The organism is Paenibacillus turicensis (assembly GCF_017873435.1).
GTDB lineage: Bacteria > Bacillota > Bacilli > Paenibacillales > Paenibacillaceae > Fontibacillus > Fontibacillus turicensis.
This window is the reverse complement of the sequence record NZ_JAGGKG010000008.1, coordinates 1-57,671: the sequence shown is the minus strand read 5'-3', so window position 1 is coordinate 57,671 and position 57,671 is coordinate 1. Positions and strand designations below refer to the sequence as shown.

Annotated in this window: 53 protein-coding genes (1 of these 53 running past the window's edge); 16 read left to right on the top strand and 37 right to left on the bottom strand. The window is 40.0% G+C overall.

The annotated features are described in order from the left end of the window. A protein-coding gene (locus J2Z32_RS09845) for an LLM class flavin-dependent oxidoreductase (RefSeq protein ID WP_210088994.1) crosses the window boundary here: on the bottom strand, positions 1 to 370 show its 5' portion. 689 nt of this gene lie to the left of the window's left edge; 370 of the gene's 1,059 nt are visible here — the first part of the coding sequence; the start codon lies at positions 368 to 370; its stop codon lies beyond the left edge, outside the window. Between the two features lie 302 nt (positions 371 to 672). Between J2Z32_RS09845 and J2Z32_RS09840 the strand changes: the two genes are divergently transcribed. After that, positions 673 to 1,695 (top strand): CdaR family transcriptional regulator, encoded by a 1,023-nt coding sequence (locus tag J2Z32_RS09840; protein ID WP_210088993.1) that lies wholly within the window; start codon positions 673 to 675, stop codon positions 1,693 to 1,695. Here J2Z32_RS09840 and J2Z32_RS09835 read toward each other — a convergent pair. From J2Z32_RS09835 to J2Z32_RS09820, 4 genes are all read right to left on the bottom strand, one after another. Beyond that, entirely contained in the window at positions 1,665 to 2,891 is a 1,227-nt protein-coding gene (locus J2Z32_RS09835) for an MFS transporter (protein WP_210088992.1), read from the bottom strand. The genes J2Z32_RS09840 and J2Z32_RS09835 overlap by 31 nt on opposite strands. Further along, the gene (locus J2Z32_RS09830) at positions 2,888 to 3,313 is read right to left on the bottom strand and encodes a MarR family winged helix-turn-helix transcriptional regulator (RefSeq protein ID WP_210088991.1); all 426 of its coding nucleotides are present in this window, start codon (positions 3,311 to 3,313) and stop codon (positions 2,888 to 2,890) included. Before J2Z32_RS09830 ends, J2Z32_RS09835 begins: the two co-directional genes overlap by 4 nt. Before the next feature lie 155 nt (positions 3,314 to 3,468). Continuing rightward, a complete protein-coding gene (locus tag J2Z32_RS09825; protein WP_210088990.1) occupies positions 3,469 to 4,611 on the bottom strand; it encodes a glycerate kinase family protein in 1,143 nt (380 codons plus the stop codon). A 60-nt stretch (positions 4,612 to 4,671) separates the two neighbouring features. Beyond that, positions 4,672 to 5,967 carry a GntP family permease gene (locus J2Z32_RS09820; protein ID WP_210088989.1) on the bottom strand — a complete coding sequence of 432 codons (1,296 nt, stop codon included), beginning with the start codon at positions 5,965 to 5,967 and terminating at the stop codon, positions 4,672 to 4,674. Between the two features lie 375 nt (positions 5,968 to 6,342). On the opposite strand from J2Z32_RS09820, the gene J2Z32_RS09815 reads away from it, so the two are divergent. Continuing rightward, positions 6,343 to 7,920, top strand: a complete 1,578-nt coding sequence (locus tag J2Z32_RS09815; RefSeq protein ID WP_210088988.1) for a M14 family zinc carboxypeptidase — start codon at positions 6,343 to 6,345, stop codon at positions 7,918 to 7,920. A gap of 179 nt (positions 7,921 to 8,099) precedes the next feature. Here the strand turns inward: J2Z32_RS09815 and J2Z32_RS09810 are convergent, their stop codons facing one another. The 8 genes from J2Z32_RS09810 to J2Z32_RS09775 all read right to left on the bottom strand — a co-directional run bounded on the left by J2Z32_RS09810 (position 8,100) and on the right by J2Z32_RS09775 (position 15,614). Further along, complete coding sequence (locus tag J2Z32_RS09810) at positions 8,100 to 8,822, bottom strand: suppressor of fused domain protein (RefSeq protein ID WP_210088987.1); 723 nt, start codon at positions 8,820 to 8,822, stop codon at positions 8,100 to 8,102. A gap of 247 nt (positions 8,823 to 9,069) precedes the next feature. After that, the gene (locus J2Z32_RS09805; protein ID WP_210088986.1) at positions 9,070 to 9,408 is read right to left on the bottom strand and encodes a zinc ribbon domain-containing protein YjdM; all 339 of its coding nucleotides are present in this window, start codon (positions 9,406 to 9,408) and stop codon (positions 9,070 to 9,072) included. A gap of 134 nt (positions 9,409 to 9,542) precedes the next feature. Then, positions 9,543 to 9,725 carry an aspartyl-phosphate phosphatase Spo0E family protein gene (locus J2Z32_RS09800; protein WP_210088985.1) on the bottom strand — a complete coding sequence of 61 codons (183 nt, stop codon included), beginning with the start codon at positions 9,723 to 9,725 and terminating at the stop codon, positions 9,543 to 9,545. Between the two features lie 93 nt (positions 9,726 to 9,818). Continuing rightward, the gene (locus J2Z32_RS09795; RefSeq protein ID WP_210088984.1) at positions 9,819 to 11,147 is read right to left on the bottom strand and encodes a DNA-binding protein; all 1,329 of its coding nucleotides are present in this window, start codon (positions 11,145 to 11,147) and stop codon (positions 9,819 to 9,821) included. A 213-nt stretch (positions 11,148 to 11,360) separates the two neighbouring features. Further along, on the bottom strand, positions 11,361 to 12,329 hold the full coding sequence (gene mmuM, locus J2Z32_RS09790; RefSeq protein WP_210088983.1) for a homocysteine S-methyltransferase: 969 nt from the start codon (positions 12,327 to 12,329) through the stop codon (positions 11,361 to 11,363). A gap of 13 nt (positions 12,330 to 12,342) precedes the next feature. Then, positions 12,343 to 13,740 (bottom strand): S-methylmethionine permease, encoded by a 1,398-nt coding sequence (mmuP, locus tag J2Z32_RS09785; RefSeq protein WP_210088982.1) that lies wholly within the window; start codon positions 13,738 to 13,740, stop codon positions 12,343 to 12,345. Between the two features lie 301 nt (positions 13,741 to 14,041). Further along, complete coding sequence (locus J2Z32_RS09780; protein ID WP_210088981.1) at positions 14,042 to 15,091, bottom strand: ABC transporter substrate-binding protein; 1,050 nt, start codon at positions 15,089 to 15,091, stop codon at positions 14,042 to 14,044. A gap of 166 nt (positions 15,092 to 15,257) precedes the next feature. After that, entirely contained in the window at positions 15,258 to 15,614 is a 357-nt protein-coding gene (locus J2Z32_RS09775) for a GIY-YIG nuclease family protein (protein ID WP_210088980.1), read from the bottom strand. A 167-nt stretch (positions 15,615 to 15,781) separates the two neighbouring features. On the opposite strand from J2Z32_RS09775, the gene J2Z32_RS09770 reads away from it, so the two are divergent. Further along, positions 15,782 to 16,990, top strand: coding sequence for a spr1629 family repressor/antitoxin (locus J2Z32_RS09770; protein WP_210088979.1), 1,209 nt, complete (start codon positions 15,782 to 15,784; stop codon positions 16,988 to 16,990). Positions 16,991 to 17,106: 116 nt separating this feature from the next. Here J2Z32_RS09770 and J2Z32_RS09765 read toward each other — a convergent pair whose 3' ends face one another. From J2Z32_RS09765 to J2Z32_RS09740, 6 genes are all read right to left on the bottom strand, one after another. Then, a complete protein-coding gene (locus J2Z32_RS09765; protein ID WP_210088978.1) occupies positions 17,107 to 17,961 on the bottom strand; it encodes an EcsC family protein in 855 nt (284 codons plus the stop codon). Between the two features lie 155 nt (positions 17,962 to 18,116). Next, positions 18,117 to 19,091: an ABC transporter substrate-binding protein gene (locus J2Z32_RS09760; protein ID WP_210088977.1), complete on the bottom strand. Its 975-nt coding sequence runs from the start codon at positions 19,089 to 19,091 to the stop codon at positions 18,117 to 18,119. A gap of 104 nt (positions 19,092 to 19,195) precedes the next feature. Beyond that, positions 19,196 to 20,815, bottom strand: coding sequence for a helix-turn-helix domain-containing protein (locus J2Z32_RS09755; protein ID WP_210088976.1), 1,620 nt, complete (start codon positions 20,813 to 20,815; stop codon positions 19,196 to 19,198). Between the two features lie 33 nt (positions 20,816 to 20,848). Further along, positions 20,849 to 21,706, bottom strand: coding sequence for a M15 family metallopeptidase (locus J2Z32_RS09750; protein WP_210088975.1), 858 nt, complete (start codon positions 21,704 to 21,706; stop codon positions 20,849 to 20,851). A 107-nt stretch (positions 21,707 to 21,813) separates the two neighbouring features. Next, positions 21,814 to 22,932 (bottom strand): HAMP domain-containing sensor histidine kinase, encoded by a 1,119-nt coding sequence (locus J2Z32_RS09745; RefSeq protein ID WP_210088974.1) that lies wholly within the window; start codon positions 22,930 to 22,932, stop codon positions 21,814 to 21,816. Beyond that, the gene (locus J2Z32_RS09740; RefSeq protein WP_210088973.1) at positions 22,925 to 23,623 is read right to left on the bottom strand and encodes a response regulator transcription factor; all 699 of its coding nucleotides are present in this window, start codon (positions 23,621 to 23,623) and stop codon (positions 22,925 to 22,927) included. The genes J2Z32_RS09745 and J2Z32_RS09740 overlap by 8 nt, the downstream gene beginning before the upstream one ends. A gap of 340 nt (positions 23,624 to 23,963) precedes the next feature. On the opposite strand from J2Z32_RS09740, the gene J2Z32_RS09735 reads away from it, so the two are divergent. The 7 genes from J2Z32_RS09735 to J2Z32_RS09705 all read left to right on the top strand — a co-directional run bounded on the left by J2Z32_RS09735 (position 23,964) and on the right by J2Z32_RS09705 (position 31,680). Next, on the top strand, positions 23,964 to 24,362 hold the full coding sequence (locus J2Z32_RS09735) for a RidA family protein (RefSeq protein WP_210088972.1): 399 nt from the start codon (positions 23,964 to 23,966) through the stop codon (positions 24,360 to 24,362). A gap of 59 nt (positions 24,363 to 24,421) precedes the next feature. Continuing rightward, positions 24,422 to 25,111: a response regulator transcription factor gene (locus tag J2Z32_RS09730; RefSeq protein WP_210089108.1), complete on the top strand. Its 690-nt coding sequence runs from the start codon at positions 24,422 to 24,424 to the stop codon at positions 25,109 to 25,111. Next, a complete protein-coding gene (locus J2Z32_RS09725; protein ID WP_210088971.1) occupies positions 25,111 to 26,601 on the top strand; it encodes a sensor histidine kinase in 1,491 nt (496 codons plus the stop codon). Before J2Z32_RS09730 ends, J2Z32_RS09725 begins: the two co-directional genes overlap by 1 nt. A gap of 214 nt (positions 26,602 to 26,815) precedes the next feature. Next, a complete protein-coding gene (locus tag J2Z32_RS09720) occupies positions 26,816 to 27,985 on the top strand; it encodes a WD40 repeat domain-containing protein (RefSeq protein ID WP_210088970.1) in 1,170 nt (389 codons plus the stop codon). Positions 27,986 to 28,049: 64 nt separating this feature from the next. Next, on the top strand, positions 28,050 to 28,745 hold the full coding sequence (locus J2Z32_RS09715) for a stalk domain-containing protein (protein WP_210088969.1): 696 nt from the start codon (positions 28,050 to 28,052) through the stop codon (positions 28,743 to 28,745). A 194-nt stretch (positions 28,746 to 28,939) separates the two neighbouring features. Further along, entirely contained in the window at positions 28,940 to 29,341 is a 402-nt protein-coding gene (locus tag J2Z32_RS09710; RefSeq protein WP_245251358.1) for a BlaI/MecI/CopY family transcriptional regulator, read from the top strand. Continuing rightward, positions 29,338 to 31,680 carry a M56 family metallopeptidase gene (locus tag J2Z32_RS09705; RefSeq protein ID WP_210088968.1) on the top strand — a complete coding sequence of 781 codons (2,343 nt, stop codon included), beginning with the start codon at positions 29,338 to 29,340 and terminating at the stop codon, positions 31,678 to 31,680. Before J2Z32_RS09710 ends, J2Z32_RS09705 begins: the two co-directional genes overlap by 4 nt. Positions 31,681 to 31,780: 100 nt before the next feature. On the opposite strand, the gene J2Z32_RS09700 is transcribed toward J2Z32_RS09705, so the two are convergent. After that, positions 31,781 to 32,560, bottom strand: a complete 780-nt coding sequence (locus J2Z32_RS09700) for an SMI1/KNR4 family protein (protein ID WP_245251357.1) — start codon at positions 32,558 to 32,560, stop codon at positions 31,781 to 31,783. Positions 32,561 to 32,731: 171 nt separating this feature from the next. Here J2Z32_RS09700 and J2Z32_RS09695 point away from each other — a divergent pair, with 171 nt between their 5' ends. Next, positions 32,732 to 34,420 carry a methyl-accepting chemotaxis protein gene (locus J2Z32_RS09695; protein WP_210088967.1) on the top strand — a complete coding sequence of 563 codons (1,689 nt, stop codon included), beginning with the start codon at positions 32,732 to 32,734 and terminating at the stop codon, positions 34,418 to 34,420. 75 nt (positions 34,421 to 34,495) lie between these two features. On the opposite strand, the gene J2Z32_RS09690 is transcribed toward J2Z32_RS09695, so the two are convergent. The 3 genes from J2Z32_RS09690 to J2Z32_RS09680 form a co-directional block, all read right to left on the bottom strand. After that, positions 34,496 to 37,618: a glycoside hydrolase family 3 C-terminal domain-containing protein gene (locus J2Z32_RS09690; protein ID WP_425342991.1), complete on the bottom strand. Its 3,123-nt coding sequence runs from the start codon at positions 37,616 to 37,618 to the stop codon at positions 34,496 to 34,498. Between the two features lie 106 nt (positions 37,619 to 37,724). Beyond that, the gene (hprK, locus tag J2Z32_RS09685) at positions 37,725 to 38,642 is read right to left on the bottom strand and encodes an HPr(Ser) kinase/phosphatase (RefSeq protein WP_210088965.1); all 918 of its coding nucleotides are present in this window, start codon (positions 38,640 to 38,642) and stop codon (positions 37,725 to 37,727) included. A 122-nt stretch (positions 38,643 to 38,764) separates the two neighbouring features. After that, on the bottom strand, positions 38,765 to 39,532 hold the full coding sequence (locus J2Z32_RS09680) for an AAC(3) family N-acetyltransferase (protein ID WP_210088964.1): 768 nt from the start codon (positions 39,530 to 39,532) through the stop codon (positions 38,765 to 38,767). Between the two features lie 161 nt (positions 39,533 to 39,693). Between J2Z32_RS09680 and J2Z32_RS09675 the strand changes: the two genes are divergently transcribed. Both J2Z32_RS09675 and J2Z32_RS09670 read left to right on the top strand, forming a co-directional pair. Then, complete coding sequence (locus tag J2Z32_RS09675; RefSeq protein WP_245251356.1) at positions 39,694 to 40,920, top strand: glycosyltransferase family 2 protein; 1,227 nt, start codon at positions 39,694 to 39,696, stop codon at positions 40,918 to 40,920. Beyond that, a complete protein-coding gene (locus tag J2Z32_RS09670) occupies positions 40,917 to 41,993 on the top strand; it encodes a glycosyltransferase family 4 protein (RefSeq protein ID WP_210088963.1) in 1,077 nt (358 codons plus the stop codon). Before J2Z32_RS09675 ends, J2Z32_RS09670 begins: the two co-directional genes overlap by 4 nt. A gap of 56 nt (positions 41,994 to 42,049) precedes the next feature. On the opposite strand, the gene J2Z32_RS09665 is transcribed toward J2Z32_RS09670, so the two are convergent. The 8 genes from J2Z32_RS09665 to J2Z32_RS09630 form a co-directional block, all read right to left on the bottom strand. After that, positions 42,050 to 42,613, bottom strand: coding sequence for a hypothetical protein (locus J2Z32_RS09665; RefSeq protein ID WP_210088962.1), 564 nt, complete (start codon positions 42,611 to 42,613; stop codon positions 42,050 to 42,052). A 24-nt stretch (positions 42,614 to 42,637) separates the two neighbouring features. Further along, a complete protein-coding gene (locus J2Z32_RS09660; RefSeq protein ID WP_210088961.1) occupies positions 42,638 to 43,795 on the bottom strand; it encodes a phosphotransferase enzyme family protein in 1,158 nt (385 codons plus the stop codon). A 97-nt stretch (positions 43,796 to 43,892) separates the two neighbouring features. Beyond that, on the bottom strand, positions 43,893 to 44,174 hold the full coding sequence (locus J2Z32_RS09655) for a CD3324 family protein (protein WP_210088960.1): 282 nt from the start codon (positions 44,172 to 44,174) through the stop codon (positions 43,893 to 43,895). Positions 44,175 to 44,437: 263 nt separating this feature from the next. Next, positions 44,438 to 44,986: a pyridoxamine 5'-phosphate oxidase family protein gene (locus J2Z32_RS09650; protein ID WP_210088959.1), complete on the bottom strand. Its 549-nt coding sequence runs from the start codon at positions 44,984 to 44,986 to the stop codon at positions 44,438 to 44,440. 231 nt (positions 44,987 to 45,217) lie between these two features. Next, positions 45,218 to 47,080: an FAD-dependent oxidoreductase gene (locus J2Z32_RS09645; RefSeq protein WP_210088958.1), complete on the bottom strand. Its 1,863-nt coding sequence runs from the start codon at positions 47,078 to 47,080 to the stop codon at positions 45,218 to 45,220. A 218-nt stretch (positions 47,081 to 47,298) separates the two neighbouring features. Further along, positions 47,299 to 48,090 carry a nitroreductase family protein gene (locus J2Z32_RS09640; RefSeq protein ID WP_342453947.1) on the bottom strand — a complete coding sequence of 264 codons (792 nt, stop codon included), beginning with the start codon at positions 48,088 to 48,090 and terminating at the stop codon, positions 47,299 to 47,301. Between the two features lie 134 nt (positions 48,091 to 48,224). Beyond that, positions 48,225 to 48,938: a beta-glucanase gene (gene bglS / locus J2Z32_RS09635; RefSeq protein ID WP_210088956.1), complete on the bottom strand. Its 714-nt coding sequence runs from the start codon at positions 48,936 to 48,938 to the stop codon at positions 48,225 to 48,227. A gap of 223 nt (positions 48,939 to 49,161) precedes the next feature. Further along, positions 49,162 to 49,698 carry an LSm family protein gene (locus J2Z32_RS09630; protein WP_210088955.1) on the bottom strand — a complete coding sequence of 179 codons (537 nt, stop codon included), beginning with the start codon at positions 49,696 to 49,698 and terminating at the stop codon, positions 49,162 to 49,164. A gap of 184 nt (positions 49,699 to 49,882) precedes the next feature. Between J2Z32_RS09630 and J2Z32_RS09625 the strand changes: the two genes are divergently transcribed. After that, on the top strand, positions 49,883 to 50,413 hold the full coding sequence (locus J2Z32_RS09625) for a sigma-70 family RNA polymerase sigma factor (RefSeq protein ID WP_342453943.1): 531 nt from the start codon (positions 49,883 to 49,885) through the stop codon (positions 50,411 to 50,413). 19 nt (positions 50,414 to 50,432) lie between these two features. Further along, positions 50,433 to 51,908 carry a DUF4179 domain-containing protein gene (locus tag J2Z32_RS09620; RefSeq protein ID WP_210088954.1) on the top strand — a complete coding sequence of 492 codons (1,476 nt, stop codon included), beginning with the start codon at positions 50,433 to 50,435 and terminating at the stop codon, positions 51,906 to 51,908. 126 nt (positions 51,909 to 52,034) lie between these two features. Here J2Z32_RS09620 and J2Z32_RS09615 read toward each other — a convergent pair whose 3' ends face one another. The 6 genes from J2Z32_RS09615 to J2Z32_RS09595 form a co-directional block, all read right to left on the bottom strand. Next, positions 52,035 to 53,237 carry an amidohydrolase family protein gene (locus J2Z32_RS09615; protein ID WP_245251355.1) on the bottom strand — a complete coding sequence of 401 codons (1,203 nt, stop codon included), beginning with the start codon at positions 53,235 to 53,237 and terminating at the stop codon, positions 52,035 to 52,037. A 216-nt stretch (positions 53,238 to 53,453) separates the two neighbouring features. After that, positions 53,454 to 54,128 carry a hypothetical protein gene (locus J2Z32_RS09610; protein WP_210088953.1) on the bottom strand — a complete coding sequence of 225 codons (675 nt, stop codon included), beginning with the start codon at positions 54,126 to 54,128 and terminating at the stop codon, positions 53,454 to 53,456. A gap of 82 nt (positions 54,129 to 54,210) precedes the next feature. Further along, the gene (locus tag J2Z32_RS09605; protein WP_210088952.1) at positions 54,211 to 55,578 is read right to left on the bottom strand and encodes a sensor histidine kinase; all 1,368 of its coding nucleotides are present in this window, start codon (positions 55,576 to 55,578) and stop codon (positions 54,211 to 54,213) included. 41 nt (positions 55,579 to 55,619) lie between these two features. Then, positions 55,620 to 55,778 carry a winged helix-turn-helix domain-containing protein gene (locus J2Z32_RS22360; protein WP_245251354.1) on the bottom strand — a complete coding sequence of 53 codons (159 nt, stop codon included), beginning with the start codon at positions 55,776 to 55,778 and terminating at the stop codon, positions 55,620 to 55,622. Then, complete coding sequence (locus J2Z32_RS09600) at positions 55,748 to 56,317, bottom strand: response regulator transcription factor (protein WP_342453942.1); 570 nt, start codon at positions 56,315 to 56,317, stop codon at positions 55,748 to 55,750. The genes J2Z32_RS22360 and J2Z32_RS09600 overlap by 31 nt, the downstream gene beginning before the upstream one ends. Positions 56,318 to 56,366: 49 nt before the next feature. Then, positions 56,367 to 57,125: an SDR family NAD(P)-dependent oxidoreductase gene (locus J2Z32_RS09595; RefSeq protein WP_210088951.1), complete on the bottom strand. Its 759-nt coding sequence runs from the start codon at positions 57,123 to 57,125 to the stop codon at positions 56,367 to 56,369. A 29-nt stretch (positions 57,126 to 57,154) separates the two neighbouring features. Here J2Z32_RS09595 and J2Z32_RS09590 point away from each other — a divergent pair, with 29 nt between their 5' ends. After that, positions 57,155 to 57,490 carry a MerR family transcriptional regulator gene (locus J2Z32_RS09590; RefSeq protein WP_210089102.1) on the top strand — a complete coding sequence of 112 codons (336 nt, stop codon included), beginning with the start codon at positions 57,155 to 57,157 and terminating at the stop codon, positions 57,488 to 57,490. Positions 57,491 to 57,671 lie beyond the last annotated feature (181 nt).

The window sequence follows — 57,671 nt, the reverse complement described above, 5'->3', positions numbered from 1 at the left end:
AACCAAACAATGGGAATGATTCGATAAAGGAACCACGACCTGCCATAATTTCCGCACGACCATTTGATAGTGCATCTAACGTAGAGAAATCCTGAAATACACGTACTGGATCATCAGAAGACAATACTGTAACAGCACTCGTCAACCGAATATTTTTAGTTTGAGGTGCTGCCGCAGCTAAAATCATCGCAGGTGCTGAAGCCGCGTAATCCTTACGATGGTGTTCACCAACCCCATATACATCCAAGCCTACTTGATCTGCTAAAATAATTTCCTCAACCACCTCACGAATTCGCTCGGCATGGCTAATTAATTTCCCTGTATTTACGTCTGGTGTTGTTTCAACAAAGGTACTAATTCCGATTTCCACTATAAATATCCTCCCTCAAATGTGTATAAATTTACTTATTTTCTAGTTGATGTTCGCTTCATGGTATTTTCTATATTATTTTTAGATACTTACTTAATTTCATATACTTATGGTTATATTATGCCTGCTTCTTCGATATTTTGCAAGTATATTAACTCAAATGCTTTTATTCCGTACCTTCACCATCTAATTAGCTTGTATTATTCCCTTTATTTCTTCATTCATTTGCACAATAATAATAAATAAACAAAAATATGCACTTAAGATTACGAACTAAGATGATCCATTTGGGAGGAAAGATAATGTTCAAGCTCTCACAGAGACAAGCGCAAGAAATTGTAGATAAAATGATGCTGGATATCCCTTATAACATAAATATTATGAATGAGCATGGCGTTATTATCGGAAGTGGGAAGCAGGAGCGGATCGGGACAGTGCATCAAGGTGCAGTACAAGCTTTGGAAACTGGGAAAATGGTCGAGGTGTGGACGGAGGGGAAATATGAACGTCAAGGCACCAATGAGCCGATCATTATCGATCAGGAGCGCATTGGCATCATTGGGATTACAGGCAATCCCGATGAGGTACGGCCTTTCTGTAACCTAGTACGGACTACGGTAACCTTACTCATTGAGCAACGGAATCGTCTAGAAAGCTTAGCCAATGAAAGCAAACGCCGCAATGCCTTTTTAGAGCAGCTGCTCCAGCATTACGGTGTTTATTCACAACGACTAAAAAAGGAAGCCCTCCCCTATAACATTGATTTATTGCTCAAAACGATGGTCATATATGTGAAGTATCCCGTACCTCACACAAAAATAAACAACACGATTTTGAAATATCCATGGTTCCAGCTGGAGGAGGATAGCTGTATTATTTTACTGCAAAATGAGGCAATGATAACAAAGCTAGTTACCGCTATTCACCATGATTATCCTGATGCGATCATTACGACTGGACGACTTGAAGCCTCCATTGCTAACAGCTACAACCAAGCTAGAGCATGTATGCAGGTTATGCTTGCGCTAAAACCTAAGGCGAACTTTATGACCTACGATGAGGTGGAATTTCTTGTTCATCTCACACATTTACACTTGTCTGAAACCACCAATCCAATCAGTAGACTTGAAGACAATACCGAATTAATGGAAACATTACGTAGCTTTATTGAGCATAATGGCAGTGTATCCCTGACCGCAGAGGCGTTAAATATTCATCGAAACACACTTCAATATCGATTGAAGCGAATCCATACCATTACAGGGAAAGATCCAAGGAATGTACTGGAGTTGTTTCAGCTTGTCCATGCGTTAATTACTTTATGATGTTGTACCCTTACCACGATAAATATGACAACTGCCAGCATTGCACCAAGCATAAAGGGGTTATGACCCGGCACGATTGGGAGTAAGCCATCAATCAAAAAAGGAGAGATAAATTGGCCAATAAAAATCATAGATGTCCCTAATGCCAAGGCTTGATTTTGCTTCTCTCGTGGTGACTTAGCAATAAGTTGACTATTAAAATAAGGAAGAGCAAGTCCTAATGCCAAGCCACTAATGACTAATCCTACAACATAAAGTAAAAGGGTAGAGGAAATACTCATCAAGCCCATAGAGATTACAAAAAGAATGAAAATAAACTCACCCATAATCGACTCTAAATGTTGATTGATTTTCCGATATAGTAGACCAGTCAATACACCTGCAAGCGAAACAACCGCCATTAAAATGCCGGAAATAGAGGAATGCGTATAGCCATATTTCTCGGAAATATAAATAGATAAATTAGTTGGAATGATAAAGTAAATGACCGTGGCAAGTAACATCTGAGCATAAATAAGTAGCGGAAGCTTGAGATAAGGCTTTCCTGTATTGGCTATTGTGGCAGCTGTAGCAGTTGTGGTAGCTGTGGATACAATGCTAGTTGTAGTCGCTTTACTCGTGGCTGACCCAAGCTTCTTCTTTTCACTCTTTTTCACAGTGTGGTTAGGTAAATAGCACAAAATAAGTACAAACGATAAAACAGCCAAACTATAAATATAAAAGGTGTAATGCCAATCATATATAGAGACAAAACCAGCAAACAAAACGGCAATGACCGTCCCTAAATTGTTCATCGCTCCAGCCAAACCAAGCATCGTTTGTTTTTGTTCCCCTTCAAAAAATTCATTGATGACTCCAATCGCAGGCGTTGCAATTAGACCTAACCCCAGCCCTAAAATCACTCTACTAGACAGCAATACCGTAAAGGAGGAAGTGGACACTAAGGGCAACATCCCACCCAGAGCATAAATGATTAGTCCAACTAATAACTGTTGCTTTTGACTAGTGAATTTATTTTTAGTATTAAGCAACAGGTTAACAATAATGACGCAGATGGAAGGAATGGTGACTAACGATTTAATTAATACTGGGGATATCGCAGGATAGCTATGCATGATTGAAAATAGTGCTGGCGACAACGCCGCTCCTGCAAGCAGCAGCAGGAGAGAAACAGATAAAATGGCTATGCGCTTCATTTTCTCGCCTCCCATGAATTAATAATATGATCTAAATTCACAATCATTTGGTCATAAACATTTTCGGGAAATAGCTGTTGAATACTCTCATTTATTTGCGCAATACAATGACGAATTTCTGTTACAACCTTATTCCCTTGCACAGTTAAATGAAGAGAATATGCACTTTTATTTTGGGCGCTAATCTCTCGCACGATATACCCTTTATCGATATATCGTTTAATCACCCTAGTGAGTAAGCTACGCTCCACATTCCGTTTATTTGCTATAAAAAGCTGCGTACAGCCTGGATATTCATCAATTGTCAGAAATACATTATAATCGGCGGGATTTACACCTAATTCATCTAACATTCCCGTTTGCTTAGCCAACATGAGCTCATAAATTTTAGCGATTCTCTTTCCGAATTCTTCTTTGTGCATACTTAAGCACCTCCTGAAAGAAGATTACACCTAAAGCGTTAACACTGTCAACACTTTTCTTCCTTCAAAAGAGCAAATAAAAAACACCTCATCTCACCACAATAGGATTTAATTAAAAACCCTAATGGTAGATAAGGTGTTGGAACTAGAGCTAATCAGCTAGTCCACTTCAAAACTCTCGCTACATTTTCACAGGTACGCTCTACATTTTGAGGTCCCTCAGCAAGTAGCTTTTCTAGCTCCGATGCACCGGGGACGATCCCAAAAATCGCATCAAAGCCAGCTTCATATAACGTCTCAATGCCTTCGCCAATGTAGCCTGCGATCGCGATCACCTTTTTACCAGAGAGCTTCGCAGCTTGCGCCACGCCAAACGGGGTTTTTCCAAACTTGGTCTGGAAGTCGATACCGCCCTCACCCGTGAAAACAAAGTCTGCATCTTGTAGCTTATCTTTAAGCTTCGTATAATCAATTACAATTTCAATGCCTTTTTGCAGGGTTGCTTGGGTGAAAATTAATAAGCCTGCACCTAAGCCGCCTGCCGCACCTGCACCTGGAACGTCACGAATATCTTTGTTTAGTTGTGTCTTTACCACATCTGCATAATGTGCCAAGCTTTGATCTAGCTGCGCCACCATCTCAGGAGTTGCCCCTTTTTGTGGGCCAAATACATGCGAAGCTCCATGCTCACCACATAATGGGTTGGTTACATCGCAAGCTACAATAATCCGCACATCATTTAAACGTTGATCTAGTCCAGAAACATCTATCGTTGCAAGCTGATCCAGATTGCCGCCACCTCTTGGTAAAGTATCTCCGTTTTTGTCTAGAAATCTTGCCCCTAAAGCTTCCGCCATCCCCGTACCACCATCATTAGTTGCACTACCACCGATCCCAATAATAATCTGCTTCATGCCACGATCTAAGCATTCCGAAATTAATTGTCCCGTTCCATAAGTCGTTGTGATGAGTGGGTTTTTAGTTTCCTTAGTAACAAGATGGATGCCACTTGCTGAGGCCATCTCGATTGCCCCTGTAAAGCCATCTCCTAAAATGCCAAACCTCGCTTCTACAGGTTGTCCTAAAGGACCCATCACTTCTTTGGTAAAAAGTGTACCATTAGATGCATCCACTAACGATTGCACAGTACCCTCCCCACCATCAGACATCGGTACATGGACATAATTTGCCTCAGGATACACTTTGCGTAAACCTTTTTCCATGGCGATACAAACTTCTTTTGCGGTCATACTTTCTTTAAATGAATCTGGTGCTAAAACAAAGGTTGGTTGTTTCATCTTCTCACCCCATCTATCTATTAAGAAACCGTTTATTCAAATTCTCATATTCACAAATTTCTATAAAATAAATCCGTATAAAATTGTCGCCACAATGGTCATCGTTCCCCCAACCATCGCTTCATAAGGAATTAAGCCCATCCGCTGTTTAATGCTCATCTTCATGCTATCTGCGGTCACGTGGAAGTAGTTTCCTTGTGGTAAGGAGTCAATGACGGTTGCCCCAGTGTGTACCATTACCGCAGCAGACAATGGCGCTGTTCCCATATTTAAAATTGCGGGTCCAAATGAACCTGTCGTCAAAATAACTCCTGTTGAGGTCGAAGCTGTTGCAGCTGCCATCAAAATACCAGCAATGGGTGCAAGGAATGTGCCGGAAATACCCGATGCTTCAATCAAGCTTACCACCTGAGTTGATAAATTAGATGCAGAGATCAAGCCTGCAATTCCACCTGCCCCAATCAAAATCAAAACCGTGGCCGTCATTTTATTTAAACCTGAGGTTGTGTACTGCAAAATTTTGTTGCCTTGTCCCATCGCAAGCATCCCTACAATCCCTGCAATCGGTAAAATATATAACGCATCTACTTTAAAATTTGCCAAAGCTTCAATTCCAGATATAGATCCAATAGGGTTGATCATAAGTAGAATAACGGCAACCAGTGGTGCCACAATCGCTTTGCTAAGTGGTGGATACTTTGATGTATCAACATTGCTGTCCACCGCTTCTTGATCTGAAACTTTGACGCCTTTATTTTTGATTAAAGATGCCACTACAACCGTAACAATCAGACCACAAATCGCAGGAATTACACCCGCAAGCATCACGTGACTTAAATCTAAACCAAAACCACGCGCAGCTGCAATCGTATTTGGGTTAGGCGAAATAATATTTCCTGCCTTCCCACCGCCAGACAAAGCAAGCAATAACGCTAGCTTAGAAATGCCCATCTTATTTCCTACAGATAAGGCAATGGGTGCTACAATAAGCACTGCAACAGGAATAAATACGCCAACTGCCGTAATAATCATCGTTGCTAACGCTAACGCAAGAATCGCTTTGCTACCACCAAATTTTTTCACAATCGCTTGAGCAATCGTCTCTGCGGCGCCCGACTCCATCATGACTCCCGCCAGCACACCTGCCGCTAATACACGAATGACTGTACCCATGACACTTTGTGTTCCACTTACGAGTACAGCAACGGTCTGCTCTAAATTAGCTCCGCCAATTAATGCTCCTAAAATCGCACCTAAAAACAACGCATAAACTGGATTTAATTTTCTCAAAATCAGAATGATTGCGATCGCCAGACCAGCAAGCGCACCAATCCAACTGATTGTTAGTCCTTCCATTTCATGTAGCCTCCTGTATGTCAATTGTTGAATACGCTTACAGTATAGCGCTTTCTTGTTCTAAAAAATATTGATGAAAAGACGAAATATATTGTGCATTTGCACAAAAATGGTTAACCACGAATCCAGCGTACGATGATTGCCTCCTGACATACAGGGGGCATTTTTTTGTCGAGCGGCAACCAAGTCAGCAGGAGCGGGGTAATCTTGTCGAATTTATGGAAATACCGCCAAAACGCAGGAATCCGCAGGGAATAGAGCGAAAAGAACAAGGGTAGGGAAACGGAAAACCGAGCCAAGAGACAGAGGGTAATGTGCAAAAGTATCACCTTTGTGAAGAAATCGGATCATTACGGGAGAAAACAGGGGGTTGTGATGAAAAAGTGTAATTTGGCGCTGATTGCGCTTATTCTCGTGGTGCTGACTTTGGCGCCTGCGGGAAATTTACGTGCGGCAGAGGCGAATATCGTTGATCCATCCGTCACGTATACATACGAGGTACTGACGCAGGATATTCTGGAATTAGCTGAAAAGTACCCCGATTTGATCGAATACAAATCCATCGGCCAGACGTTGTACGGACGTGAGATCTGGGCTGTCGGTCTGGGCTGGGGACGTTCGACCGTATTCTTCAACGGTTCGCACCATGCACGGGAATGGCTGACGACAACGTTGAACATGTACATGATTGAACAATACGCGAAAGCGTATACGGAAGGACGCAAGTTCGAAGGGTATGACGTAAGCGACATTTTGGGCAAAACAAAAATCTGGTTTGTCCCTATGGTCAATCCTGACGGCGTGACGCTTCAGCAAACGGGCCTGCAATCGTTCCCAGCCAGCGTACACAAAGCGCTAACCGCCATGAACGACGGCAGCAGCAACTTCAAACGCTGGAAAGCGAATGCGCAAGGCGTTGATCTCAACCGTCAATACAACGTAAATTGGAAAGAGATACTCAATAATTATGCTTATCCGCATTGGATGGGGCATAAAGGTACGGCGCCAATGACGGCTAAAGAAAATCAGGCAATGATCGGATTTACCTACGAAATCGATCCAGAAATCGCGGTGTCCTATCATTCGGCGGGGCGCATCCTGTATTGGAATTTCCGTACGCCAGCCGCGAACTATGGGCGCGACAAGCGTTTGGCGGACATTTTCCGATCTTTTACGGGCTATACGCTGGTGAGCCCAAGCCATAACTCCAGCGGCGGAGGCGGTTACACCGACTGGTTTATCCAGAAGCTCGGCCGTCCGGCATTCACACCAGAGATCGGGATCAAGAACGGGGAGACCCATCTGCCCGTATCCGTGTTCTCCGAAGAATGGCGCCGGAACAAGAAGGTAGGCTTGTGGATCGCACAGGAAGGCTATAAGCTTTGGGCTGCCAAGAACCCGACGACAGTCAACCCAGTGCCTCTTTTCCTAGACGGCAAACAGATCGAAGGTGATCCAGCCGCTTTCAACGAGAAAGGCGTAACCTACATTGCCTATAAACCGCTGATGACTGGGCTCGGCTACGAGTCAGTCTGGGACGGCACGGCAAAATCCGTCACCGCATCGGGAACGCGTGGGACGCTAAAAGTTGTGCTTGGCAGGACTCAAGCTTGGGTCGACGACAAACCAATTGAGCTGACTGCCGCTCCGCGGCTCCATACAGGCACGATGTACGTGCCTGTACGCTTCGTAAGCGAAACGACCGGTGCAGCGCTAAATGTGCAGGCAAATACCGGAGCGGTATTGTTAGAAAGTCCGGCGATAATCACCGTTGAGCCTGAAACTCCAACCGTGACGCCGCAACCTGCGGAGCCGACTGTGCCAGAGAATCCAGCCAATCTGCAAGTGCCTGCAACACAACCGCACGAGCCAGTGAAACCTTCCACACCTGAAACGGTTGTGCCTGAACCAGTGCAGCAAGATATGCCGAGTACGGCCGTGCCAAACTCGTAACTGTTGGGCTTGGTAGAGCCGCTGGTTCGCCCGCATGGCACTTGCACAAAAAGGGATAATGGCAACTAATAGCGCAAGTGGAAGCAAGACAGCAAAAAGGCTCGTATAGAGAAGGGTTTAAAAGGATTGAAAACACCTTATCTATACGAGCCTAGGTTACGTTATTAGAAAGTTATTTATTAGGAAATATCCTTACAGGTATTAATTCGATTCGCTTGGAAAATTTCATTCACGTTATGTTCCTCAAATTTATCAAGCAAGGGGTCTAAACCATACTCTAGCTTGTACTCCATTTCCTCCAAATAAATAGGAAGAATAGCATAAAAGTGAACCGTTTTTCCGTTCGGCATCTCTAATGTTAGGAAATCCTCATCAACCTCAATTGGAGGCAACACAATAAAGGCACACATGTCTGTATGGTCTGCAATCGCGATTGCTGGATCACCATTTGGTATAGTATGTCCCCAACTAAGCCAAGTATCATAGTCATGTGGGAGACGTGCGAGCCGTTTCAGCCATTCAATTGGCCAAAAGTAATCGGATTCTTGTAGCTTCTCCTCAAACAACGGCCAATCTGGGGGCAAGGAGATCATTAGCTCCGCATACTCATAGTCCTGTGCATCTTCAGGAGTATTCATTGGCAAGGCACTCATCCCTGTAGTGTACAACCTATAATAGTTGCGTTCCGTCGTTGGAGCGATAATATGAACATCGATATGGACCGTATCTGACAAAAGCTCATGGAAGACCGACTGACTTTCGCCAAGATAACGATCAGTGTGTTGCTCTATTGCTTCTAACCATTCATCTTCTAAGTATGTGGCAGGTTGCCACTCACGCTCAGGATCTGTGTGTCGTAGAATCGGCGCTCCAGATGGAGAATAATCTGATGGGTTGGACATGCTTACCGCTCCCTTGCTAAATAGGATAGACTTGCCTTTTTATCATATCATAACGCTAGAATAGGAGCGACGAGCAACCAGACTGGGTATATAAAAAGAAAAATCCGAACTGTTTTACAAACTCTATTTTTGAAATGCTCCCATCATAGTAGACAGTAGAAAAAACAAAACATCTACTATTCCTTTGATGGGAGCATTTCATTTTAGAGATTCGTAATCGTTTGGATTCATATTGAATTCATAGTTATTAGAGCTTCTTCACAAACTCCGATTTAAGCTTCATCGCACCAAAACCATCAATTTTGCAATCTATATTGTGATCGCCTTCAATTAAGCGGATATTTTTGACCTTTGTACCGATCTTTAGTGTAGATGAGCTTCCTTTAACCTTAAGGTCTTTAATGATCGTAATTGAATCTCCATCCTGTAGCAGGTTACCATTGGCATCCTTTACAACAAGGCCTTCCTCTACCTGTGCCTGATCCTCAGTATTCCACTCATGTCCACATTCTGGACATACAAAGTTAAAGCCATCTTCATACGTATATGAAGAATTGCATGATGGACAATTTGGTAAGTTAGACATAATATGTACCCTCCAATTTATCTAAGTATTTTTGCATGACTATGTATTTTTGTACATATCCATGCTTTATGTATATATTATGTTAACATATGCAACACATAAAGCCCACCTTAGGGTGCACTACCACAAATAAATCACCCAATCTGGAGGGCCCACTTCTTTCCTTTATTTCTAGGCTTACTTCGCTCAAATGCATTAATAAGCAGATCTAATTCTTGAGATTTAGCAAGTACTTGTTCATCTAGGAGACCGTATTCCTCAGCTAACTGAATCATCTCTGCCCGTCTTAGTTCAATTTGCTCACGTAAATCAAACATGATATTCTACTCCCATATTTTAGTTGTTAAACCTATTTTATATGGGGTTAGTCAACTCTAAAAAATTTCATTAAAAACTTTGATAGGATTTTTTTATTTGTTACCCACCAAATCCATTAAAAATTGAAAGGTTACAGCTTGATCATTAGATTGAACTGAATATTTAGTAGCTCGTAAAAACCACATTGTACACTCTTCTATTTGATCTTTGCTAAAATAGTATATCGCCATTTGATAACATAGCTTTGCTGCTCTTTGTATGCTAAAGGTTTCAGCATAGTATCCATGGTTAATACTTCTATAGTCAATTAATACCACTTTTAAATTTTGCTCATAATGCTCAATTACCCAATCAATATTTTGTCCATGCTGATTCGCTGCTATTAATATAGTTAAAAACGTGGGTAGCCATTCATTAGAATGTCGGTCTAAGAATGCAATATATCGTTCTAATACATCAAAGTTTCCCGTTAAAATATTTAAATTCAACCTATTTCCTTCAGCGAAGCTACGAAATTTATCAACTTCAATCTGACCAATATAACCTAAATTATCAAACCAGCTTAAATCCTCATAATAAGGTATAAATTGCATTGATTTCTCATACTGTCCCATCCACTCATACGCGTTACCCTGCAGCAGATAGGCTTGTCCATAGTAGACAACCAAATGTCGATCCGTAATAAAAGGTTCAGTATTTTTACTTTTACGAACGCTTTTATTTTTCTGTTTTAAAATAACTTCTACTAAATTTTGTAGCTCATTGGCATAACTTATCACTTCCTCCCAGTTTTGCAAAGTGAAATGCACGTTAGCTAGTTGCAATAGAGCATCAAGCTGAACATTTTCAGGAAGACGTTGACGATAAGGAGCAAATTGAATGGCTGCCTCATGATTTTCTTTCAAATCACTACCAAGGCGAGTTCGGAACAAGCGATATTGGCTTATAGCGATTCGAATTGAATGTTGCTTAATTTCATTTTCACAAACACAGCGATAAAATGGAGCAGATTCCCTCCACTTTCCTTCACTATATAATGATTCAGCTAATGAAAATACATCTGGAACATATACAAGCGATTCCATTAATAAACTTAAACAAGTGTCAATGATATCAACTCTCTGTAAATCCACACATCGCAAAAGGAACGTTTTAAGCTGCTTCCAATGTACTTTTTCAGTAAAGCACTCTTTTGCATACAAATCATATAACCAGCCTTCTTCCTTATGAAGACCTCTAGTAATAATATCTAACTGTTTAATAGATAAAGCTTTGGGAGGGTTTCTTGTAAAACAAGCACTTAAAATGCCACGATTAATGCCTGTCCTATGAGCTAATTCTTGAAGGGATAATTGTTGGAGTTCTAGCTCTTTTTCAATACACGATTGTACAGATAGACTTAGACCAAATTGATCCCCCATTAATCAACTCCAATATTAAGCGTAATTAAAACCTTCAACGTTAAAAAAATTGGATAATTATATGTAACATAATACCATGTATACAATTATAGGAACAATCAACTAATTATTATGAACTATATTAATAGATGTAAAAATGAAAAAGGAGTCTATTCATCCATTACACAAATGTAATGATACGAAGTCGACCCCTTATCTATTATTTATTTCACCTTACCCACGCCATTCCTTCGCTAACGCCTCAATATGTGAAGGTGATGTGCGGCAACAACCGCCAATGATGTTAGCCCCTGCTTCATACCAGGCTTGGGCATCTAAATGCCCTAATCCACTACACTCTTGCCCAGCTTGATGCCATGTTTTTGTCGTCGCATCATACGTTTCGCCTGAATTCGGATACACAATAATGGGTTTATACGTACTGCTACTTAATGCTTGAACCGCTGGCAAGACAAGCGGATGCGGTACACAATTCATACCAATCGCTGCAATTTGGGGATGCTCCTCAAACACTTTTGCACATTCCACGAGTGGAGTTCCTTCACTAATACTTAACTCATCCTTCATTGAAAATGAAAGCCAAGCACTCATTTCAGGAAATTCCTCTAATAGTGAAACCAATACCTGTGCCTCCTGTAAGGAAGGAATCGTTTCGATGGCTAAAATATCTGCACCTGCTTCGATTAACGCCTTCATTCTAGGACGATGGAAATCTACCAACTGTTGATCCGTTATCCCATAATGACCAATGTATTCAGACCCATCTGCCAAATAAGCACCATAAGGCCCGATGGAGCCCGCTACAATTGGTTTTGGTCTAATATCTTGCTGGTTTTGTTCCTGCTCCTGCTTCTGCTGCCATTCCTGCCAAAAATCATCCCGAGCTTGCTTTGCTATCTCTACTGTTTTTTTAATTATTTTTAGCGCTTGCTCTTCTGAGATGCCTCTACGCTTAAAGCCTTCTACTGTCGCCTGATAGCTGGACGTGATGGCACAATCGGCACCTGCCCGAAAATATTGTAAATGCACGTCATAAATCACTTCTGGCTTGTCCAATAGCACACTCGCTGACCAAAGAGGATCATCTAAATTACAGCCATGCTGCTCCAGTTCTGTCGCTAAGGCGCCATCTAAAATCATAATCGGATATTTTTGCAAAATATCGTCAATCACATTACTCATAACGTACTACTCCTTACTTCGAATTTGTAACCTGCCGCGATTTTATATACATCGTTAAGTAATAGCTTATATAACATATAATAATGAAGGGAATCCCACAATATAATGCTATCCGCTGTGTTGGGTCAAATGCAATTCCAATACATGACGCCAAGCTCAGCACAAAGGAAGCAATCGGGGCAAAGGGATACAGTGGTGTACGATATTTTAAATCCTGTACGGCATGTCCCTCCTGAATATATCTCCGCCTAAATAAAAGCTGTGATAAGCTAATGCTCATCCATACAACAACGACCGCTAAACCAGAAATTGAAACTAATATAATATACACCTGATCAGGTGAGACGAGCATGGACAATAAAGACAAGCCCCCACCTAACATACTTAAAATTAGCGCATTAAGTGGAATCCCTTTCCCAGTTAGCTTCGCAAATTTAGGAGATATCGTTTTCTTATCTGCCAGTGACCATAACATACGTGAGGATGCATACAATCCTGAATTTGCTGCAGACAAAATGGCTGTTAACACCACAAAGTTCATCACATCTGCGGCATAAGGTACACCAATACGCTCTAACACCACTACAAAGGGGCTATCTGTCACGCCTGCCTCAGACATCGGAAGTAATGCCGATAACACGACGATCGTACCAATAAAAAAGATGATCAAACGCCAAAGTGTCGTATGAATGGCTTTCGGAATTGTTTTCTCAGGTTCTTCCGCTTCACCCGCGGCAATCCCAATTAACTCTGTGCCTGAAAAGGCAAAGTTCACCGCCAGCATTGTCATTAAAATACCAAATACCCCGTTTGGAAACCAGCCCGAAGCTGTAAAATTACTGAAAAATGGCGTAGTCCCACCATCTGCCATCGGAATAATTCCAAAGATCGCACCTGCACCGATCACTATAAATAATAAAATCGTGATGACCTTGACAGAAGCAAACCAAAACTCAGATTCTGCAAAAAACTTTACTGTTAACGCGTTTAGTAAAAAAATTAATATGGCAAATAGGCCACTCCAGATCCATACATTTATCGAAGGAAACCATCGCTGCATCAATAGCCCTGCGGCTGTAAACTCTGAGCCAAGTGCAACTGTCCACGTTAACCAATACAACCATGCGACAGTGTAACCTGTCCCTGGACCGATATATTTTGCAGCATAGCTATGAAATGAGCCCGTCTCAGGCATATGCACAGACAACTCACCTAAACACAGCATCACAAGATACACCGCAACAGCACCAACCAAATAGGACAAAATCGTACCCATTGGCCCAGCCTGCTGAATCGTATAACCAGAACTTACAAATAGGCCTGTACCGATAACTCCACCTAACGAGAGCATAACAATATGTCTGGTCTGCATTTTACGCTGAAATTGCCCATTATGATTCTGATCTTCCATAAGCCTGCAAGCACCTCATTTTCTTGTTCATAACGTCTTTTATCATTCAACTGTATATTTATACATCCTAATTTTATTGAGTTTTATCAAACTAGTATTTACTATATCAGCATTTATTGTAATTGGACAATGAATTTATTGTTAATAAGCATCCAACGCTATGAATAACACGAATAATTTGAATCACTAAATGAAACAAAAAAAGGCCGCTCTAGCAGCATTTAAAAATGTGCCTTCACGACCCCGATATAATTATAAATCACTTGCTACACTTTTGTTATTTCCTCGTTGTTGTTTCCTTTTATTTTTGTAATTCCTGAACCACCCCAAGTGCCTTGTCAAGCTGATAAGACAAACTTAAAGAATTGTAGCCAAACCAATGATCCATGTCTAAGCGAACGAATTTCCCTTTTTGAACCGCAGGGATGTTTTTCCATAGCTTACTTTCCATAAGCTGATTATAGGATGCAATACTATCTGCGTCTGTATCATACACCACGATAATAATATTATCCCCTGCTAGCTGAGGAAGGGCTTCCTGCGAAATAGTTTCAAATACAAATTCATCTTCTTTGCCTTTGAACAGTTTTTCGACATCAGCAGGTGCATGCAAGCCTAAAGAACGATAAAATACATGTCCGATATTACGTCCGCCATAAACACGGAACTGGTCTTTTCCCATAATTGCAAAAATTGAATATGTTTCGTTAGCTCCTGGCATTTTTGCAACTTGTGCTTTAGCTTCAGCTTCTTTTTTATGAAAATCTTCAATCCAAGCCTTCGCTTCCTTTTCTTTGCCTAACAAAATCCCAATTTGCTCCACCTGACCAAATGCATCATAACTTGTCCAAGGTAATAACACTGTAGGTGCTATTTGCTCATATTGTGCAACAGAATCCTCATTTGCTGTAATAATTAGGTCTGGTTGCAAAGCTAACACCATTTCCATATTTACAGGACTTCCTACATTTGTTACATTGCTTATTTTATTTGTTTCAATCGCCATAATATCTTCAACCTGATAGCTAACTGCTCCAATCGGTACACTATCTAAGGACAACATTTGGAATAAATATTGATCCGTGAATACTGCCTTTGGATGTGCAGGAATTTTCTTCTCCCCTAATTTATCCTTATACACCACTGTTTCTGCATTAGAATCAGAACCAGCATCAGTATTAGGAGCTGCATTGCTTGCCCCTTTATTTCCTGCTTTATTGACATCCTGGCCTGTAGACGAATTTGAGTTTGTAGCAGAATTTGTTTTGGTACCACACGCAGTTAAAGCTATAGCAAAAATGGCAACCAACATTAAATAGATTAAACGACGTTGAAACTGGTTTTTTAGCATGTAAAACTCCCCTTATATATTTAATAATGATTTTCATTCTCATTTAAACATAAAGTAATTATAACGAGGTCGCTTCACACTAGCAATACTTTTTTAGTCGTAATTGGTTTATACACAAAAAAATAAGGAGGAACTACATTCCCCCTACTACTTAAATATAATGAGTTTATTTATAAAAAACCTTCTCATCATTGTATTTAGCTCTAAACTTATTCACGACATACGTCTCATAAATATCACGCTCTACGGCATCTTCTACAATATACACTTCAATTTTGAAAACCTCATTACGATGATTTTTCATTGGAGATACCGTATCTTCGAAATGCTTTTTAATGCGTTGTCTTATTTTACGCGCTTTACCCGCAAACAACAGCTCGTTTTGCTCATTATAGAACATAAAAAAGCCGGCTTTTTCACGTGTAATCAAATGAAAGTCAGTAAAGCCATAAATATGGCTAAGCTGCGGATTTTCCTGTTTATAAATCGTTACCTCAGGATCAGGCAATGTAATGTTAATCAACTTAATTTCCACTTCCTCGTCATCTATATAGAAGTAAATCGTATCATAGATTGGTGAGGAATACTAATGCTAGATAACAAAATCTATATAAATTATTATTCAGCAATGTTTCATAAAATAGTAGTTGGAAAGTCTAAGAAATATATATCAACTTAGGAGGAACCAGCATGTTCATTGGTAAAAATCTTACTAACCTACGAACAATGCATGGATATTCAAGAAAGCAGCTCGCGGACTTATTGTCTGTAACCGAACAAGCAGTTTGGCAATATGAGAATGGGTATACCTCACCAAAAATGCAAATTGTAAATGAGCTTAAACGAATTTTTCATGTAAAGAGTAAGTACTTTTATAACGAAGATATGATAGCAAAGAGCGCTACGCCTATAAATATTAACATTACAAATATTGCTTACCGCTCCAAGGTATTAAATGCAATCTCTAAAACACAAACCGAAGCTAAACATGTGGAGTTTTTAGATGCTTTTATTAACTACATTACAACAAAACTTACAATTCCAACGCTTAAAATTGTTCAGATCAGAGATGCAGTAATTAAATATTTAAATCAAACAAGTGACGACCGAACGACACAAATCTATACTGTAGCTGATTTAGCACGTAAGCAACTTGAATTAAATGCCGACTCTAATGATGATCTGATGTTTCTAATTGAAAAAAGTGGCGTATTCTTATTTGAAAAAGCAATTGGCGAGGACATTGATGCCTACAGTTTATGGAGTAACAACCATCGAGCCTTTATAATTTTAGGTAATTTAAAACGCTCCGCTGTACGTAGAAACTTTGATATTGCACATGAATTAGGTCATTTATTGCTACATTACCAACTTGAGTTCACAAGCTTAGATCGTAAAGAACATAAAGTCATTGAAAATGAAGCCAATTTATTTGCAGGTGCATTTTTATTGCCAGAATCCCAGTTTCGTAAAGATATGGAGCAAGTTACACGTCCCACACTACCTGACAGCTATTTAGATCTTAAAAAGAAGTGGAAAACATCTTTGCAAGTATTGGGGTATAGAGCTGCACATCTAAATTTATTGGAGCCTAAAGAGCATCGGAATTTTTATGCTGCTTTACATCGTAAAGGTTACTTAGAGCGAGAACCACTAGATGCTGAATTAACAATACAAAAACCAATGAAGATTAAAACTTTAATCGATTTTGCAATCACTAAAGGAATCCTAACGATTCCTCAAATGACGGACACAGATTGGAAGGTTGATATTCCCTTCTTTTATCAACTAACAGGGATACCTGCTGAATTTTTTGAGAAGTATGTAACAAAAAAATTAGACTTTGAAATTAACAACGTTATGAGCATGGCTGAAAAAGGTAAAGGATTAGCATATTAGTGCCAAGAAACCAAAAAAATATGTTTAATCAAAAAACAGCGACACAGATAAAGTAGCTAACTTACATCAGCTGTAATGCGACTCCTATCTCTGATCGCTGTTTTGTTTTTACTCTGTCAAAACTTTCGCCCCTCTAGCGCCGCCAATCGCTGCAAAATCACTCTTTTGCGATAAAGCATATGCGCCGCCTCAGTAACATCTCCTATCGACTTGCGATTACTACGCGCCCCAAACAACATCCCTGCAATCGGCACCATCTGGAATAGCTTTTTCCAGCCCCAGCTGTCTCGATATACAGTCATAACCTCTTTCCAGCCTTGAATTTTAGAAATCGCTGCATCTACATGATTGTCTGGGCTAATGTCACCATTACCCCCGGTTTGTAAGCTTAACTCCTCTAATACTTCCTTTTTCCCAACAATGTCGGATAAGGCAAATTGCATGACCTTCACTGTAAAGATGCGTTCGTTTTTTTCCTCAGGGTTAAAGCCATACCCTAACCCGATTTCCTGAATCGTCTTGAGTGACAGTCCTAACATAGCAGGAATATCTGCTGCCAAAGTAAATATGCCACCAATGCCCACCGTGGCACCTTGGGCAGTCGCAACCTTCTGCGCGCTTTCAGACAGCTGCTTTGTCACTTGATCCATCACCGCAAGTGGATAAGGTGGCTCCTCACTTCCCCCTGCCTCATGACTTGCTTTTGCAAGCATACGATTGACTTTGCCTCCTGCAACTAGATAGTTGCCGCCATTTTGTATATAATTTCCGAGCTCATCGAGCAATTGACCAATCTTTTGATGAATAATTTTAGGTGTAAGCTTATCCAACAGCTTGAACGGCAAACGAGACATACGATCCCAGATCATAAGTCTGTTTTGCTCCTTTTCCCACTTTAGCACTTCGTTTAAAGCGGTTTGTAATTGCTCCGTTGTCTCTAACTGCACGTAATTTAGGTTCTTTTCAGTCATCAGAGGTATCTCATCCTTCAGTTCAATATTACGTTAAGTATCTACTACTGAACTAAAGAAATCAACAATGCCAAAAAGCCCTTCTTTACGAAGGACTTAACGACTATTTAATTAGGCATTCGTATTCAATTGTACATAGAGATAAAAGGATGAATTTATTTTGTTCCGGTGAGCCATTTAGCTAATTCCTCTGTCTGGTTCAATACAGCTAGCGGATCATAATACCAAGAGCGTGCTTCAGGCCAAATATAGACATGCCCTTTTTTTAACGCAGGTAAGCTGCTCCAGATAGGGTCCTGTTGTAATTGTTCTAATGTGTACTCATTTGATGTTAAAATGATATAATCCCCCGCATATTCCTGTAGCACTTCCTTAGATAATTCCTTCCACTGCTTCTCCATAATTTCATCTGCTACGGCAGTAGGTGGCTTACGTCCTAACGCCTGATACACAGGCTGACCACCACGGCCAAAATTATCGCCATACACCCAAATTTGTTTTTCAGAAGTTTCTATTATTGAAAATGTGGACTCTGCTGGGATCGCAGCGTCTACCTTCGCTTTAGCTGCTGCTACACGTTGATCATAATCCTGCAACCATGCCTCTGCTTCCTTTTCCACTCCTAATAGCTGACCGAAATAGGTTAATTCCTCATGTACATTTTTTAAATCGCCATAAGGAACAACGATCGTCGGGGCAATTTTACTTAACTGTTCGTAGGTTTTCTCATTTCCAGTTATAATCAAATCTGGCTCCAACGCCACAATACGTTCGATCTCCGGATTTCCATAATCACCAATGTCTGATACACCACTCAGCGCTTCCTTGAAATAATAATTTTGTAAGCTTAGTCCTGGCGCACCTACTGGAATAACATTCAGTGCAATGAGGCTCCCAAAGTATTCCTCAGCGACAATACGCTGGGGCTTCGTAGGAACTTCAATATCTCCTTTAACCGTAGTTACCTTCTTTATGGTGGGAGCTACGGAATCCTTACTTTCCTCTACTTGTGAAGCAGTATTATTAGCAGGAGTTGCTACATTGCCACAGGCAGAGACAACAATGCTAGCAATAAGCAATAGGGCTAGACCCCATAAATTCTTTTTAACCCATGTATGCTGTGAAGACAAGACGACAGCCCCTTTTCTATAAAAATGATAATCATTCTCATATGAATTTTATAGAGTGTATACGGTCATGTCCATGCACAGTTGTGATGTTACTTTATGCAAAATTATGATGTTGAGAGAAATGCTTGCAATAGCACCTTCAATTGTGCCTTCGTGGATAACGGATCATAACCATAAAACAATTCGGACTCGTTCAAAATGTATACACGTTGCCCCTGTACAGCTTCAAGCTGCTGCCACTGCTTGGACTGAAACAATTGTTCTATACTGCGACATGAGCCTTCATCTGTAGGAAGAGATGTAATAAAAATATAATCGGCTGGATATGCCACCATATTTTCAATCGTCGTCTCTACGAATCCTTTTACATCTAAGCCTTGCTCAACTACCGTATTAGGTGGGTAGAACCCCAGATCCTGATATAAAATATGACAACCTCTTCCGAAGCTAGCACTCAAACAATAAGCTTGCCCATCGCCAATCTCCCATACAATAGCACTACCTCTAGTCCCATACCTGTGATCTAATAGTTGGTTAGCTACCTCGATCTCTTGGTCATAATGGTGGAGCCATTCTGCTGCTGTTTCCTTTTTACCTGCTGCATCTGCAATAAGCTGAAACTGCTCACGCCAAGATTGCTTCATTACAGACAACCCGATTACTGGCGCAATGAAAAGTAAGCTTTTATTTTCAGGGGCAGTATCATAGCCAACAATAACGTCAGGATGAGTCTCTTCTATCTTTTTGTAAAATAAATCCGCACTGTATGCATAAGGGTCGAACTTTTCAGCGATGGCTCCTGCGATTGGTGATGTTTTGTATTCAGATTCTAGCCCTGAGAAATACACACCCAGGACAGGCATCACCCCAAGAGCAAGTAAACATCCTGTATGATTCGGATTTAACGTAGCAAATCGTTTCTTTTTTCGGCGATACGCCGTTGGAGGTACACCAACAAATTGCTTGAATTTCCTACTGAAATAAAAGCTATCCTTATACCCAACCTCTTGTGCAATATCTAGTAAGCTCCGCTTCCTACTATTAAGCAAAAGCTGTTGCGCCTTCCTTATCCGAAGTAAGGTTAAGTGATCCTGAAACGTTCTCCCATTCATATCGCGAAACACTCTTGAGAAATGTTCAGGAGATACGCCTACCCGACTCGCTATCTGCTCCCTTGTAATATCCTGCATATAGAATAGATCCATGTCCTCCATCACCTTCTGTATCCAGTGACCAGCTAATTGCTGACGAGTTTTATTTTCTCTATAAATATCTATAATAAGACTGGTAAATAACTGCTGAATGCTAAGTTCATCACCAAGTCTCGGTTCCTTCCATAAGTGGTATAGTTGATCGCTAAGTCTTAATAAATGGGATGAACAACGCTGTAGAGGGGCTTGCTGCTGTAGCCCACCCATTTCTTTGCCAGTGATAACGTTAAACCCACGATATAGAATCACAATTCCTTCTAATTGCATATTCCTTACTAACCGCAAACCAGACTTCGCATTGCCACTACTCAGCACAATACTTCCACGCCCAAGCTCATGAAGCTTCCCCTCTATTCGGATTGTTCCAATCCCCCCTGCAACAATAAGGGCAAGTCCAATCTCATCTCCACTAAGCATGAATAATGCACGTTCACTTAGCTCTGTAACATGAACGGGGATATAAAATGAACCCGACACAGGTGAGTCTTGTATATCATTAGGCAGAGAGTTCATCTATCCTTCTACTCCTTTACTCATAAGGTGCAGTTATCTATTCGTTACGATAATACCACCGATGTTATCTCCAGAAATGTCATACTCATTACCCACTTTAATGACAATACTTTTGTTGGAAGCAGAGTAATAGCTTACATTGTATTTGACTTGCCCCACTTCTACAGCAATATGTCCCTCTGATTTTAAATAATCTAAGTATTCCTCTAGCACCCAATCATTTTTATACATAATTGCACTATGTGGAAGTCCAACATAGCGAAAATGCCAAGGTTCATATAATATACCTGTTACCCCTGTTTTATTACTAGGATAACGCAAAATAAAGCCGTATTTCCACGCATTCTCCTGTAGCCATTTTCCTTCATCTGCCTCTTTCATTTCCTTTTGCGTTGATCCAATATCCAGAGAAAGTCCTAAATTATGCTCACTATAGCCTGCTGGCAATGCGTAATCTGCCCCATGCTCCTTATAAAGCTGTTCTTGCTTGTCCAAATCACGATACCCACTGCTGATAACAAAACGGTTCACGCCATCTTTAGCAGCATCCTTAATCATGGCTTTAAACTTTTTGGCGACGCTTTTGGATAAATACGTATTACGATCAAGCAATACAAACCCATCCACAAGATCATCCTGCGCTCCTAAATTTACAATATCCTTCTTAACTCCATCTTCATGCACAGCGTAATCTCTATTAACGAGTAATAAGTCGCCTTTATGTACCTCTTTACTCGGCACTACCTTAATGGTTTTTACCTTTTTCGTTTCAAATTGTCTTTCATCCGAATAGCTAATATCAAATTGACCTTGTTCAAACAAAATGATTGCCCCATTTACCCCTGCAACTAGCAGCAACAACACAATACTAAAAAATAAAAATTTTTTCAAAACAATCTTCCCCTTCCTATCCTAAAGAATAGAAAAGAGTGTTTAAATATATCGGAGATAAAAATAAAGTTTTTCTTAAATTTTGACGGAGCTTCATTTACTACTAGCTAATTAGCTATGCCTAGCGGTAAAATAACCTCAAAGCAGGTTGAAATTGCATCACTCGTTACAGCGATCGTCCCCCCATGCTGCTCTACGATATTTTTAGCAATAAATAACCCAAGTCCCGTTCCCCCACCTTGACTTGAACGCACCCGATCTCCCCGAAAATACATATCAAAAATATGAGGAATATCCTCTTGCTTTATTGAACTGCCGTAGTTGATGACTTGAATCGCAATAGAACGCTCATCCTTAAGCCTTCCATTAATATCAACATAGATGCCATCACTTCCATAACGACAGGCATTCGTTAGCAAATTTTCAAATACACGAGCCAATAGCTCCCCATCCCCCAGGGTCAACAGCTGAGGTGCAACCTCTAGCCTAGCAGTTAAATGATGCTTTTCGAGCACTGGATACAATTCCTCATGTAATTGATACAATAATTCACTTAAATTAACCTGCTCCTGTTTAATTGTTAGCTTCCCATAGTTCATTCTTGTAATTTCAAACAAGCCCTCAATCAGTCGTTCTAAGTGCTGTGACTTCGTATAAGCGATCGAAATAAAATGCTGAACCTGCTCCTCTGTCAACTTTTTATCCTTGATCACTAAATCCAAATACCCTAATACAGAGGTCAACGGCGTTCGTAAATCATGCGCCAAGTTCACTACAAGCTGGTCCTTACTGCTTTCTGCAAAGTCACCCCGTGACACCGCCTCTTCTAACCTCAGCCCTGCCAAATTAAGGTCCTCTGCAATAACTGCAAATTCATCCCCTGATTTAATATAAACCCGATGGTTAAAATCCCCATCAGCTAGTGCACGTATCCCCGTAGAAATTTGTTTGAAATAATCAGAGTAAGGCTTGGAAAACCAAAAGAAAAATAAAATAACAAGTGGAATAAAGATGATGAGGAAGCAATAGATATCGCCAATTTGAAACATAATACGGCGAACTTGAGCCAAAAAGTCCTCCCTACGAACATCTTTATAAAAAAACTGCAATAATCTATAGAGCCCATATGTAATTGTTCCAGAGCAAAGCATACTTAATCCGAGCAGCAGGATCATTTTAGAACGAAAGCCACGAAAAGATGCCCCACTACCTTGATATTTATCCATTGAAGGTGTACCCCACACCCCATACCGTCTTAATGAGCTTAGCTTGATGGATGTCCTCCCCTAGCTTTTTACGTAAAGTACGAATATGCACCATCACTGTATTGTTGCTCTCAAAATACGCCTCGCCCCAAACATGCTGAAAAATACTTTCGACGCTAAAAATTTGCTTTGGATGACCCGCCAATAAGGAGAGAATATCAAACTCCTTTGGAGTGAGTTCTATCTCCTCGCCATACAATGTAACTCTATGTTGATCATGAAAAATCATGAGCCCACTGATCTCGATCGTTGCCTTACTTTCCTTGGTATCTTGACTGAACATCGCTGCACGTCTGAGCTGAGAATTTACACGAGCTACTAATTCCATAGGATTAAAGGGCTTAATCATATAATCATCTGCCCCCATTACGAGCCCTGTAATTTTATCTAAGTCGGATGTTTTTGCACTTAAAAAAATGATTGGCAATACGTATTTCTTATCGCGAATTTGTCTTGTTACCTCATATCCATCTAGTTCAGGCATCATAATATCTAATACAGCTAAATCAATAGCTTGGGATTGAATAACCTGTAACGCAGCTTTACCATCATGCGCTTGGACCGTCTGGTACCCTTCCTTTTCCAAATGATACGCAACAAGGTTAGCGATTTCTACTTCATCATCTGCAATTAGAATCGTGATTGGCTTCACTTTGTTTTCACCTCAACAACCGAATTTTCAATAACAATATCTATCTCCATCCACACTTATGTTAAATATTTTATCATTAGTTCGGATAAATCAAACCACTTAAAGCTTAAGTTTCAAGGATTTTGACTCTAGCATCAATTTCGTCTACAATCTTTATTATTATCTTCGCATAAAATGCAGAAAGGAGTACAGTAACTATGAAAAAGAAGGTTCTAGCTTGTATTGGTTGTGGTTATGGGTACTCTACTGCGGTTTTTTTCTAAAATCAAAACTATAGGGTGGAGTCTGCCCAAAATCTAGTTTTTGATTATAAAAAGACGATAAAAGCGAGGAATTTAAAATGAATAAACCCCAAATTACAAGAAAAAACCCATCAAATATGAGTGCTCCTGTCGGAAACTATAGCCATATTACAAAAATCCCCAGAAATGCGGAGCTATTCGTAACTTCTGGACAGATTGGCGTAGACCCAGAGGGCCGTTTCCCCGAACAAATGAACGATCAAATTTATTATACATTTCAAAATATTCAAACCGTTTTACATTCCGAAGCACTTGATGCAACCAACATTATTAAAGTAAACATATGGGCAACACAAAAAATAGATTGGGATTATCTTTATGCTGAGTGGGAGAAGCTATTTGGAAATGACTATCCTGCGATGACGGTAGGGTACATTACTGAGCTTGGTTTGCCTGAAATTAAAATTGAAATCGAAGTATGGGCGGCGAAGGTCTAAATCGACAAATCCCTATCATTAATTATCCCTATAAATGAGGCGATCCCACGATGAGCAAAATGAGCAAAATACTTGTTGTAGACGATGAAAGTAGCATATCTACCGCCATTGCTTACGCCCTACGTAGGGAAGGTTATGAGGTAGATACCGCGGCAGATGGAGAGGAAGCTTTAAAAAAGGTTGCCCTTTTCCAGCCAGAGGTAATGGTGCTTGATGTGATGATGCCCCATTTAAATGGCTATGAAGTTTGTCGTAGACTGGAGGGCAAAAACCGTCCAGGTATCATTTTGCTCACCGTGAAGGATGATATTGTTGATAAAGTGCTTGGTTTAGAGCTAGGTGCAGACGATTATATGACCAAACCTTTTGATATGCGTGAGCTATTAGCTAGGGTGAAGGCATTGGTGCGCCGTGGTGGGCAGATTCGTGTCCAAGAAGTACCCAAAGATCAAGATGTCATTGAGCTCTCTGCACTTACCGCACAATTATATAGTCGAACGATTTCTTTGGAGGGTAAGTCCTTGGATTTAACGCCAAAGGAATTTGATCTCCTTGTCTTGTTGATGCGTAATCCTGAACGTGTATTTTCGCGTGAAATGCTATTAGAGCAAGTATGGAGCATAGATTTTGATGGTGGGACAAGAACCGTAGATATTCATATTCAGCGTTTACGTAAAAAACTTGGTGACTTTCATGGACTAATCGCAACCGTATACGGAATTGGCTATAAAAGCACGGAGAAAAGCTAATGCGTACCACATTCAAATTAGGACTTAAAGCTAAGCTTTCCCTCTTACTCGCCCTATTACTTGTCTTTATCGTAACTTGTTTAAGTGTACTAGTGCTTAATGGGATTAAGGACGATCAGAAGACGAGATTGGAGCAGTCGTTTTCCAGACAAGCGGCTGCTGCCAATCTGAAGGTGCGTGAAGAGTATCTAAGTCAGGATCAAGCTACACCAGCTCAGTTTATGGAGCAAAGTGGTCAACGGCTGGCGGTGGACTTAGGGGGACAAAGTGGGCTGGCAGTTACGATCTATGACGTAAATGGTCAGTTTGTGGGCACCTCTTTGCCCTTCCAACCTCAAGCGAATATAGCGGATGCGCTGGAAGCCACGGCTCAAGGCCATGCTGCTTATATTACGGAGGGAGATCAGCTATTGTATCTTGCTCCCTTGTATTATACAGAGGAACGGCTTGGCACTGTCCAATTTCATGCCTCCTTAGCAGAGCAAAATGCATTTTATAACCGAATTTATGATCTGTTTATTTTTGCAGGTGCAGGTGTGTTAGTGATCGGCTTTCTAATAGGCTATATTTATTTATGGCGTCAAATTAATGTCATCAAGCAGTTAAATCAAGATACGGTACAGATCGGGAAGGGGAATTATTTAGCTTCTCCATCCGTACAACGACAAGACGAGTTAGGTGAGCTGGCGCAAGGCATATTTAATATGAGCGGCAGTATCGCAAGTAATGTCAGTGAATTACATGAGGAAAGACAAAAGCTAATGGAAGCGATTGGGCAATTGACGGAGCTAGAGCAACAGCAAAAGCAATTTATCGGTAATATTAGTCATGAGCTGAAAACACCTTTAACCTCAATTATGGCATACGCTGACCTGTTAACGATGTACCGTGATGACCCTGCATTATTAGAGGATGCCAGTGGACGTATTCATGTAGAGGCACAACGATTATTTGCACTTGTGGAAAAGGCGCTCCAACTCTCTGCTATGGATATTTATGAGCTACAAACAAAGGTAGAAGTGATCTCAATTGTGCCACTTTTAGAGGAAACGGTAGCAAGACTGCAAGCCAAAGCAGAACAACGTAATATTAGACTAACTTCTTCCTTTGATGCTGGAGAAGTGTGGGCAGATGCCGATAATGTGCGCCATATTATGCTTAATTTATTAGATAATGCGATCAAATATAATCAAGAGGGTGGGCATGTACACCTACGCAACTATAGAGCGCAACACACCGATGGCACAACCTATATGGCAGTGGAGGTCAAGGATACAGGCATAGGTATCCCCCCAGACGCTGTAAAGCGGATTTTTGATCCCTTTTTTACAGTAAGTAAGGACCGCGCCAGAGCAACGGGAGGCACAGGGCTTGGATTAGCGATTGCGAGTAACCTTGCACAAAAGCAAGGCGGTAAAGTGACCTTGGAGCACACCACCCCTGAGGGTTCGTTATTTAGATTAGAGCTTCCATTGTATACAAGTGGTTGAGGCTCAAAATTAAAATTAGGTATTACAGAGGAGGTAAGCCGCTTCGTGTTAGGGAGTGGCTTCAACCGCTGTTAAATCCTGATTTTTTTTGAATATAATTTTAGATGATTGTTTACAAGTTAGATACAAGCTGGATATTCTCATGCAACATTGTCTTTCTATACTAAGAGCCATAGGGGAGCTAAACACGGTTAGAACGAAGGAGACCCTGAAAATGAAGCAAAGTAACTTTAGCTTAAGCCTTTATCGTAGGAAAAACAGATTTCTAGTAGCATTACTGTGCGTTTCCGTACTCACTGGCTTAACTGGCTGTAACATACACGCTGGCAAAGACTCAACGGGAAAGCGAAACACAGAAAAACGCGAGCTGACCATTGTAACCGACGATCAACCCACTAAGGCAAAGCAGGAAATTGCAGTGAATCGTATTCATCGTTTAGATGGCGCAAACATAGAGAAATGGCTATCTATGGATGAGGTGCAAATTATGGTCACCACGTTAAAAAGTAAAGCGACCCCAACCAAGGAGGCAACGTACAGTTATAACTGGTTTAAGGTGGATTTGAAAACAGGGGAACGTGAACCTATTCCAGCCTCAGAGGGACTACAAAACCAAACGGAGGGAACAGTTGCGAAGGCAAGCGAATCACCAGACGGAAAATATAGCTTCATTCAGACTTGGAGGGATAAATACACCGCAGCTAATGCAATCAAAAATCTCGCTACAGGTGAAATCACCCCCATTTCGGTAAGCAATTATTTAGAAATGGGTGGGTGGCTAAACGAAAATACCTACATCCTTGCCACAGGCGCTATGGAAAATAAGGGTGACATCTGGAAAATCTCAACTGATGGAACGAAGCAAAAAGTGAAGCTAGAGGATAACGAGGTAGAAAGCTTTAATGAATTTGCAGTAGGTGGAGGCTTTATTTATTACAAGGATAAAGAACAACGGTTAAAGCGATTCTCCCCTACAGTACCAAAACCAACCGTGCTTGCACCCAAAGTATATGAGTTCAGTCTATCACCAAATGCCAAGCAGATCGCGGCGAGTATAACTGAAAGGGGTAAAGCACAATCGGACCTGATATTATACGACACAAAAGGAAATGCACAGGGCTTATTTTTAGGCAAAGGTGACTTATTATCGTATTTCTCATGGTCGCCTGATTCAAGTAAGCTAGCGTTCGCAGCTTATAGTGAAAACAAAAGTGGAATGAACGGGGTTTATATTTTTGACTCAAATACTGGAAAAGTATCACCACTTGGACTCTCTTATTATCCAACCTATCCACTCAGCTGGAGTCCTGACGGAACAAAGCTTGGAATTACAGCAGACGATCCAAATAGCCTGACAGTTACACAAATAGTTGATTTTAAATAAGGACGATAAATTAGCAAGATAAACCAAAACTACAAGTCAATTTTTAAAAAAGGAGATTATCATCATGAAAAAAACATTATTAGCTACCCTTATCGTAGGTATGACTTTAACTGGCGCGGCTGGCGTTTATGCAGGAACGAAATTAGAAAAAATCAGTGCTTACCTAAATCATGAAATTGCATTTCAAGTAGACGGAGAAGCACGTAATGTAACAGATGGCAATGGCAAGCAATTAGCTCCTATTACGTATCAAAACACTACTTACGTCCCTCTACGTGCAGTCTCCCAAATGATTGGCGCTGACGTATCCTTTGATTCCGCTCGTCATACTGTAGTTATTGGGACTGGCAAAAAAGGAAACAGCGAAGTACACGCTTTAACCAAGGTGAATTACAGCGCAGCACAAATTAAAGAAATCAAAGCGGCTTATGCCCAGTTTGAATCATTTGAAACGCCTTATGCGCCTGAGCAAATGACTCAAAACGATAGCTATGTAAAGACGGCGGCTACAGGTGATGGGGTTAACCACATTTTCAAGCATATGATTGTCAATGTATCACCACGCGATTATTCTAATGGCTACGATGCCAAAGAAGTCACGCTCGCAAATGGTGTGAAAGCAAAATGGTATACGCCTTCGGATACTCCAATGCTGAGCTACCAGTTAGATGATCGAACAGTAACGATCAGCTCTCCTGACCACACGTTAAGCAAAGCACAAATTGAACAGGTTGCTGTACATGTAGCGAAGTTGAAATAATTTGAACTGCCTCTTCCTTGGCAAATTAACTTGTAGCTTGGCTGCTAGAAAGCGATGCGCTTTTTAGTAGCCGAGCTTTTTAGTATGTAGTAATTCTGTACAAAGTTACCATTGACAACTCTACGTTTACAAGTGTAATCTTTAACTATTATATCGTTTACACATGTAAACAAAATGTTGAAGAGGTGACTACGATGAGTGACATGAGTAACAATAGGGATAATAAGGACATTCCACATATTACTGAAGCGGAAAGTGAAGTTATGAAGCTACTATGGGAGAACTCTCCTTTAGCAGCTAATGAAATTATTACGAAGCTAACAGCTCAGATGGAGTGGTCAGATCAGACAATTAAAACATTTTTGAATCGACTACATAAAAAACAAGCCATCCAGTTTGAAAAAAAGGGGCGCACTTATTTGTATAGTCCATTAGTTTCCTATGATGAGTATTTAAACTCAGAAAATAAATCCTTTCTTAACCGAGTGTATAACGGCGCGGCAGGTATGTTGTGTGCGAAGTTTATTGAAGAGGAAACGTTGTCAGATCAAGACATTGATGAGCTTCAACAATTATTGGAGCGTAAACGGAAATGATGAGTTTTCTTGAATCAGCTTTTGCTACTGTACTTACTCATTCCTATGTCTCCATCATCATATTGATTGTCATCCTTATACTTCGTAAAGTTTTGCATCGTTATTTAAGCCCTGTGGCTATTTATGCTATGTGGTTTTTGTTGCTAGTCAAGCTGATAGTACCAATTGCACCTCAAAGTATGCTCAGTATGTTCAATTTATTACCTCAAACCGCACCTAACAATATAAATTGGCAGCAGACATATGAAGCAACTACGGTTAAGCCATTAGAAGACATAAAAAAGGAGGGAGAGGTTACCGTGACCTCCCTTCCCCAAACACAAAAAGATGGCGCCCAGCTAACAAACAGGCTTCAAAAGTCCCCATCTCAGTTTGAGTCTATAACTAGAATGCCTACTGCGAACAATTCAAACTCAGAATCAAATCAGCCATTACATGCACTATCGTTATTTTCCCTCATCTGGTTGAGTGGGGTCATACTTCTGAGTGCTTATTACTGCATAAGTAATTGGCGTTTTAGACACCTCATAATAAAAACACGTAGGTCTGGTGATACACGGCTAAATGATATTTTAGTTCAATCCAAACAACAGCTTGGAATTCACTCAAACATTACAATCTATGAGACTAGTTATGTGCGAAGCCCTTGTTTATATGGGGTATTCAAACCTAGCATCTATTTACCAGAAGATATTATAGCCATCGCCACTAACCATCAACTAGACCATATCGTAAAACATGAACTCATGCATTTTAAGCGTAAAGATTTATGGATCAACTTATTATGGACAATCTCATTATGTATTCATTGGTTTAATCCTATCGTGTGGTGGGCGGTTCATAAAATGCGACTAGATCAAGAAATCGCTTGCGATACAGGAGTGCTATCCCATTTAGATGGCCAAGAAGTGTCGGAATATGGATTAACATTACTTATGATGACCCGTTTATTTAAGTCAAGCTCTGTACCACAGGTTCATTTATCTTCATTTTATAATCGGAAATCGGATACGAAACGGAGGATTATCATGGTGGCTAACTTTAAAAAAGGCTCATATAAAATGACAGCTTTAGCTATTTTATTGCTATTTGTATTGGGTGCCGTACTACTAACTAATTCACCAAGTTCACAAAATAATAATGCATCAGGAAATGAACCTCAAGCAACGAATACATCAGCAGCGCTAGAAAAAAATATATTACTGAGCAGTTCATCATCATCTATGCCATATGCAAGAAACGCTGAATCATTTAAATGGTTTCATTCATTAGATCGAGCACTTCAATTTAAGGAGTTCGATTTTAAAGTTCCAGATTTTATTCCTAATGGTTATATGCTTGATAATATCTGGTCTACTAAATCATTTGTGCATCCAGAACGGGCAGATCAAACTGCCGCAGTAACGATATTTTACTCTAATAATAAGAAACAAGAACAATATCGCTCCTTTGAGGTTATAGCTGGCCTTGAGGTACAGTCATTAATTGATCAAAATATGCTATGGGGTGTTTCTAATCATTCAGTTACAGAGTCTGGACAAGCCTCCCTTACAATAGATAATATTACAGGTACTTTATATACAGAAGCACCACCTGAGGGACAAAAAAATAATACAAAAGCTATCCTTGGACATAGCTTCGTATGGGAAGATCAAGGTATAACTTATGTCATTAATTTTAAAAATACTAAGTCTAACACAGCCAAAACCAATCTTGATGGAGTAATATCTAGAGCTGACCTAGCTCAAATTGTTGCTTCTTTTGTAGAGCCGCTGCAAGTACAGCATGTCAATTATAGTGGAGAAGGTAACTCATTTCCGATTTATACTAAGGATGATTTAACTACAGTACAAAACATTCTTGGCTTTAAGCCAAAATTGCCAGTAGTCATTCAAGATACTGGGTTTGAAATACTTAATACACTTTTGCTTAGAAAGCATGATACCAATACAAATCTTACCTACAGCCGAACTGAAGATGCACTAGAGAGTAGCTACCGCATTAAATCATTTGCTAAAACAAAGGAATATGATCTGAACGATGACATTACACTTCTCCAAAGTAAAAAACCTTTACTTAATACTAATAAACTTTCCTACAAGAAGGGAATCACATTAAACGGATTAAATATTTTAGTATATACCGAAGAAGAACAATCTTATCTTAAAACACGAGGAGAATATACAGGAGATAATGGCAGAAAAACATTGCAGATTCCGACATACTATACGTGGAACCAAGACGATGTATATTATACTGTCGCATTTACTTTCTTTGAAAAGGATATTAATTATGACGAGCTATTAAGGGCACTTATTCTTTCACTTGAAAGTAACTAAGGCCATTAGTTTATTGTTTATTATCACTAATCTAGTTGTTGCCCCCACGCCCTTTTGAAGGGTGTGGGGATTTTTTAATCCAAGTCTCTTTTATACTAGACTACCCTTCTTCCCTAATAAACTCCTCCCAACCAATCTGCTCCATCCTATATTCAGCACTAATAGCTTTTAATTCTTTTTCCATCTGCATAGCTCTCTGCTCAATTCCTTTAAACACTAATAACGGTAGCTCTGCCAAATACGCTCTAGCCTCGGCAACATTGCAGTTTTTAAGCTTTTTTATAAATAAAAGCGTCTTAACTCGATCACTGCCCTCTCCCGTAAGCCATAACTTATAGTATTTATAATCCGCTAGCTCACTTGGATCAGACACCTCAATCTCCTTTGGCAACAAAGTACTATAAAGGAACTCTACTAAACTTTCATAAGCAATAGAAAAATCCCATTCTCCTTGCCCATGCAAGGCAGTATATACCACAGTGTCCTCCCTCGATAAATCCAAGCAATATGGATCACCTTCATCAGAAGCTATCACTAAGTAATGCGCAGGCCAATCTTCGATCACCTCTTGGGTTACAGGATTATAGTTATATCCGATTTGACCCTCTTGCAATTCAGATGCACCAAAAATATGTAACTGAATATATTCGTCCGTTGCCCAACCTACTCGCTGAGGAACATAATGCTGGAGGAAATACACATAAGGTTCAGGTAATGTCCAACGCTTAGTGACTTCCTCAATATCTGCTGGATTGGCCTCCGTTAAAAGCTCCATCGGATATTGGGCATAAAAATGAGGATTTTGCTGTAACTCCTGTTCAATCACCGCTTGCATTTTTTCAATAACATCATCTATTTGTTCAAATATAGTTCTATCCATCTACTTCTCCCTCCTATTTTTAGGTTGGTATGATTGCCTATTACCATTGTAATAAATTGGATCGTTGTTTGCTGCTAAAATTGATAAACTACGATCCTAGCTAAACCGATAATATCTATAAAATATAATACCCCATCTAATTTATTGCAGAAACTGGAGATGTGATTAGCCATGAAAAAGAGAAGCATCGGCACCAAGATAAGTCTTATAGTAATTAGCGTATTACTCATTTTTTCTGTGGCAATTGTCGCTGTTGTCATTCAGCAAATGGGACAAGGCATCAAAACATTTGCCAGTGAGAAGGCAAAAAGTGACCTCCGGCTTGTTAGTGAGCTCCTCAACTATAAATATCCTGGGGATTGGTCCATTCAAGATGGGAAGCTCTATAAGGGTTCAGTTCAAATGAATGATAATGAGGACATTGTAGATGAAATCGGAAAATTGACAGACGATATTGTCACATTTTTCCAAAATGATCAACGGATTTCAACCAACGTCATGGTAGAGGGTAAACGTGCGGTGGGAACAAAGGTTTCTCCCACTGTCGCTCAAATTGTGTTGGATCAGGGTGGGGAGTATTATGGTGAAGCAGATATTGTTGGTGAAAAATATCAAGCTGCCTATCTACCTATTAAAAATAAGGATGGAGAAACCATTGGTATTGCTTCTGTAGCAGCACCTCAACATTTAATTCAGGTTATTATTAGCTCCTTTATTCAATATTTTGCACCCCTGATGATTATCGCTATCGTAATCTCTGTTGTTGTAATTATTATATTTATCTCACTAATGAGTAAAAGAATTCGGAAAATCTCTAGTGCATTACAGCAAGCAGGTCAAGGTGATTTCACGACCTCAATCACAGATCCAATCCATGATGAAATTGGTGATCTGGTGAGCAGCTATAATCAAATGAAGGGCAATTTACAGCAGCTTATACAGCATGGAATGGAATCTGCGGATCAAGTGGCAGAGGCAACCGAAGCTATTTTACAAATTACAGAGCAATCTGAACAGCAATCAAAACAAATCGCGGCAATCATACAGGAAGTATCGAGTGGAGCAGAAATGCAAACAAAAAGTACAGCTGAAAATTTAATTGCGATGGAGGAAGTCACCATTGGTGTGCAACGTATCGCAGAAAATGCGGCTGACATTGCGGAATCTGCCCAATACTCCAAAGGTCAGGCTGAAACTGGGAAGGAGCTTGTCGCTAGTACTGTCGGGCAGATGAATCATATTCACCATAAAGTAATTGAAACAGACGAAGCCATTCAAATTCTAAACGAGAAATCTCAAGAAATCTCCCAAATCCTTAAAATGCTTCGCCAAATTTCTGTCCAGACTAATCTATTGGCACTAAACGCTTCCATTGAAGCAGCAAGGGCTGGCGAGCATGGTCTTGGTTTTGCGGTCGTCGCTTCTGAGGTTCAAAAGCTAGCTGCTCAGTCAGGTGAATTTTCAGATAAAATTGCGGAGGTCATCAGTCAAATGGAGGAAGGGATGTTGCGCTCAGTAGCTTCCATGGGGGAAATGGTACAGGAAGCAGAGGTTGGCATGCAAATTTCCAATCAAACACAAGACAGCTTCCAGCAAATTCTCCTTACTCACCATAATATTTCTACGCAAATTGAGGAGATGGCGGCAGCTTCAGAGGAAATGTCAGCAGGGCTACAGGAGATTACGGCATCCGTGACCAACATTACCGATATTGCGCGACAAACAAGCAAGGGTTCTCAGCACGTCGTCACTGCCAATGCCAATCAGCTCAGTGGGATTGAGCAAGCTGCACAAGCTGCAACGAATCTAGAACAAACTTCGCAGGCGCTTCAGCTTGCACTTGGCAAATTTAAGGTTTAGATAAAAAGAAACCTTCATCACTCTATTGATTACAGAGACTGAACCCATAGAATGATGAAGGTTTTTTCCAATGCATTAAGCTAAAAACTGAATCATACTTATCGCTGCACGTCCATTTATAACGATATAAACGTCCTGACTTCGATACTTCCCATTAGTCTCTACTATATCTTCTATATCTTCTATATCTATTACATAATCCTGCCATTGCTGAACACCAGTACCTGTAAACTCTAGTTTACCTACTAATATCCCATTCACACCTTGTAAGCGAAGCTCAACGGCTACCGCTTGTTCTTGCGCACTTGCAGCACGCAGTTTAAACTGCCTCACCCCATCGCCAAAATCAACATCCTTGAAGGCGAACCATCCCGCTTGCTCCTGCACCTCCACTGCACTTCGAACATTTAGAGTCTCAATGTCTTCCATAAATGCAATGTCTTTAGTATGCTGAGAACCCATACACTCTATAATTTGCACACCCTCATAGTCATCATAGTTGATTGCCTTAGTAGGTTGTTTCAAATTACGTGGCGGGATCACTTCGGTCATTGCACCTTCTAGATCACAAGTGACATGTAAGGGCAAGATCGCTGATGACGAACCAGCCATAAAGCTATAAGTACCTGATTCAATACAAAAACGCTCACGTGTAACATCCCAAATTGCGAGCTGGGATAATGGAACCTCAAACTCAATATCGATCGATTGACCTGCTACAAGATTTACACGACGAAAAGCAAGTAATTGCTTTAATGGGCGTTTAACTCTAGATTGCTCCATATGACTATATAGCTGCACAACCTCTTCCCCATCACAATTTCCCGTGTTCGTAAGGGTTACCGTGATGTTGAGAGTATCCAACTTTTGCCTATCAAGAGAAATGGAATCATAACTAAATTTCGTATAAGATAAGCCATGTCCAAATGGATACAACACTTCGCCTTTAAAATATTGATACGTTCGTTCGCCCTTAATAATATCGTAATCCATAAACGCTGGAAGCTGATCCACCGACTTATACCACGTCATATTGAGGCGCCCAGCAGGATTTACATCACCAAATAATACATCTGCAATCGCATTCCCTAGCTCCTGCCCCGCATGAGAGCTATAGAGCACCGCAGGCACATGCTCATCCACCCAATTTATCGCAAATGGATAACTTCCAATGACAACAACGATCGTATTTGGATTCACTGCCATCACTTCTTTAATAAGCTGCTCTTGTGCCGCTGGCAACGTAATATCAGGGCGATCCATCGTTTCCTTCCCATTGATTAATGGATGGTTACCTACAAATACAATCGCAACCTCTGCCTCACTTGCCGCCTCCTTAGCTTCTTCAAATTTATCTGTGATCTTTTCTAGCTCAAACACCTCTGCGGAAATTTCACCTTCTCCTCTGACAACAGATGCAGCACCTGCAACGTTAATTTCATTCGCTGTTTCCTCAGCGGCACCACTACCAACAACGACCTCGCCAGTACCACTACGAACAGTTACGGGGACATTATTCCAGGTAGAAAAGATAACCTTTTCGTCTATTTTTTCCTCTAATTTATTATCTATTTTTTCCACTACTTTGTTTTCTACCTTATTATTCTTAAGCTTTTCTTCTAACTGCTCTCCTTTCTGACTCTCTATCTTCTCTCCTTCACCACACACAAATTGTGCAAGAAATACTTCCTTCGTAAACCATTCCCATATGTAATCAGCAGACGCCTTAACACTGCGATCATCTGTCGTTACATACCGTCCATTTTGCTCGGCAATGAGGGTATGACTCCCCCAACCCCAATCAGTTAATTCAAATACTGCCGCTTCCTCACACTTTTGTCCATTTGCAATAAGCTGTGCTTGCCCATTAGACTGTATCTGTACGTATTGACCGTTACTTGTAGATTTGAGCTTAATTCGATCTGTTCCCGATGTAAAAATGACTTTATTATTTGTAATTAAATCATTAACACCCAGCCGTTGCAGAATACCCTCTAATGGCGTAACTGCATAAGGTAACTCCCCACTATACCAGTCACGATATACAATGTTGCCAAGGGGTCCAATGACAGCCACCTTTTTTAGCATTTCTGAGGACAAAGGTAGCATATTATTTTCATTTTTTAACAATACAATCGCCTTGCCAGTAGCTTCGCGTGAAAGCTTGGCATGGTCAGGATGCATAATGATGGATTCATCTATACTTGCGTACGGATTATCAGAGGCTGGATCAAATTCACCTAGGCGGAAGCGAACCCGAAAAGTGTTGCGTAGCGCTTCATCTAGGTCACTCTCCGTTAATAAACCTTCCGCAAGAGCCTCACGTAACGATAACTTCATCAGCTCGCCATCATCGGTAAGGCTATCAATTCCACCTTCACGGACTGACCGAGCAACGGCTTCCTTATAGGATGTCAAATAACCATGATCACGTACCGTTCCTGAGACATCATAGGCATCACTAACGACAAAGCCATCCATGCCCCACTCTTGCTTCACAATTCCCTTTACATCAGGGCTTAGGTTAGCAGGAATGCCATTAATCGCATTGTACGCCGTCATCATCGACTGAGCGCCACCCTCTTTAAACGGGATTTCAAACGCTTTCAAATAATATTCTCGTAAATTACGGGGATCAATGCTGACCGAAGCATCCCCACGTCCAATTTCATTATTGTTAGCAATAAAGTGCTTTAATGTCGCAACCGCTTTCAAATATTTCGGGTGGTCTCCCTGAATACCTTGTACTAATGCGGAAGCTAATTTGCCAGTCAATACAGGGTCTTCGCCGTAGGCTTCTTCTGTACGCCCCCAACGAGGGTCACGCTCCATATCGACAGTGGGCGCCCACAAGGTAAGCCCATTCGCCTCAGGATTACGCTTATAAAAACCCCGTGCCTCATCACCAATTGCACTGCCAACCCGTTGCATCAGCTCGGTATCCCATGTACATCCAAGCCCAATCGGCTGTGGATACCCTGTCGCTTCACCCAACCATGCTACGCCATGTGCCGCCTCAGTACCATGTTTGTACGCTTTTACGCCAAGCCGTTCCACTGCGATTTGATATTGTAACATCAGCCCCACTTTTTCCTCAAGTGTAAAACGGGACACTAGATCAGTTACCCTGTCTTCAAGTGGCAGAGCAGGATTTTGAAATGGATATGCATTTCTATTTGTATTTGTATCTGAACTCACAATATGTAACCTCCTTTGGGTAGATGCCCTCATGGCGTATTTTAAAATAGATCACTAGTTCATGCTACCCGAAAAATTAGAGGCAATTTCACCTATGAATTAAACCCTATGAATTAAACTCACTGTTAATCCGCTCCATAAACTCCTCAGCAGCGCTATAGCCAAGCTGTTTTAAATACCAGTTATTTGCCGCAGCTTCAATTAAGCCTGCCACATCACGACCTGGCTGGAGCTGGACTTCAATATGTGGAATTTTCACACCTAAATATTCTCTAAATTGAGGTTCAACCTCAAGCTCATTATTTAAAGCATCCTCACGCCATGGCGCAAGCTCGATATCAAGCACGATTCGTGTCTCATCCTGAAAGGCTCGACGTCCATATTGACGCACCACATTAATCAAGCCAATACTGCGTAACGCCAAAAACTCACGTGTAGTCTCATTATGTGAGCCAAGGAGCGTGGTAGGCCCTAGCTTTTTCAGCACGACAATATCATCTGCAACAAAGCGGTGCCCCCGCCTTATGAGTGTATGTGCAGTCTCACTTTTCCCAATGCCTGATTTCCCTCGTAGCAAGATACCGATCCCAGATACGTTTACACAGACACCATGAATCGATATTTCCGGGGCAAGTGCCTTAACTAAGTAACTGTCTAATTTAGCAATAAACTCCGTTGTTGTTTCGTTGGTACGTAAAAGAGGAATACCCTCCTCATTGCAAAATAAGGTCAAAAAAGGGATCTCTTGTTGTCCAGACGTTACAATAAAGCAAGGTGGGCGATATTTCACTATGTTGCCGATATGGTGTTTGCGTTCCTCAACGGTTAACGAGAGCAAATAATTAATTTCTTTACGTCCTAACACCTGTACGCGGTTCGTTGGAAAAAAGTCAAAATACCCAACAAACTCTAGCCCTGGGCGATGTGTACGCGGACGGTCAATTTCCCGTTCTAAACAATGATCTCCTGATAGCACCTCTAAGTGAAATTTATCAATTATTTTTTGGACTGTAATCGTCTTCATGTTGTTTTCCCTCCCTTTTCTTATTATATGATAGCATGAGGATCAACACACGTAATCATGATGTTCATTCTCCGCATGTTCGCTATAAGTAAGCTTGTTATACGTTTATTCGTTATACGAGTTTATTCTCCTTGTTCAAGCGGAAGATTGTCTGAAAATAAATCTGGATTTTCTCCTAACATCTCCGTAATAATCGTAGCTATCGCTTCAGCATCACACACCCGTACCTCTGCATCTCCAAGCTTACCGATGTACATCGCTCCCTTGTCAATCAGCACATCCTCGACCTTCCAAAAATGCTCCGACCAAGAAAGTCCACAATGTCTGCGTGAAGGCACTTCAATTTCTGTCCCATCTGGTAAAACAGTGATGAGCTGCTCATGCCCATCCGTCATTCTTCCTTGGATATCTACCCATTCCTCGACGCCATGGATAAAAGTATTCCGCTTCAAATCCACACCAATCAACAAAATGGTGGCTTTGCGGTCGAGTAACTTCCCCCACGATGAGCCCCGCGCACAAGGAGTATCAAATTTATGATCGTCCTTCGTAAAATCTGCGGCGTCTTTTCCTAATGCCGCCACAGAGTGAGTTGGATGCCAAGAACGAATAACACCGGGACGTTTGCGAAACAGCTCTGGCAAAATGCCAATACAAGATGGTGAATCTGTTACCGAAAATTTAGGATTATCAGCTTTAATATAAGACCATGTATGCGTAGGCAAGACCAGAAGTCCATCCTTCATATACTTCGTGAAAACATCTAAAACCGTATCCGCACCACCCTCTACTTCACCTAAGCTTTTCATAGAGGAATGAATGAGAAGTGTACCTGTAGGGTCAATCCCTAATTGTTGAAATTGTTGAAATAAACTATCTTTTGTATGCATAACATAGCTCCCTTTCTAATCTGTACATTGATATAAAAAGACTATAGTGCCAATGCTACCATGGTTACTAAATTTGTCAAAGTGAGTAAAAGGTATATGCACAGGCAGCAAGATAAATGACGAATACACTATAATTAATACTCTTAATGGAAGTGGTGAATATGGTGGTCGATTTAGGAATCGTTATGCCTGTCTATAAACAAAAACCTGAATTTCTGGAGGCGGCGCTACAATCCGTACTTAACCAAACCTTTCAACAATTCAAATTTATGATTGTCATTGATGGGGCACCTGAAATGGAGCCACTGATTCGGAGCATTATAAGGGACGATCACCGAGTAAATATTATTAGTTATGAAAAGAATCAAGGTGTACCTCATGCACTGAATACAGGATTTGCACCATTATATCAGGATAAAGGCATTAAATTTTTGACTTGGGTCTCTAGTGATAACGTGTATAGACCATTATTTTTAGAAATTTTATATAGGGCACTAAAAAATGGCCCTGATGAGCTGGGCATTGTATATAGTTCATTTCAGCCCATAGACAACCATAATCAGCCTCTTTATGACGAGCATGCTCTTGCCGCTTTACGTAACTTTCAAGGTAAGCCCAAGGAAGCTTTACTTGACTCCTCAACCATTGGTGTATCCTTCATGTATAAAGCAAAGTATGCAAAAATGGTCGTTGGTGGATACAGCCTAGCTCCCATCGAAGATTATGATTATTGGCTTAAACTTACTGATTTTTGTGAGATTAAATATATTCCGATCGAGCTCATGGATTATCGGGTAAATTCAACCTTTAGCGTTTCTTCACAGCTTAAATCTGTCGATGCGCATCGAAAATGGCGGCATGCTTTCCACCTTACAAGACATAATACCAGAGTGCGTAGAGGAATTGCTCCAGAAATCACCTTTTTATTTTTACTTTCTGAGGCAACCACTGAAGCAGTAACCCGTATTGAAGATCTGTATGAACAAGTATTCAGTAATTATATATGCCAAGTTATTGACCTGTCTGAAAACTATCAGGTGACTACGACTCTACAGCAAATTCCCCACCCTTGTACGATGTTTGAGTGGCTTCCCACCTGGGACAAAACCACTGCCACCGTATACACAGCTAAAAAAGTAACTACCCCTTACACCATGCTGCTTGACCTGAACCCTTTTGATGATGTTATGAATACACAAGTATTGTATGACGAGCTTAGACGTGCAGACGGAAGTATTTGGTCTACCTACTACAATGAAGACAACCGTACAGTTGGATACCGAAATGAAAACAATCTATCTCCAATGCAAACAAATGAATTATTTCGCACATCTAAATTGATATATTTCCTAGAGGAAAAAATAATGAAACTAGGTGAAAAGCTATGAAGCTCTTATTTATTTTCTTTAATCCTAGCGGAGGAATGGAAACATTAAATCGAATACGGAGTAAAGCATTAACAGAGCATGGCGTTGAAACACACCTCTTATATAAGTTTGATGGCCAAGGCAAGCATAACATTAGAAACATTAAAACCTTCATTACCAATGACCACCAAGCGATGATGGAAATCATCCACCGTGAAAACTACGATGGCATTGTTGTGTGCTCAGATATGTGGCTGCTCACCGAGATTAGAAATTGGGGCTATAGAGGTCTGCTCATTTTCGAGCTACAAGGTCTTGGTTCTCATGAGGAAAACTTATTAATGACTCCAGCTACAATACAGGAAATTCATAACACCGTTAACGCCATTATGTACCCGAAAGATGAGCGATTAAGATCACTCATGAAATTAAATTATGGCAACATCCACCAATACAGCTTCGATGATCCTTTGGATTGGGACAATTTTAGTTATACTTCATATCCCAAGAGACCTTATCCCATTATAGGGTGGGTGGGACGTCTCCAAAAGAATAAAAATGTGCGTGACTTTTTAATGCTGGGAAAAGACTTGCTTCCGCTATATCCTGAATTATACTTATGGTTATTTGATGATAACACCATGGCGGATCCAAATGAGCTTGAACAATACAATCACATTTTAGATACCCATCCCACATTAAAAAATCGTGTCATTCGTTATTCGAATACACCTCATGAATTGATGGCAGATTATTTAAGTATAATTGGAGACTCAGGTGGCTTTCTATTATCATCTTCGACTCATGAAGGTTTTGGTTATGCCGTTGCGGAAGCGATGATTTGCCGTTGCCCCGTTTTATCGACAGATTCAGGTGGGGTAAGGAGATTTATTTTCCATAATAAAACGGGGAAATTTTATGATCATAACTCTAAAATAACGATGAAAAAAGAAGCCATCTCCCTTTTAGCAGATATAAATTTACGAAAACGAATGATTACCTTTGCCGAACAACACATTAAAAAACATTTCTCCAAGGCGTTATACGCACAAAGGTTTATTCAAATGTTGAAGGAGCTACAAAAAGGGCGTTAATTTTTTGGCACCGCGCGCTAGAAACTGCGTGCGGTGCTTTGCTGTATGAGTAGATTCTAAGTGGATGGCTGGTTACAAAATGAAAATATAAGCTTATCTCCGTCATGCGTTAAAGCATTTTGTTTAATAAAGCTTCCCTTTGTATGCTGAGCTACTGTCTTTTCCCAAAATTTTTGTCCAATCCTATTTTTAGGCGAAGGGTTAGTGTATAATGCCCATTTCCCATTAAACTGCTCAAAAAGATAGGTTGCTGCAATTTGTGCCACTCCTGTTCCTCTAAAGGGTTGTAGCAGAAAAAAATCACTCATAAAATAGTCAACCTCCTGAGAACAATAAGGAGAAGTAGCGATAAGAGCAAACCCAGCGGGAATGTGATCAGCTTGGATTAGATAAGGAAAAAGAACACCTGGCTTATCCCACCATATATTTTGTTCATCATACTGGTCGTGAAGTGTTTTAAATCGGTCACTAATTTCAAAAATCCCATGTTGATTTGGGGTATGATCTGCTACCAAGCCATAATGTCCAGATAGATCATGCAAATATAAAGGGTACATATTTTTAATAATATGACAATTCGTTTTATCAGTTAACGTGACTTGGACCGTTGTCGCCACCATTTCAAGCCCTCCTTTAAAAAAGTGCTAACTCTTTTCCTCTATTTGAACAGGTGGAATACTCTGATACAAAAATGATTTTCCCTCCAAAAAACTGTTGATATAAGCTAAAGCATAGGGCTGTTGATCCAACATACCTTGAATTTCATTGGGGTTCGAGCAGTGGTGAGCACCATTTTCGATGATATGCATAACAAAAAAGCATTCTATATGTGAAACATAGTTCGCGGGTAGGCTACAGCCTTTCTCATATCCCTCTATATAAACCTTTCGTTGCTCAGGTGACAGCCCTAACATTACACCAGCGACATCATATAAATAGTAACCATACCCACACCTTGCAAAGTCAATTAGATAAGGCTGATCTCCGTGAACAATATAGTTTCCAAGATGGACATCACCATGAATAAGTCCAAAGGAGTCCGAATTGGAGTGTAGATTCATATTTTCTAATTGTTCTAAACACGATATAATTTTTTCCCCTACTGTTTGGTATTGTGACCATTCGCCTACAGTTAAAAAATGCTTATAGTATTGTCCTAACTTTTCCATTGCTTGTCTAAAGCTAATAATTCCCCATGTAGGTCTTGCTAATAGCGTATCGGCTTCAACCACAACCTCAATCTTTTTCATTGCCTCATGCACAGTGGCTAACCATTCCCCCATTTTAAAAATAAGACGATCACTTTGCTCCTGCGGTAGAGGTTCACCTTCAACCCAATACATCATTGTGACCAAAGGGCTCCAGCCTTCATCCGTATGAAGATGTGTAGCCAAATGCCCTTCTTCATTCCTTAATCCTTGGGGCACAACCAGATGAGCAGGATTATTTAACTCACCTAGAACACGTAAAATATGAAGCTCTGCTTCTATTTCTTCTTCCTTCGTTGACTCTAAATGAAATCGCAATAAATAAGCTTGTCCTGCCAACGTCTGGACTTTGTATGTAATCGTCTCTGAAAATTGAATAAACTGTACAAGTGCACCATCTAGTTTATATTTTTGCAAAACCTTTACTATTAACTTATCAGCAAGCTTTATAAGCTGCTCCCGCTTTGTAAGGGTATCCATATTCTCAAAGCCATCTACCACTGTAATTCCTCCATTCACTCTCATTACATTTAGTATAGAAAGGGCAGGATGGAAGTGATATACCCAAAATGAGTTAACTTCTTTTTTATCCAAAAAAAACATAATAAAAGCCTACAAAAAACCAACTGGGGGCTAAAACACCCCTTTGATGGAAATTTTGTAAGCTTCATTTCATTCACTTATTTTAATCTTACTTAGTAAAGGATTGGCTTTTAGTATAAACAATTTTTTTAATGCTACTAGGGGATAAATAAAAGCACTCAGCTAAAAATTCAATGGGTTCGCCATTAGAAAAACGTTGTTGAATTTCCTGATTTCTTCTAATCAGCAACTGCCGACTACCCGATTTTTCGCCCCATTTTTTACGTGCCTTATCTAATTTAGGAATATAAACTAGACCCCCGTCATAGTAAGTTTGTATTTGCGCCAGCAATTCCTTAGGTAAAATTTCGTCTGCATTACGATACTTCATCGTGCTCGCTCCTTAATAATTAAATTCATAATTAAGGGTGCGAAGCTGTAGCTACAAACGTTTAATCAAAATTTTGGATGAAGTGATTAGGCGGAGAAATAAAACCGCTCTATGCAACTACCGCCTCGTTCGTAGTTCCTGCTTCGCATAGAGCTAATTGTAAAGCTTGCCATTATTCTAAACATAATGCGCTCCTTCCTTGTTAAGACCACGTTATAGTTAAGCTTACCTTATAACAATAAGAAAGGAAGTTCAACCGCCCATTATAAATTGGATTTGTCACTCATCACTTTGTCATACATTTTATCCTCTTCGATTCCACTTTCTTTTGCCGTAATTGCCGATGGAATAACACGATAAACCTTTACAGGGCCACCAAAAACAGCAGATCGGTATTTATCTACATGTTGTTTGGACAAAGGACGATTATAATAACCCGGAACATACTTATTGATTAATTCTTGAAGCATAAAGGTCGCCTCATCCAAATCTGCAATGGGCTCTGCTTTTCCAAAGATCATCACACTCATATATGCGGTATCTGTTTTAGCGGGTACTGGATCCGTGATGGTACCATATTCTTGGCACACGGTAAAACATACTTCTGAATTTTCACTCATGATCTCGTTACGTCTACCATTACTAGCGCCATGAAAATAAAGCGTTCCTTCCGCCCAAACATAGTTCAATGGGACAACGTAAGGTAGGTTCCCATCTGCTAATCCGAGATATCCAATTCTTGTTTGCTTAAGAAACCTTTCAATTTTCTCCTGATCCAAACATTCTCTACTTTTATAACGAACTGATTGCATCTCAAACCGCTCCTCTCAAGCATCATTGCATATGATGGCTTTATTACGGTAGTATAGCAATGAATGGATTGGCTTGAAATATCCAAAGATCAAGAAAATGTGCAATCCATAATAAACAATAAAAAGCCGTACAGCAAAATTCCCACTGTACGGCAATACTAATTAAAATCGTAACCATTTTAAATGTTTTAATTAATAAATAATTTCCAAATCATTACTTGCATCCAATACTTATTTTAACGAATTCTTAACTGCCTCCGCTGACAGCTTACCAGAGGTTAATGCCCATGCGTTGTTAGCGCCAGAAGGTGAATCATCACCCATCACTCCACCAACAACCTCACCTGCTGCAAATAATCCTGAGATTGCCTTTTTACTTGTATTCATGACTTCGAATTTAGTATTTACAACTAAACCACCCATCGTTGTTGCAAAACGAGGTTTTTGCTCTACTAAGTAGTAAGGGCCTGCACCAATTGCTTCCTTCATAAATTCAGGGGAACGATCAAATTCCTTGTCTTTCCCGTTTTTAACATAACCATTATAGCTATCTACGGTTGATTTTAATACAGAAGCGTCCATGTTAGCTAATTTTGCTAATTCTTCAACTGTATCTGCATGGAAGAAATAGGGTGTCTTGGAGCCGTTATTTTGCAACCATTCCTTAATGTTATCCTCAGAAATACCCGCTTCACTTACATTTGGTTTAAACTCATCAAACGTCGCTTGATCCATCAAAATGTATAACATTTTATCTTTTTGAGCTAATTCAGTCTCCAAAATTTTACGGTTACTAGATTTTTCATTAATGACGCGTTTACCTTCACTATTGACGATAATTGCACTCTTTTTAAATGCTGCAATATTACCCGCAATCGTAGATTTAGCAATCCCTTCAGAGACCTCAACACCGTTAGGGTAACGTTTGCCATATTCCATTAAGCGTGTATCTGCATCAATCCCTTTTTCTGTTGCCATTACAACACCGTCTCCTGTGGATGACGTTGGTCCATAATAAAGCGCAGATTTCAAATCATCGGAAAGAAGGTCTTTATTATTTCCATATCCACCAGAAGCCATAATCACTGCTTTTGCTTTGATATTATACGTTTTCCCTGTATTATCCTTTGCAACAACACCAACAACAGTACCATTTTCATCTGTAATTAGCTTCTCTGCTCTAGTTTCAACATATAATTCTACACCAGACTCCTCTACCTTTTTACGAGCTTGTTTAGCAAAGCCTGGTCCATTGCCATCATAAGCAAGCTCACGTTGGTGTGCATATTCTGCTAGTTTATGAAGTCCACCCTTCATATCATATTGAATTCCAACATAATCATGAAGCCAGTCTGTAGTTTGCCCAACATGTGTAGCGAATAGGGTTAATAGCTCAGGTACATTTTTGTTGTTACCATTTGCCATAAAATCCTTCACCATGCTGTCTATACTATCATCACTTACGCCTGCTTCTTTTTGAAGCTTAGATAAAGTAACAACCTGATTACCCCCACTGATTGAAATTGCGCCACCGATATAGGACATTTTTTCAAGCAAAATTGTTTTTAATCCTAATTCATCTGCACGCAATGATGCCGAAATGCCTGCTGCACCGCCACCAATAACAACTACATCACTATTTAGCTCAACAACTTCAGTTGAAACTTCCTTTTTCACCTCTGCGTTCAGTAGTGCTGGGTCCCCACCAGCTTGCTTAACGCAATCCATTACCGCTGATAAAAGTGCATCACTAGTGACAGTTGCACCTGCAACTGCATCAACCTTAAGCGATTGATTCTTAACGATTTCCTCTGGAATTTTCTTGATTGATGCATCACTTACGCCTGCTGTTTCATTAAAATTAACAACTTTTACATCTTCAATTTTGTGCTCAGAAAAAGTGACCTCTACCTCAATCGGACCATTTTTCCCATCTACAGAAGCCTTATAGGTTCCTGCCTTAAAGGTAATTTTCCCATCCTCTGAATTTGCAGCTTTCTTTGTATTGCTGCCCCCTGCACATCCTACTAAAGATAAAACCAACATGATCATCAAACCTACTGCTAATACTTTTCTCAGATTTTCTTTTCTCATTGTCTTTCTCCTTGTTTAACTTATTTGTGCATATGTAACATGATGTGTAACATAAATTCCTTTGTGAGAATTATTTCACATACTTTAAAATTATACAGTGCCATTAATCATAGCATTCGTGGGATTGAGGGAATTCTTCTTAATTCACAAAAAATAAGCCATCTATTAAAATTCTAGTCAGAATTTCATAGATGACTTAGCTATTCTATAAATTATGTCTATTCTTCATTATTCATAAAATTTTGCTTCTCCAAATAGTTCAATACAGTTTGAGAAAATTTCAGATGAGATTCCTTTGTATATTTAGCTATCGTATAAATTTGAGCAAGATTTTTTAGACCTAATTGCTCTGTCATTTCCTTGAGCTTAGGCACATCCATGTAACGTTGCCAACCTTTTTCATTACGTTCCTTATAAATCTCTTTAATATCTTCATCAGAATAATCCTGATATTGTTCATAATGTACAATTCCATGCTTGGGTAAACGATCACGCAAGGGGGGTGTTTCCGCAGGATAACCTAAGGAATAACCGACGACTGGCACAACATTAGGTGGTAAATTTAACAATTGCCCAATTTGATCACAGTTAGCAAGTGTTGATCCCATATAGCATATACCTAATCCAGCATTTTCGGCTGCCAATGCACAGTTTTGTGATGCCAAGGTCGCATCTATAGCGCCAATCATAAAACTCATAAAATTATCAAATTGTAGCGGTGCATCCTCTAGTGTCAACCACTTTCTCATTCGATTAAAATCTGCACAAAAGGTGAGTAATACCGGTGCATCTACCACCATGGATTGCTCCATATGTGCGGAGTATAGCTTCTTGCGCAGCTCTTTATCTCTTGTTACGACGATAGAGTAGGACTGCATGTTGCCACTTGAAGAGGCGCGGATACCTGCATCTAGTATTTCCTCTAGTAGTTCTTGGCTGACCTCCCGATCTTGATATTCTCGTATAGATTTATGTCCATGTATGACATCATTAAAATCCAAAGCAGCCACCCCTTCAAAATAAGTATGCAAAATATATGCTCTTATTTTAACAAAACGCCTAAACTGATGTCTAACTAAATTAAAAAAGGCCATCGAGATTTCTCTCGACAGCCTAACAGCACTTATCTTCTCATATAAAAAAATCAATTACTCGTATACTTCACCCAATCATATTCAGCATAAAGTGGATTCACGCCATTATATGGACCTAACCAGTCATCCACACCGATCCCATTCCAAATATTCATCATAATCATGCCAGGTGTTTTAGGAATGTTTTGAGTGGCTGTATGCTTCAATACGCCATCCACATACCATTTGATATAACCCGGCTGCCAATCAAATGCATAAGTATGGAAGCCTTGGGATGCATCAAAGCCTAAGTCAATCACCTTTTCATGCCCACCAACACCATTGGTATAATAGTTAAATTGGACTTTACGTGTATCTTTGCCTAAAAATTCAATATCAATCTCGTCCCATTGTGTTCCATGTGCAGGTCCAGTATACGTGAAAAAGGAGGAGACAATGCCCGAATTTTTGGCTGGCTTCATACTCACCTCATATAAGCCGTATTCATACGTATCGTTACTTCTATACTCTGCACCATCAAATTTATTATAGCTAGGGCTTGTCAGAGCAAGTCTCATCTTGCCATCATTCGTAAATGTAATATTTTGGGCACGCCAAGTACAATTAAATGGATTGCCATTGGAATAGCCATCTGCTTTATGCCATGTGTTGGGGTTAAAGTAGGTGAGTGGTTCCCACAGCACATATCCTGCCGAGACGTTAACCGCAAAAAATAGGGACACCATACTAGCTGCAACTAAAGTAAACCAAGATTTTTTTCTCATTTTGCACCTCCATTTGAAATTGACCAAACATGTATCCTGTCAATTTACCTCAGATGTAAAGCGCTTCCATACTTGGTATTTTCATTGTATCTGATGTTGCGATATTAGCTAGACAAGACTTAAACTGAAACAGATAGATTTTATAGTAAACTATTGAAGATTAAAACTTCCTTTAAAACAAAGAACCCCCTATTAGAAGGGGGCTTTAGCTTTGTTATTATACTTAATCAGCATCTGTAGCTTCTACTGTGGATGGCGCCATCAAGCCTTTTACCGCGCCTACAAATGGAGAAATCGATTTAATCATTCCATAGCCCATTTTAATGACTGGGAAAAATTTTTGTATCATTCCGATTAGTCGTAAACCGCCACTAAGTCCGCCGAATCCACCAAATAACGAGCCAAGCATTGGGAACAATGCAGATACCTGCGCTTCTGGCTTACGAACGCGTAATGATTTAGGAGATCTTGATGAGCTTGATGATTTTGGTGACTTTGAGGAATTTGACAATCTTGAGGCGCTGGCTCCTCTTGAGCGTGAGCCTGCTTGCTTGCGTGCCTTTCCCTTTTCATTTTTGGAATTGCGAGTTTTCTGCCCGCTACTTAAAGGAACAGGGGAGGCCACGCCTGCCAGCACTACACCTTTGTCATAACAATTTGTAATGTATCCAATATACGTCTCCCCATTATGAAGCGTGACACGAACGGGTTGACCTTGGAGCTGTCTCGCTTTTGCCCGAATCCCTACGGATTGTGCCATGCATGTCTCACCTCGCATACTGATTATAATTCAGTTTACGTGACTAGGATGCTGACTGCTTGTGCGAATTATAAAAAAGATTCATCGTTTTTATTCACTACTCCGTCTTACCATTAGGGGATTACACTAGGGGATATACAGATAACCGCACACCTATACTAAAACAGAGAAGGGGGCGGTGTTGGTGTCAGGTACACAAGAGAAGAATTCAGAGCCCTCCATGCATTCAGATGATGATCCAACGGTTTGGATCATGGATGAGGATTTATTTTTCAAACGGTTATCTACTGAGCAACAGAAATTGTACTCTATCGCCTATAGCTATATGCGCAATGAAGCGGATGCGCTTGAAATTGTGCAGGAGGTAGCGTGCCGAGCATGGATGAAACGTAAAAATCTTAAAAATGAACAAGCCTTTACCCCATGGCTGATTAGAATTACGGTCAATTGCTGTGTGGACGAGCTAAGACGAAAAAAACGGACTTTCCCTACAGATACGATTCATGATGAGCCTGTGCATGAAATGAAGCGAAACGATCAGATTGATCTTGAACGTGCCTTTGATCACTTAAAACATAAGCATCGCCACGTTGTTATGCTGAAATATTATCAGGATATGACCACTGCGCAAATTGCGAAAGTGCTACATAAACCTGAAGGGACAATCAAGAGCTGGTTACGTGAAGGGTTAAGACAACTACGCAAGTATTTGTAGAAGATAGGAGGTTAGCAAGATGACAGACAAAGTACAGCGTATACTAAACCAAGACGTGAATGATATACAAGACAAGGATCAAATTTCAGACATGATATTATCGAATACAATCCGTAACGGCATTAGGGAAGGGAAACGACGAGAAATGAAAAAACGCTGGATGACTTATAGTATAGGGGCAGTGGCGACGGCTATGGTGGCAGTTATATTATTTATTGTAATTACACCAACACAAGTACCCAAGCCCAAAATTAATTATGAAGTTGTGCATACTACTCCGTCAGATAAAGAAGTAGATTTAGAACGCTTTCAGACGGATGTTGAAACTGAATTTGGGCTCAACACTGCTATATATAAAAAGCTTATCACCCCAATCCAACGAACTGTAGAATATAAGGGGTTAAAAGTAGATGTTATTGGTTCAGCGAGTGATGGGCGTAGGTTGTATTTCCTGTTTACTGCTCAAAACAATTTGGATTATGCGATCTCACCTTATGTTGAATCCATCACATTTTCGGATATTAAAAAAACTACAAATGGGGTTATACATCTTAGTACCACTAACGCTGAGGGAAATCAGATTATGCCTGGTGATACACAAAATTTTGTCTATGTCGCCGATATCATTGCAGATACCTCAAATACTGATGTAGCTACCGTTCGCTTTAGTCAATATGATTCTAAAGATGGATATAAAAATCATTTTATGTTCACCGTTCCAATCAAGCCGAATCAGCTTGAAGATCAGAAACGAATATATTATCCAAAGGACAGCTTGATTGTAGATGGACAAAAGATCAATATTAAAAAAATGCAATTTACACCTTTAAACACGTATTTAGATTTAGAATATGATTCCAGTAATACTAAACAAATATTTAAATTGCTTGAGCCTACACTTATTGGCCAAAAAGGAACTCAGAAAAAAGAATTAAATTTCCTTGATGCCTTTCATACTACTAATAGAATTATTGAAGAAACGAATAAGGTCACACTTATATTTAATGATAACAATTTGGATAAATTAAACTCTACCTATGTCTCGTTAAAAGTATCTGGTATTTCTGCTATACCTAAGGATAAAATGAAGGTTTCAATTGATTTAAAGGAAAAGAAAATCGTTGAAGCTCCTGATGAGCATTTAAAAATCGTTGAACCTGATACACCTGCAGCAGAGGGAGAAATATTATTGCTTCACAAGCTTGAAGATGTATATGCGATAGAACCTACTTCAATCTCCCATGCGTTTAGCTTTACGGATGCGGAGGGCAAAAAGCATAAACTATTAACTAATACGATTGAAAAGGGTAGTGGACTTTCTATTTCTAACTCAGAAAAATCAAAAAATGGTAATATTGAAGAATACAGGGCTTTCAACTTTGGAAAAGAAGCGCTAGACTATCCGCAACCCTTGACGGTTAACATCGAACGGTATTATCACCCAATCATGGAATCTCAAGCTGTTCAGCTTCTTTTAACTAACAAGAATGAATAACCGAACTATAACGAAATACTAATTTGATATGCTCCCATCATAGTGGATAGTAGATAAAACAAAACATCTACTATTACTTGATGGGAGTTTTCATGTGTCTTTGTAATTAACCCCATGTATACTGTTCTATTTCATCTTAATTCTAACCTTGTTCCCCTTCGCCAATATTTTACCTGCCTCTAGCTTGCTAAGCCCCTCTATCTTATGTGTCGTTCCCTCTTTTTCGTTTTCATTAAGCTTGGCAATTGCCGCTAACTGTGTCGCTGTAGCTGGCTGAGCTGAAATTAAGGCATCTAAATTGCCGTAAGCAATCATTCGTGTCTCCTTAGTATCGCCTAGCAAATCAATCATGAGATACATCGCACGTAACGCTTCAGCTTCATTTTTCAAGCCATATCCAGAGTCTGTGCTAAGAAGAAAACGCTCAGGGTATTTTTTCATAAGAGGGACATAGTCTTCAAGTCGATTTGAACTTTCGGGATTAAAGGCAGTAAAGCCTGCAAAAAAGTCCATATAAATATTGGGATGCTTTTCAAGTAAAGCTTCCACATTTTCAGGTGAGTTATACGCGTTAGCATGGGCAAAAATAAAAGTCGTGTTTGGGTAGGCTTTCGCAGCCTCTTCCAGCTTATCGATAACCCCTCCGTTAGGCGGATCAATATGCAATAATAGGGGTGCTTTATACTGAGCACATAGCTCATACATTTGCGGGAGAATCCCGTCCATGGGGTCTGCTGTTTTCCATATCGCACCTTTTAGTCCTTCGGAGTAAGTAGTGGCGGCGGCAATTTCACCTATTCCAAAGTAACCCTTCTCTAGGTTTTCCTTTACCTTCGCTAGTTCTGACTTATCATGCAAATTTATCCCGGCAAAAAAGGGAACATAACGTTCTGGGTTTTCTTGATAGGCTTCCCATGCTATCTCATCGGTGCCTACCGCAGCAGGCTCAGATACAGCACCAAAAAGCACCACTCGATCTATACCACTGCCCTCCCATATTCCCTCCATATATTGATATCTACTTCCACTTGCATTATGATTATGTGCGTCTGCGACTGGCATATCCTTATAGAGTGTGACTAACTCTTGGAGTTCTTTTATCCCACCAGATGACTTAGCCCGTGAGTTACTTCCGTTAGATGTGTCGTTAGACGTCTTTCCCTTTTCTAAGGACTCACCTTCCCCAACCTGATTGGCCTTTGTCGCCATGACCTCCTTACTGTGATCAGGGCCATAAAGTGTTCCGTTCTCTAATAGAAACACCAGTACTACTGTTACGCTAACTAACAGAAATGCAATCAATCCCCACACCCATTTCATTTTACCCATACCACGCCACTCCTTAGTAAACGTTTTCAATCACTACAAAAACTATATTCCATATTTATGGAATTTGTAAGTGAGTGTTTTGGAAAACAAGACCATTTGTGGGGCCAAATTTATGGGATTTTGTGTTGTAATTATTCTGATAAGAGGACTACAAAAAGGCACCCTACACTAAACACTTTTTACACTAGTGTCCAGAGTATGGGTACCTGAATATCCTCAATCTAAAAGTGTATTAATGAGAATACTTTCGATTTTTCCATCTTTAATATGGAAGGTCATCACATCCACATAATTTGCAGGTTCGTAGCGATAATCGTCTTCTTCATCAGGCGCCCCGTCTCCAAGGAGCTTGCCTTCAGGATAGGCTTGCTTCAACGTGTTTAAACTATCACCAACTTTAATATTTCTGGCTGTCGGATAGTCGGGACTCGTAATTTTGATATTAAAAATATGGAAATCTTCTGTCTTAGCCTTATTTATTGTTTTAATCTCAAGTCCAGAAAAAATATACGTTTTCTCCGTAAAGCCAATCAAGGGGTCCATATTAAGACCATCATCTGCCGTATAGGTGTGAGATTTTTTATCCACCGCTTTTCCCAAGATGCCTTCGAGTTGTTCATCATTGACAATGTCAGAGATGGCAAAGGTATGGTCTTTATATACAAATGCAAGCTCCTTTAAAATCACATTGCCCTCTTTTTCAATCGTTCCTTCCTTAATTGCCTCAGAACCAGAGGTTTCCTTTCCCTTATCCGTTGACTGACTTGGTGCTGGATCAGCTGATGGTGCTGGTGAATTAGCCTTATTTGCATTTGCTCCACACCCAACAACCATGACCCCAAGTAAAATAGACAATAATATTAACGATGTAGCTTTTTTAAAATTTTTCATATTTTCCCCTCCAAAATAAAGTGATTTCATCTGTTGAGGATAGTATAAGAAAACAATTTATTAGTGTAATAACAAACTTGTATCATTCTTGTAACTCATACAACGGAAGAAGGATGGATACGATTGTACCTTTATTTACTTTACTTTCAATCTTCAAATGCCCGTTAAATTTCTCCGCAATTTCTTTACATATGGATAAACCAAGCCCTGATCCTTTAGCAGAATTTGCATTACTTGCTCTATAGAATCTCTCCTGAACATGAACAATCTCATCCTCGTGGATTCCAATCCCTTGATCGCTGATTTGGATGACTGCTTTATGTTGACTGACCAACGTCTCCATCGTTATTTTCGTATTCGAATTAGAGTACTTTATCGCATTGTCTAAAATGTTCGCAATCGCATGGGACAGTAATAGCTCATTTACATAAACATAAATGGATTCACTTGGCTTAACGATTAATTCAATTCCCTTCGTTTCAGCATTTGGCTTTCTATCCGCTGCCACTTGATTTAATAATTTAGAAATATCAGATTTTTCTGATCCCATTTCATCAATGCCTACTTTATCGAACTGAGCTAACATCAACAATTCATTAATGAGTTGATTAAGGCGATCTGATTCATTGACTAGATGAGCATAAATCTTTTGCAAATTTTCATCCTCATTTTCACCTTCATATAAATATTGAGAAAACCCGTGGATCGCTGCAAGTGGTGTTTTTAATTCGTGAGATACATTGGACACAAACTGCTTCTGATACTGAATATAGTTATTTAGTTGAACACCCATCTGGTTTAAACCTGAGGCAAGCATGCCTAATTCATCTTTTCGGTTCAATTTCACCTCGTGAAACTGCTGTTTAGAGAAAGATTGTGTTGCACCAAGCAAATACTTGATCGGTTTTGTCGTATTTCGGGCGATAAATAAACTAGAGAGCGTGATCAGCACCAAAAACCCGCCTGCCCCAATGAATAAGATATTCTTAATTTGATCCATAATCTCATAAAAATAAGAAATATCCTCCACAAACTCAAATACATAGGCGTTCTGATAATACTTATCTTGAATTGGTATAGCGAAATATAACATGTGTTGATCAGAGACCGTATAAGAATATTTGCCCTCTAGTGCCTTTTCGATATTGCGCTCAAAAATTTGAGGTTTACCCCCATTTATAATGATGCCATCTTCCGCTAATCCTAGTAGGTTCTTGTTACGATCATAAATTCGAACTTCCTTGCCTGTCGTCTTTAACCTTTCCAGTGCATTTTTTGATATGACATCGTCTTGAACCTCTGAGGATGTTTCGTTATACTTCGCTAGGATTTCTCTAAATGACAGCTCAGATAAATCTGCCTTCTGCACCATTTGCTTCTCTATCGTCACAAAGCTGAAATAATCAATCGCTTTATTCGCTAAAATGATAATAATAGCAAATGATAACAACGAAAAAAACAAATAATTTAACAACAGCCGGACTGAATATTTCAGACGGAGTCACCCCCAAGCTGGTAGCCAAAGCCGTATACCGTTTTCACGTATTTTGGGCTTTCGGCGTCATCCTCCAGCTTCTTCCTTAACCTCATAATCGTCATATCTACAGTACGGCTGTCCCCTAAATAATCATAGCCCCATACAATCTCCAATAGTTCATCTCTTGTAAACACCTTCGTTGGTCTCTCAATAAGGTTTCCAATATTTTAAATTCTTTGGCTGTTAGGGAGACTGTACTTCCATTTTTTTGAACTATTCTTGTATCAAAGTTAAATACGAGCTCTTCATGGTGAATGATTGTTTCTTCCTCATTTGCTTTTGAATCGCTGTTCTCATACCTGCGAAGTACAACTTTGATTCTGGCAATGAGTTCTCTATTGTCAAAAGGTTTAGTTATATAATCCTCTGCCCCAAGCTCAAGCCCCAATACTTTATCTATGATGTCATTTTTGGCCGATACCATAATAACTGGAACCGCTTGTCTCTTCACAATTTCCTTACACAAATCATAACCAGAGTAATCGGGTAACATTAAATCCAAGATCACCAAATCAGGCTGAAACGTATTCAGCATTTGTAATGCTGTCTTGCCATCCTCTGCCGTTTGCACCTGAAAATTTTCTCTTCTTAATACAAGTTCAATTAAGTCTCTAAGTGCTTCTTCATCATCAATGACTAGAATTTTTTTCACTTAGCCCACTCCTCATCCTAAACATCCACTCATAACAGCTTATATTCTGTCACTTGTTTTTTGGTACATAATTAAAGCTTGGCTCCTTAAGCTCAAATTCATAGGTCGCAGCATTTACGATGCCTACCACCTTCTCACTGTCATACAAATTTAGCAAGAAACCAGCCATTTGCTGCGCAGTGTGAAATTTGGGAACTGTACTAGCATATTCAAAGTTATCGATATCCATAGAACGATTTGCAAACTCAGTTTCCGTTGCCGCAGGCGCCAACACTTTGGCTTGCATCGTTGCCCCACTCTCTTTTAATTCTTGTGCTAAGCCTTCTGTAAAGGCACTGACATAAAACTTCGTTGCACAATAAGTCACTGCATCAGCAACAATGTTGTAGCCTCCAACGGAAGAAACATTGATCAGTTGCGTGCCTTCCACCCCTGCATAGTCCCTTACATAACGTGAAGATAAAATAGTTAGTGCTTCAATATTTAAATGAAGCATCGTCTCGATTTTAGTTAAGTTTTGCTCTCCAACAGAAGCAAAGTTGCCAAAGCCTGCATTGTTAATCCAAGTCTCTATCTCATAGCTGCGTATACTATCGTAAAAATGATGGACATTTGCACTTATAGATAGATCTACGGGTTTAATGACCACATCCAATGAGGGATTAATGTCTCTCACCTTTGATTTTAACTTCTCTAATTCCTCATGTCGACGAGCGGCTAAAATCAAGTTTTTCCCACGACCTGCAAATGCAAGCGCTGCTTCAAATCCAATACCTGAGCTTGCTCCTGTAATCACCGTATATTTCATATATAAACCTCCTGAGTTTGTTTGAATAACTGATAAGCGCACATACCTTACGTTATTATGAGAAGGAAAAAATTATTTATCCTGATCGTGATGAAAAAGGAAATCGGCGTTATAGAGATTCACATATTCAGTGGCTACAATTTGTGATCAAATTAAAAGAAACACAGATGCCTCTCTCGAAAATAAAGAAATATACTGAACTGTTTTTAGAAGGGGGTCATACAACCTCAGCACGATTAAATCTGTTAGAAGAGCATAAACAGGTCATTAAAGAGCAACTACAGACGCTAATGGATGTAGACGATATTCTAGAACGTAAGGTGGCAGCTTATAGAAGTTACATTAGGACGAAAGCTGAATTATAAAGCATTTTGAGATACGGTTTATCTCCACATGAATACCAGCAACTACCTTATGAAAAAAACCCCCAGTTTTTTATAAACTGAGGGATGGGACTGACCCCTTTATGTGAGACAGGGATCAAAACACCTTACAAGTTTAAGCAGCCAGACGCCGGTAATTCACTGGCGACTGGTTATTTAGTTT

Bases quoted from the DNA above. Each gene is read 5' to 3' on its own strand.
- J2Z32_RS09840 (WP_210088993.1), top strand. From the start codon at position 673: ATGTTCAAGCTCTCACAGAGACAAGCGCAAGAAATTGTAGATAAAATG.
- J2Z32_RS09835 (WP_210088992.1), bottom strand. From the start codon at position 2,891: ATGAAGCGCATAGCCATTTTATCTGTTTCTCTCCTGCTGCTGCTTGCA.
- J2Z32_RS09830 (WP_210088991.1), bottom strand. From the start codon at position 3,313: ATGCACAAAGAAGAATTCGGAAAGAGAATCGCTAAAATTTATGAGCTC.
- J2Z32_RS09825 (WP_210088990.1), bottom strand. From the start codon at position 4,611: ATGAAACAACCAACCTTTGTTTTAGCACCAGATTCATTTAAAGAAAGT.
- J2Z32_RS09820 (WP_210088989.1), bottom strand. From the start codon at position 5,967: ATGGAAGGACTAACAATCAGTTGGATTGGTGCGCTTGCTGGTCTGGCG.
- J2Z32_RS09815 (WP_210088988.1), top strand. From the start codon at position 6,343: ATGAAAAAGTGTAATTTGGCGCTGATTGCGCTTATTCTCGTGGTGCTG.
- J2Z32_RS09810 (WP_210088987.1), bottom strand. From the start codon at position 8,822: ATGTCCAACCCATCAGATTATTCTCCATCTGGAGCGCCGATTCTACGA.
- J2Z32_RS09805 (WP_210088986.1), bottom strand. From the start codon at position 9,408: ATGTCTAACTTACCAAATTGTCCATCATGCAATTCTTCATATACGTAT.
- J2Z32_RS09800 (WP_210088985.1), bottom strand. From the start codon at position 9,725: ATGTTTGATTTACGTGAGCAAATTGAACTAAGACGGGCAGAGATGATT.
- J2Z32_RS09795 (WP_210088984.1), bottom strand. From the start codon at position 11,147: ATGGGGGATCAATTTGGTCTAAGTCTATCTGTACAATCGTGTATTGAA.
- mmuM (WP_210088983.1), bottom strand. From the start codon at position 12,329: ATGAGTAATGTGATTGACGATATTTTGCAAAAATATCCGATTATGATT.
- mmuP (WP_210088982.1), bottom strand. From the start codon at position 13,740: ATGGAAGATCAGAATCATAATGGGCAATTTCAGCGTAAAATGCAGACC.
- J2Z32_RS09780 (WP_210088981.1), bottom strand. From the start codon at position 15,091: ATGCTAAAAAACCAGTTTCAACGTCGTTTAATCTATTTAATGTTGGTT.
- J2Z32_RS09770 (WP_210088979.1), top strand. From the start codon at position 15,782: ATGTTCATTGGTAAAAATCTTACTAACCTACGAACAATGCATGGATAT.
- J2Z32_RS09765 (WP_210088978.1), bottom strand. From the start codon at position 17,961: ATGACTGAAAAGAACCTAAATTACGTGCAGTTAGAGACAACGGAGCAA.
- J2Z32_RS09755 (WP_210088976.1), bottom strand. From the start codon at position 20,815: ATGAACTCTCTGCCTAATGATATACAAGACTCACCTGTGTCGGGTTCA.
- J2Z32_RS09745 (WP_210088974.1), bottom strand. From the start codon at position 22,932: ATGGATAAATATCAAGGTAGTGGGGCATCTTTTCGTGGCTTTCGTTCT.
- J2Z32_RS09735 (WP_210088972.1), top strand. From the start codon at position 23,964: ATGAATAAACCCCAAATTACAAGAAAAAACCCATCAAATATGAGTGCT.
- J2Z32_RS09730 (WP_210089108.1), top strand. From the start codon at position 24,422: ATGAGCAAAATACTTGTTGTAGACGATGAAAGTAGCATATCTACCGCC.
- J2Z32_RS09725 (WP_210088971.1), top strand. From the start codon at position 25,111: ATGCGTACCACATTCAAATTAGGACTTAAAGCTAAGCTTTCCCTCTTA.
- J2Z32_RS09720 (WP_210088970.1), top strand. From the start codon at position 26,816: ATGAAGCAAAGTAACTTTAGCTTAAGCCTTTATCGTAGGAAAAACAGA.
- J2Z32_RS09715 (WP_210088969.1), top strand. From the start codon at position 28,050: ATGAAAAAAACATTATTAGCTACCCTTATCGTAGGTATGACTTTAACT.
- J2Z32_RS09710 (WP_245251358.1), top strand. From the start codon at position 28,940: ATGAGTGACATGAGTAACAATAGGGATAATAAGGACATTCCACATATT.
- J2Z32_RS09705 (WP_210088968.1), top strand. From the start codon at position 29,338: ATGATGAGTTTTCTTGAATCAGCTTTTGCTACTGTACTTACTCATTCC.
- J2Z32_RS09700 (WP_245251357.1), bottom strand. From the start codon at position 32,560: ATGGATAGAACTATATTTGAACAAATAGATGATGTTATTGAAAAAATG.
- J2Z32_RS09695 (WP_210088967.1), top strand. From the start codon at position 32,732: ATGAAAAAGAGAAGCATCGGCACCAAGATAAGTCTTATAGTAATTAGC.
- hprK (WP_210088965.1), bottom strand. From the start codon at position 38,642: ATGAAGACGATTACAGTCCAAAAAATAATTGATAAATTTCACTTAGAG.
- J2Z32_RS09680 (WP_210088964.1), bottom strand. From the start codon at position 39,532: ATGCATACAAAAGATAGTTTATTTCAACAATTTCAACAATTAGGGATT.
- J2Z32_RS09675 (WP_245251356.1), top strand. From the start codon at position 39,694: ATGGTGGTCGATTTAGGAATCGTTATGCCTGTCTATAAACAAAAACCT.
- J2Z32_RS09670 (WP_210088963.1), top strand. From the start codon at position 40,917: ATGAAGCTCTTATTTATTTTCTTTAATCCTAGCGGAGGAATGGAAACA.
- J2Z32_RS09665 (WP_210088962.1), bottom strand. From the start codon at position 42,613: ATGGTGGCGACAACGGTCCAAGTCACGTTAACTGATAAAACGAATTGT.
- J2Z32_RS09655 (WP_210088960.1), bottom strand. From the start codon at position 44,174: ATGAAGTATCGTAATGCAGACGAAATTTTACCTAAGGAATTGCTGGCG.
- J2Z32_RS09650 (WP_210088959.1), bottom strand. From the start codon at position 44,986: ATGCAATCAGTTCGTTATAAAAGTAGAGAATGTTTGGATCAGGAGAAA.
- J2Z32_RS09645 (WP_210088958.1), bottom strand. From the start codon at position 47,080: ATGAGAAAAGAAAATCTGAGAAAAGTATTAGCAGTAGGTTTGATGATC.
- bglS (WP_210088956.1), bottom strand. From the start codon at position 48,938: ATGAGAAAAAAATCTTGGTTTACTTTAGTTGCAGCTAGTATGGTGTCC.
- J2Z32_RS09630 (WP_210088955.1), bottom strand. From the start codon at position 49,698: ATGGCACAATCCGTAGGGATTCGGGCAAAAGCGAGACAGCTCCAAGGT.
- J2Z32_RS09620 (WP_210088954.1), top strand. From the start codon at position 50,433: ATGACAGACAAAGTACAGCGTATACTAAACCAAGACGTGAATGATATA.
- J2Z32_RS09615 (WP_245251355.1), bottom strand. From the start codon at position 53,237: ATGGGTAAAATGAAATGGGTGTGGGGATTGATTGCATTTCTGTTAGTT.
- J2Z32_RS09610 (WP_210088953.1), bottom strand. From the start codon at position 54,128: ATGAAAAATTTTAAAAAAGCTACATCGTTAATATTATTGTCTATTTTA.
- J2Z32_RS09595 (WP_210088951.1), bottom strand. From the start codon at position 57,125: ATGAAATATACGGTGATTACAGGAGCAAGCTCAGGTATTGGATTTGAA.